General features: G+C 70.9%; 51 protein-coding genes and 3 pseudogenes (2 of these 54 cut by a window edge). 13 read left to right on the top strand and 41 right to left on the bottom strand.

The window, feature by feature from the left end:
- On the top strand, window positions 1-1,696 hold the 3' portion of the coding sequence (locus AC07F0_RS15365) for a glycoside hydrolase family 43 protein (protein ID WP_478978897.1). Its footprint begins 512 nt before the window's first position; only the last 1,696 of its 2,208 coding nucleotides appear in the window; its start codon lies beyond the left edge, outside the window; its stop codon occupies window positions 1,694-1,696.
- A gap of 3 nt (window positions 1,697-1,699) precedes the next feature.
- On the opposite strand, the gene AC07F0_RS15360 is transcribed toward AC07F0_RS15365, so the two are convergent.
- From AC07F0_RS15360 to AC07F0_RS15280, 17 genes and pseudogenes are all read right to left on the bottom strand, one after another.
- Entirely contained in the window at window positions 1,700-2,857 is a 1,158-nt protein-coding gene (locus AC07F0_RS15360) for a dienelactone hydrolase family protein (protein ID WP_478978894.1), read from the bottom strand.
- Window positions 2,844-4,103, bottom strand: a complete 1,260-nt coding sequence (locus AC07F0_RS15355; RefSeq protein WP_478978891.1) for a pectate lyase family protein — start codon at window positions 4,101-4,103, stop codon at window positions 2,844-2,846. The genes AC07F0_RS15360 and AC07F0_RS15355 overlap by 14 nt, the downstream gene beginning before the upstream one ends.
- Complete coding sequence (locus tag AC07F0_RS15350) at window positions 4,096-5,217, bottom strand: pectinesterase family protein (RefSeq protein ID WP_478978888.1); 1,122 nt, start codon at window positions 5,215-5,217, stop codon at window positions 4,096-4,098. Before AC07F0_RS15350 ends, AC07F0_RS15355 begins: the two co-directional genes overlap by 8 nt.
- A gap of 113 nt (window positions 5,218-5,330) precedes the next feature.
- A complete protein-coding gene (locus tag AC07F0_RS15345; protein ID WP_478978885.1) occupies window positions 5,331-6,641 on the bottom strand; it encodes a pectate lyase family protein in 1,311 nt (436 codons plus the stop codon).
- Window positions 6,642-6,673: 32 nt separating this feature from the next.
- On the bottom strand, window positions 6,674-7,471 hold the full coding sequence (locus tag AC07F0_RS15340) for a rhamnogalacturonan acetylesterase (protein WP_478978882.1): 798 nt from the start codon (window positions 7,469-7,471) through the stop codon (window positions 6,674-6,676).
- 125 nt (window positions 7,472-7,596) lie between these two features.
- On the bottom strand, window positions 7,597-8,946 hold the full coding sequence (locus tag AC07F0_RS15335; protein WP_478978879.1) for an ABC transporter substrate-binding protein: 1,350 nt from the start codon (window positions 8,944-8,946) through the stop codon (window positions 7,597-7,599).
- A gap of 49 nt (window positions 8,947-8,995) precedes the next feature.
- Window positions 8,996-10,987, bottom strand: coding sequence for a pectinesterase family protein (locus AC07F0_RS15330; protein WP_478978876.1), 1,992 nt, complete (start codon window positions 10,985-10,987; stop codon window positions 8,996-8,998).
- Between the two features lie 34 nt (window positions 10,988-11,021).
- Entirely contained in the window at window positions 11,022-12,530 is a 1,509-nt protein-coding gene (locus AC07F0_RS15325) for a glycoside hydrolase family 43 protein (protein WP_478978873.1), read from the bottom strand.
- Window positions 12,527-13,375, bottom strand: a complete 849-nt coding sequence (locus tag AC07F0_RS15320; protein ID WP_478978870.1) for a DUF6807 domain-containing protein — start codon at window positions 13,373-13,375, stop codon at window positions 12,527-12,529. Before AC07F0_RS15320 ends, AC07F0_RS15325 begins: the two co-directional genes overlap by 4 nt.
- Window positions 13,372-14,559: a Gfo/Idh/MocA family protein gene (locus AC07F0_RS15315; protein ID WP_478978867.1), complete on the bottom strand. Its 1,188-nt coding sequence runs from the start codon at window positions 14,557-14,559 to the stop codon at window positions 13,372-13,374. The genes AC07F0_RS15320 and AC07F0_RS15315 overlap by 4 nt, the downstream gene beginning before the upstream one ends.
- Window positions 14,556-15,842: a pectate lyase family protein gene (locus AC07F0_RS15310; protein WP_478978865.1), complete on the bottom strand. Its 1,287-nt coding sequence runs from the start codon at window positions 15,840-15,842 to the stop codon at window positions 14,556-14,558. The genes AC07F0_RS15315 and AC07F0_RS15310 overlap by 4 nt, the downstream gene beginning before the upstream one ends.
- Window positions 15,839-16,735: a carbohydrate ABC transporter permease gene (locus AC07F0_RS15305; protein WP_478978862.1), complete on the bottom strand. Its 897-nt coding sequence runs from the start codon at window positions 16,733-16,735 to the stop codon at window positions 15,839-15,841. The genes AC07F0_RS15310 and AC07F0_RS15305 overlap by 4 nt, the downstream gene beginning before the upstream one ends.
- The gene (locus AC07F0_RS15300) at window positions 16,732-17,667 is read right to left on the bottom strand and encodes a carbohydrate ABC transporter permease (protein WP_478978859.1); all 936 of its coding nucleotides are present in this window, start codon (window positions 17,665-17,667) and stop codon (window positions 16,732-16,734) included. Before AC07F0_RS15300 ends, AC07F0_RS15305 begins: the two co-directional genes overlap by 4 nt.
- Window positions 17,668-17,783: 116 nt before the next feature.
- Window positions 17,784-19,517, bottom strand: a complete 1,734-nt coding sequence (gene araD / locus AC07F0_RS15295; RefSeq protein ID WP_478978856.1) for an L-arabinonate dehydratase — start codon at window positions 19,515-19,517, stop codon at window positions 17,784-17,786.
- Window positions 19,514-20,425 (bottom strand): dihydrodipicolinate synthase family protein, encoded by a 912-nt coding sequence (locus tag AC07F0_RS15290; RefSeq protein WP_478978853.1) that lies wholly within the window; start codon window positions 20,423-20,425, stop codon window positions 19,514-19,516. Before AC07F0_RS15290 ends, araD begins: the two co-directional genes overlap by 4 nt.
- Window positions 20,422-21,081, bottom strand: coding sequence for a GntR family transcriptional regulator (locus AC07F0_RS15285; protein ID WP_466097796.1), 660 nt, complete (start codon window positions 21,079-21,081; stop codon window positions 20,422-20,424). The genes AC07F0_RS15290 and AC07F0_RS15285 overlap by 4 nt, the downstream gene beginning before the upstream one ends.
- Before the next feature lie 153 nt (window positions 21,082-21,234).
- Window positions 21,235-21,830 (bottom strand): annotated as a pseudogene (locus AC07F0_RS15280) (TIGR03086 family metal-binding protein).
- Window positions 21,831-21,962: 132 nt separating this feature from the next.
- On the opposite strand from AC07F0_RS15280, the gene AC07F0_RS15275 reads away from it, so the two are divergent.
- A complete protein-coding gene (locus AC07F0_RS15275) occupies window positions 21,963-23,201 on the top strand; it encodes an MFS transporter (RefSeq protein ID WP_478978850.1) in 1,239 nt (412 codons plus the stop codon).
- Here AC07F0_RS15275 and AC07F0_RS15270 read toward each other — a convergent pair.
- Window positions 23,138-24,304: a hypothetical protein gene (locus AC07F0_RS15270; protein ID WP_478978847.1), complete on the bottom strand. Its 1,167-nt coding sequence runs from the start codon at window positions 24,302-24,304 to the stop codon at window positions 23,138-23,140. The two genes, AC07F0_RS15275 and AC07F0_RS15270, sit on opposite strands and share 64 nt — an antisense overlap.
- On the bottom strand, window positions 24,301-25,242 hold the full coding sequence (locus AC07F0_RS15265; RefSeq protein WP_478978844.1) for a 5-dehydro-4-deoxyglucarate dehydratase: 942 nt from the start codon (window positions 25,240-25,242) through the stop codon (window positions 24,301-24,303). Before AC07F0_RS15265 ends, AC07F0_RS15270 begins: the two co-directional genes overlap by 4 nt.
- 245 nt (window positions 25,243-25,487) lie before the next feature.
- Here AC07F0_RS15265 and AC07F0_RS15260 point away from each other — a divergent pair, with 245 nt between their 5' ends.
- The 8 genes from AC07F0_RS15260 (at window position 25,488) to AC07F0_RS15225 (ending at window position 33,190) form a co-directional block, all read left to right on the top strand.
- A complete protein-coding gene (locus AC07F0_RS15260; RefSeq protein WP_478978841.1) occupies window positions 25,488-26,297 on the top strand; it encodes an NAD-dependent epimerase/dehydratase family protein in 810 nt (269 codons plus the stop codon).
- Window positions 26,298-26,607: 310 nt separating this feature from the next.
- The gene (locus AC07F0_RS15255) at window positions 26,608-27,375 is read left to right on the top strand and encodes a DeoR/GlpR family DNA-binding transcription regulator (protein WP_399410330.1); all 768 of its coding nucleotides are present in this window, start codon (window positions 26,608-26,610) and stop codon (window positions 27,373-27,375) included.
- Window positions 27,376-27,472: 97 nt separating this feature from the next.
- Window positions 27,473-28,846: an ABC transporter substrate-binding protein gene (locus AC07F0_RS15250; protein ID WP_478978838.1), complete on the top strand. Its 1,374-nt coding sequence runs from the start codon at window positions 27,473-27,475 to the stop codon at window positions 28,844-28,846.
- Window positions 28,843-29,784, top strand: coding sequence for a carbohydrate ABC transporter permease (locus AC07F0_RS15245; RefSeq protein ID WP_399410326.1), 942 nt, complete (start codon window positions 28,843-28,845; stop codon window positions 29,782-29,784). The genes AC07F0_RS15250 and AC07F0_RS15245 overlap by 4 nt, the downstream gene beginning before the upstream one ends.
- Window positions 29,781-30,632, top strand: coding sequence for a carbohydrate ABC transporter permease (locus tag AC07F0_RS15240; RefSeq protein ID WP_399410324.1), 852 nt, complete (start codon window positions 29,781-29,783; stop codon window positions 30,630-30,632). The genes AC07F0_RS15245 and AC07F0_RS15240 overlap by 4 nt, the downstream gene beginning before the upstream one ends.
- On the top strand, window positions 30,629-31,618 hold the full coding sequence (locus tag AC07F0_RS15235) for a zinc-dependent alcohol dehydrogenase family protein (RefSeq protein ID WP_478978835.1): 990 nt from the start codon (window positions 30,629-30,631) through the stop codon (window positions 31,616-31,618). Before AC07F0_RS15240 ends, AC07F0_RS15235 begins: the two co-directional genes overlap by 4 nt.
- Window positions 31,619-31,692: 74 nt before the next feature.
- On the top strand, window positions 31,693-31,914 hold the full coding sequence (locus tag AC07F0_RS15230) for a hypothetical protein (protein WP_478978832.1): 222 nt from the start codon (window positions 31,693-31,695) through the stop codon (window positions 31,912-31,914).
- A gap of 64 nt (window positions 31,915-31,978) precedes the next feature.
- A complete protein-coding gene (locus AC07F0_RS15225; RefSeq protein ID WP_478979135.1) occupies window positions 31,979-33,190 on the top strand; it encodes a TerD family protein in 1,212 nt (403 codons plus the stop codon).
- Between the two features lie 66 nt (window positions 33,191-33,256).
- Here AC07F0_RS15225 and AC07F0_RS15220 read toward each other — a convergent pair whose 3' ends face one another.
- The 8 genes and pseudogenes from AC07F0_RS15220 to AC07F0_RS15185 form a co-directional block, all read right to left on the bottom strand.
- Complete coding sequence (locus AC07F0_RS15220; protein ID WP_478978829.1) at window positions 33,257-33,832, bottom strand: TetR/AcrR family transcriptional regulator; 576 nt, start codon at window positions 33,830-33,832, stop codon at window positions 33,257-33,259.
- Between the two features lie 145 nt (window positions 33,833-33,977).
- Window positions 33,978-35,015, bottom strand: a complete 1,038-nt coding sequence (locus AC07F0_RS15215; RefSeq protein ID WP_478978826.1) for a LacI family DNA-binding transcriptional regulator — start codon at window positions 35,013-35,015, stop codon at window positions 33,978-33,980.
- 57 nt (window positions 35,016-35,072) lie between these two features.
- Window positions 35,073-35,477, bottom strand: a complete 405-nt coding sequence (locus tag AC07F0_RS15210) for a VOC family protein (RefSeq protein ID WP_399410315.1) — start codon at window positions 35,475-35,477, stop codon at window positions 35,073-35,075.
- Window positions 35,478-35,685: 208 nt separating this feature from the next.
- On the bottom strand, window positions 35,686-36,735 hold the full coding sequence (locus tag AC07F0_RS15205) for a 1-aminocyclopropane-1-carboxylate deaminase (RefSeq protein WP_478978823.1): 1,050 nt from the start codon (window positions 36,733-36,735) through the stop codon (window positions 35,686-35,688).
- A gap of 37 nt (window positions 36,736-36,772) precedes the next feature.
- Window positions 36,773-37,414 (bottom strand): GntR family transcriptional regulator, encoded by a 642-nt coding sequence (locus tag AC07F0_RS15200; protein ID WP_399410311.1) that lies wholly within the window; start codon window positions 37,412-37,414, stop codon window positions 36,773-36,775.
- Window positions 37,415-37,504: 90 nt separating this feature from the next.
- Window positions 37,505-39,088, bottom strand: a complete 1,584-nt coding sequence (locus AC07F0_RS15195) for a TROVE domain-containing protein (RefSeq protein WP_478978820.1) — start codon at window positions 39,086-39,088, stop codon at window positions 37,505-37,507.
- Window positions 39,089-39,449: 361 nt separating this feature from the next.
- Window positions 39,450-40,891, bottom strand: a pseudogene (locus AC07F0_RS15190) (alkaline phosphatase PhoX).
- Between the two features lie 181 nt (window positions 40,892-41,072).
- Window positions 41,073-42,491, bottom strand: a complete 1,419-nt coding sequence (locus AC07F0_RS15185; protein WP_478978817.1) for a hypothetical protein — start codon at window positions 42,489-42,491, stop codon at window positions 41,073-41,075.
- Between the two features lie 306 nt (window positions 42,492-42,797).
- Here AC07F0_RS15185 and AC07F0_RS15180 point away from each other — a divergent pair, with 306 nt between their 5' ends.
- A complete protein-coding gene (locus AC07F0_RS15180) occupies window positions 42,798-44,627 on the top strand; it encodes an endonuclease/exonuclease/phosphatase family protein (RefSeq protein WP_478978814.1) in 1,830 nt (609 codons plus the stop codon).
- A 57-nt stretch (window positions 44,628-44,684) separates the two neighbouring features.
- On the opposite strand, the gene AC07F0_RS15175 is transcribed toward AC07F0_RS15180, so the two are convergent.
- From AC07F0_RS15175 to AC07F0_RS15165, 3 genes are all read right to left on the bottom strand, one after another.
- Window positions 44,685-45,371, bottom strand: coding sequence for an antibiotic biosynthesis monooxygenase (locus AC07F0_RS15175; protein ID WP_478978811.1), 687 nt, complete (start codon window positions 45,369-45,371; stop codon window positions 44,685-44,687).
- A 280-nt stretch (window positions 45,372-45,651) separates the two neighbouring features.
- Window positions 45,652-46,056, bottom strand: coding sequence for a DUF3618 domain-containing protein (locus tag AC07F0_RS15170; protein ID WP_478978808.1), 405 nt, complete (start codon window positions 46,054-46,056; stop codon window positions 45,652-45,654).
- Entirely contained in the window at window positions 46,053-46,472 is a 420-nt protein-coding gene (locus AC07F0_RS15165) for a phage holin family protein (protein ID WP_478978805.1), read from the bottom strand. The genes AC07F0_RS15170 and AC07F0_RS15165 overlap by 4 nt, the downstream gene beginning before the upstream one ends.
- Window positions 46,473-46,682: 210 nt before the next feature.
- Here AC07F0_RS15165 and dapA point away from each other — a divergent pair, with 210 nt between their 5' ends.
- Window positions 46,683-47,567, top strand: a complete 885-nt coding sequence (gene dapA / locus AC07F0_RS15160; protein ID WP_478978802.1) for a 4-hydroxy-tetrahydrodipicolinate synthase — start codon at window positions 46,683-46,685, stop codon at window positions 47,565-47,567.
- Here dapA and AC07F0_RS15155 read toward each other — a convergent pair whose 3' ends face one another.
- From AC07F0_RS15155 to AC07F0_RS15130, 6 genes and pseudogenes are all read right to left on the bottom strand, one after another.
- A complete protein-coding gene (locus tag AC07F0_RS15155; protein WP_478978799.1) occupies window positions 47,568-48,779 on the bottom strand; it encodes a WD40 repeat domain-containing protein in 1,212 nt (403 codons plus the stop codon). It lies immediately after the preceding gene.
- Window positions 48,776-49,333, bottom strand: a complete 558-nt coding sequence (locus tag AC07F0_RS15150) for a SigE family RNA polymerase sigma factor (RefSeq protein WP_436729697.1) — start codon at window positions 49,331-49,333, stop codon at window positions 48,776-48,778. Before AC07F0_RS15150 ends, AC07F0_RS15155 begins: the two co-directional genes overlap by 4 nt.
- A 162-nt stretch (window positions 49,334-49,495) precedes the next feature.
- Window positions 49,496-49,720 carry a hypothetical protein gene (locus tag AC07F0_RS15145; RefSeq protein ID WP_478978796.1) on the bottom strand — a complete coding sequence of 75 codons (225 nt, stop codon included), beginning with the start codon at window positions 49,718-49,720 and terminating at the stop codon, window positions 49,496-49,498.
- A gap of 126 nt (window positions 49,721-49,846) precedes the next feature.
- Window positions 49,847-50,836, bottom strand: coding sequence for a 2,3,4,5-tetrahydropyridine-2,6-dicarboxylate N-succinyltransferase (dapD, locus tag AC07F0_RS15140; RefSeq protein WP_436729695.1), 990 nt, complete (start codon window positions 50,834-50,836; stop codon window positions 49,847-49,849).
- A 353-nt stretch (window positions 50,837-51,189) separates the two neighbouring features.
- Window positions 51,190-51,729, bottom strand: a pseudogene (locus tag AC07F0_RS15135) (TetR/AcrR family transcriptional regulator); the annotation flags it as partial.
- The gene (locus tag AC07F0_RS15130; RefSeq protein ID WP_478978793.1) at window positions 51,729-52,049 is read right to left on the bottom strand and encodes a DMT family transporter; all 321 of its coding nucleotides are present in this window, start codon (window positions 52,047-52,049) and stop codon (window positions 51,729-51,731) included. The pseudogene AC07F0_RS15135 and the gene AC07F0_RS15130, both read right to left, overlap by 1 nt.
- Before the next feature lie 170 nt (window positions 52,050-52,219).
- Here AC07F0_RS15130 and AC07F0_RS15125 point away from each other — a divergent pair, with 170 nt between their 5' ends.
- Window positions 52,220-53,050, top strand: a complete 831-nt coding sequence (locus tag AC07F0_RS15125) for an AbfB domain-containing protein (protein WP_478978791.1) — start codon at window positions 52,220-52,222, stop codon at window positions 53,048-53,050.
- 86 nt (window positions 53,051-53,136) lie between these two features.
- Here AC07F0_RS15125 and AC07F0_RS15120 read toward each other — a convergent pair whose 3' ends face one another.
- The 5 genes in view from AC07F0_RS15120 to AC07F0_RS15100 are tightly spaced (at most 15 nt apart) and all read right to left on the bottom strand, a layout consistent with a single transcriptional unit that may run on beyond the window.
- On the bottom strand, window positions 53,137-53,469 hold the full coding sequence (locus AC07F0_RS15120) for a metal-sulfur cluster assembly factor (RefSeq protein ID WP_010039749.1): 333 nt from the start codon (window positions 53,467-53,469) through the stop codon (window positions 53,137-53,139).
- The gene (gene sufU, locus AC07F0_RS15115) at window positions 53,466-53,936 is read right to left on the bottom strand and encodes a Fe-S cluster assembly sulfur transfer protein SufU (protein WP_086561392.1); all 471 of its coding nucleotides are present in this window, start codon (window positions 53,934-53,936) and stop codon (window positions 53,466-53,468) included. The genes AC07F0_RS15120 and sufU overlap by 4 nt, the downstream gene beginning before the upstream one ends.
- Window positions 53,937-53,951: 15 nt before the next feature.
- A complete protein-coding gene (locus AC07F0_RS15110) occupies window positions 53,952-55,208 on the bottom strand; it encodes a cysteine desulfurase (protein WP_436729691.1) in 1,257 nt (418 codons plus the stop codon).
- Entirely contained in the window at window positions 55,205-55,969 is a 765-nt protein-coding gene (gene sufC / locus AC07F0_RS15105; RefSeq protein WP_010039743.1) for a Fe-S cluster assembly ATPase SufC, read from the bottom strand. The genes AC07F0_RS15110 and sufC overlap by 4 nt, the downstream gene beginning before the upstream one ends.
- A gap of 7 nt (window positions 55,970-55,976) precedes the next feature.
- A protein-coding gene (locus AC07F0_RS15100; RefSeq protein ID WP_020273986.1) for a non-heme iron oxygenase ferredoxin subunit crosses the window boundary here: on the bottom strand, window positions 55,977-56,185 show its 3' portion. 109 nt of this gene lie beyond the right edge of the window; only the last 209 of its 318 coding nucleotides appear in the window; its start codon lies off the right edge, out of view; it ends in the stop codon at window positions 55,977-55,979.

Below are 56,185 nucleotides of genomic sequence, written 5' to 3'. Positions count from 1 at the left end.
CGGTGAGTACGTCGTCTTCTGGGCGTCGAAGCTGTACGCCGACGACGACCCGGACCACGAGGGCAACACGTACAACAAGATGATGTACGCGACCACCAAGGACTTCCGCACCTTCAGCGAGCCGAAGATCTGGAACGACCCGGGCTACTCGGTGATCGACTCCACGGTCGTGAAGTACAAGGACGAGTACTACCGCTACACCAAGGACGAGCGCGACCCCAGCTCCTCCAGCCCCTGCTCCAAGTTCATCACCGGTGAGAAGTCGACGTCCCTGACCTCGACGAAGTACGACTTCGTGGCCGACTGCATCGGCAAGGGCGCGATGGACCGCGGCGAGGGCCCGACGGTATTCAAGTCGAACACCGAGAAGAAGTGGTACCTGTTCATCGACGAGTACGGCGGCCGCGGCTACGTCCCGTTCGAGACCACCGACCTCGCCTCCGGCAAGTGGACCCCGTCCACCGACTACCAGCTCCCGGCGAGCCCCCGGCACGGCACGGTGCTCCCGGTGACGCAGCAGGAGTACGACCGGCTGCTGGCGGCGTACCCGTCCACCTCCACCTCCGTGGTGGACGCGACGGCCAAGCAACAGAAGGGCTACTCGATCGTCACGGACAGTGCCTCGAAGGTCGTGCTGCCCATGGAGCCCGACGCCGATCTGCGGGGCCTCGCCCCGAAGTTGTGGGTCGGTGAGGGCGCGACGCTGAGCCCGAGGTCCGGGACCCGGCGCGACTTCCGCACGCCCCAGAAGTACACCGTGACGGCGGCCGACGGCACCAAGCGCACCTGGACGGTCGAGGCGGTCCGCACCCGCAGCCCCCTGCTGCCCGGCCTGAACGCCGACCCGGACGTCCACTACCTCAACGGCAGATACTGGATCTACCCGACGACGGACGGTTTCCAGGGCTGGAGCGGCACCAAGTTCAAGGCGTACTCGTCGAAGGACCTGGTCCACTGGAAGGACCACGGCGTCATCGTGGACCTCGGGCCCGATGTGACCTGGGCCGACAAGTACGCCTGGGCGCCCGCGATCGCCGAGCGGAACGGCAAGTACTACTTCTACTTCTGCGCCGAGCAGCAGATCGGCGTGGCGGTGGCCGACTCCCCCGCCGGCCCCTTCAAGGACGCGCTCGGCAAGCCGCTGGTCGCCAAGGGCGGGGCGCTCAAGGGCCAGATGATCGACCCGTCGGTCTTCACGGACGACGACGGCCAGGCGTACCTGTACTGGGGCAACGGCCACGGGTACGTCGTGCCGCTGAACGACGACATGGTGTCGTTCGACGCGGCGAAGGTGAAGGACATCACCCCGGACAACTTCCGCGAGGGCTCCTTCGTGATCAAGCGGAAGGGCACGTACTACTTCATGTGGTCGGAGGACGACACCCGCAGCGAGAACTACCACGTGGCGTACGCGACGGGACCGTCCCCGCTCGGCCCGTGGACCAAGCGCGGGACGATCCTCCAGAAGCGGCCCGAGTACGGCATCCTGGGCACCGGTCACCACTCGGTGGTGAACACCCCCGGCACCGACGACTGGTACATGGTCTACCACCGCTTCGCCCTCAACGGCCCCGGCAGGCCGGGCGGTGACGGCATGCACCGGGAGACCACCGTCGACCGCATGGAGTTCGCGGCCGACGGCAGCATCAAGCCCGTGGTGCCGACGCTGGAGGGCGTCGAGCCGGTACGGCGATGACCCTCACAGGACGTCGTCGAGCCAGCTGAAGACCTCGTCCTGCATCTCGTGGGTGAAGACGTGGCCGAGCTCCGGCCACGTCTTCATCCGTATGCGCTCCTCGGCGTGGCACGACCGCCAGACGGCACGCAGCTTGTCGTACGCGACCCGTACGCCCTCGGCCGGGAACAGCGTGTCGAGCCCGCCGCCCAGGAACAGCATCGGCCTCGGGGCGGCGATGCTCGCCACATCGGGGATGTCGAGGTACCGGGCGAGCCCCGGGTGCAGCATGGAGTACGCCGACTGCCCGCGCAGCGTGTTGTTGCCGGGCACCATCATCTCCTTCAGGCCGGTCATCCAGCACACACTCGCGGCCGCCGCGATGTGGTCGCTGAGGGCGGCGGTCTGCCAGGCGCGGTAGGCGCCCATGGAGAAGCCGACGGCCGCGACCCGCCGGGCGTCCACACGGTCGAGTCCCGCCAGGAAGGCGGCGGCCCGCTGGTCCTCCCGGGCCATGAGCCCGGCGAGCGAGGAGCCCAGGTTGTAGAAGTTGGCGGCGAGGGCCTGCTGCTGGTCGTAGGCGAGGGGCCCGCGGTCGCCCCAGCCGAGCGCGTCCAGGCACAGCACCACATAGCCGCGCCGGGCCAGTTCGTCTCCGACGAACCGCCCGCTGAAGTACGTGTCCGCCCAGGCCCGGGCGGAGGCGAGACGCGTGTCGTCGTACCAGGGCCGGACCAGTTTCTCCTTCCCGATGTCGAACTTGGCGCCGTGGTCGTGCAGGAGCAGCACGGCGGGGAAGGGGCCCCTGCCGTGCGGGGTGAGCAGGACGCCGCGCACGCGTTCGTAGCGGGTGAGGGAGACGGTGACCAACTCCCGTGTGTACCCCTCCCCCTGAGCACGTCCAGCGGTCTCCGGGGCGTACGGCGTCCCGTCCTGCCGTTCGACGAGCAGGTGCTCCTCGACCGTGGCCCGGGCGGCGCGCCGCCAGGCGCGGAAGTCGCGGACCGGAGATCTCCCCCAGGCGCGCGGGAAGGTCAGGGCGTCCTTCAGGGCGGGGTGGAAGTCGGGGAGCGGGCCGTCCACGACCGCGGCCTCCGCCCCGCTCACCGCTCCCCCGCCCAGGAGCGCCGTGCCCGCCCCGACCACGAACGTCCGCCGGCCGAGCGGCTCATGGGTGCCCATACGACCTCCCGGTTCCGGCGTGGTTCAGGACCTGTCGCTCGACGGCCGACGGGGACGTCAGGGCGCGGTAGTCGTAGACGCCGGCGGGATCCCAGCCGACGTCGTCCGTGAGTCCCAAACGGCTCGCCACCGCGTTCAGGCCGGCGGGCCGGCCGTCGAACCAGGAGCCGGTGTCGTGGAAGTGCTCGCCCCCGTAGGCGGCGACGGTCCGGGACGGCCTCGAAAGGTGGAACACATTGCGCTCGGAGAAGATCGCGGACTCCACGCCCACGCCCAGGGCGTACAGGGGGGCCCGGCCGCGGTAGACGTTGTTGAGGACGTGCACCTGCCCGAAGCGGACCCGCGGGGCGCGCTGCACGACGCCACTGAACAGGTTGCGCACGAAGGTCACCTTGAGGTGCCCCCGGTCCCGGTCGCCGCGGCCGTCGCCCGACCCGATCAGGATCGCCTTGTCGTGGTCCTCGAACCTGCTGTCGGAGACCGTGACGAAGTCGGAGCCGTCCTCGATGTCCAGCAGCCCGTCGTGCCGCTGCACACGCTCGCCGTGAAAGCCGAGGGGTGCCTCGCGGTCGGGGAACCGGCCGTCGGTGAAGGTGCAGTGGTCGATCCAGATGTTCCTGCCGGTGATCACGGTGAGCGCGTCGAAGCGGGCGTTCCAGCTGCCCTGCGTGCCGTCGTCCGGGGACCAGCTGGTGAAGTGGTCGACGGGCGCCTCCAGGTGCAGGTTCCGCACGACGATGTTGCTGCCGGTGTTGACCGTCAGGAACACCCCGAGCAGCCGGGCGTCCCGGCCCACGCCGACGAGGGTCGTGTTGCTCGGCACGGTGAGCTGGATCTGTGCCTTCTCCTTGTTCGAGCCGGTCTGGCGCAGTTGCCGCTGCTGCTTGCAGTGGTCGAAGCGGGTGTCGGACCAGACGGCGCCGTCCTCGCCGAAGCAGGACATGTACGTGCCGAGGTCGTATCCGGGCGCGTAGTCCTGCTCGCCGAGCAGGGAACCGTCGTCCGCCTCGTGCCCGGAGATGTCACCGACGACCCGGATGACCTTGGGCGCGGTGGGAGCGCCGTCGTTCGCCAGGGCCTTCTTGAGCTCGGCGCGGGTGTGCACCGTCCAGGTCGTACCGCCCGCCCCGCCGGTCGTGCCGGAGCCGGCCGAGGCCCAGCCGGCGGGGGCGCGTTCGGCGGCGGAGGCGGCAGGAGCCGGCCAGAGCAGACACACGCCGAGGAGGAGCGCCGCGGCCCTACGCACCGGGCCGCCAGTCGCCGAGGTACGTCTCCTTGGTGTGCAGGCCGGCCTGCGCGCGACCGAGCTGGGGCCGGTTCTCCGGAACGGAGACGACCGCGCCCGGCCCGGTGTTGCGGTACTCGGCGAACCGCATCGACTGCCAGGGATAGGCGTTCGACATGTTGGTGTAGGGCGCGACCGCGTCGATGCCCGGGCCGAGCCAGGTGTCCCGGACGGTGAGCATGGGGCGGGCGGTGGTGTCGGAGCTGGGCACCCAGGGGCGGGCCAGCTTGTAGTGCCCGTCGGGAGCCTCGCTGTCGACGCGGCTCCTGGTCACCAGGTATCCGAGCGGGTTGGCACCGGCCGTCGACGGGGCGAAGACGAAGCCGTACGGGGCGGCCGGCAGGTCGGTCCGGTTCAGGGTCCGGAAGCGGCACTGCTCGAAGACGGCGGTCGCCCGCCCGAACACGAAGTCGACGTCGCCCTCGGCGTAGCAGTGGGCGAAGTACTGGCGGGCGAAGGTGCCCAGGGCCATCGAGTCCGCGTACAGGGTGTCCTGGTGGCCGAGGAACCGGCAGTGGTGGAAGGCGGACCGGTCGCCCTGGACCTTGAGGGCGACGGCCTGGGTGCCGGTGATCCCGGGGTGGTCGGCGCGCAGCCAGTCGTTGGCGAAGGTGATCCAGCGGGCGGTGAACCCGTCGGCCTGCACGGTGGTGGTGGCGGACCCGGTGGTGCCGTACGTGCCGCCGCCGGGCTTGGGCGTCCCGGCCGCGTTGTCGTACACCACGACGACGTCACGGGGGTTCTCGCTCGCCCCGATCCAGGTCATCTCGGTACGGCCGGGGTCGACGGCGACGGTCTGCCGGTAGACGCCCGGGGCGATGACGAGGGTGTATCCGCTGCCGTTCGCCGCGTCCACGGCGTCCCGGACGGTGGTGAAGTCACCGGCGCCGCCCGGATGGACGTACAGGGTCTTCGGGTCGGGGCGGGCGGCAGGTGAGCCGTACCGGCCGAAGGGGCGGGGCCGGGTGCCGGCGGCCCGCGCGGGGCCGGCGGCGAGCCCGACGACGGCACCCGCTGCGGCGCTCGTGACGAGGAACTTCCGGCGGGAGAGGGAGACATGGGGCTGCGAGAGCATACGGCTGCTCCTTCGCGGTGCGGCTGGTGCGGGTAGCTGGTGCGGAGGGGGATGGGCCGGGGCGGGGATGCGATGCGGCCGCCCCGGCCGGTTCACGTGCCGGTCGGGTCAGGTCAGCACACGCGGCCTGCGCCCGCGCGGGCATCGACGATGCCCGGGACCGCCTTCGCCGGGTCGACGCCGGCCCGCAGCGTCGGCGTCCAGCCGGCGCCCGACTGGAGCGTCTCCCCCGGGATCTCCGCGTTGTGCACGGCGATCAGGTCGACGGCCTTGCCGTTGACGTAGTTGGCGCCCGCCGTGACCGGCGCCTCGTTCCACTTCTTGAGGATCTTCGCCGGGCTGACGCCCTGCGCCAGCGTGAACGCGTTGTGCTCGGCGACGAGCCGGGACTCCTTGCCGATGCCGTAGACATAGCCCCACTTCTGGCCCTTGGTGACCACGAAGTGGTTGTTGTACGAGTCGACCTGCCCGAACCGCACCCGCGGCGCCCGCTCGACGATGCCCTCGAAGCGGTTGTGGTGCAGCGTGACCTTCAGCTTGCCCGTGTCGTCGGCGGTGGCGCTGTCGCTGTTGCCGATGAGCATGGTCTTGTCGTGGTCCTTGAACGAGTTCCAGGACACCGTGACGTGGTTCGAGCCGCGCACGACGTCGAGGAGCCCGTCGTGCTGCTGGTAGGTCTTGCCGAAGTAGGACGGCAGGGAGCTGTCGGGGTAGCGGCCGTCGGTGAGCGTGTTGTGGTCGACCCACACGTGTGTGGAGCCGTAGACGACCACCCCGTCGTACTCGCTGTTCCAGGCACCGGTCTTGTTGTCGTCGGCCGGGTCCCACTGCGGGAAGCAGTCGACCGGGGCCTCGATGGTGAGGTTCCGGACGATGACGTTGTCGACGCCCTTGATCTGGAGGCTGCCGCCGAGGATCCCGGAGTTCCTGCCCACGCCGATGATGGTGGTGTCGGCGGGCACGACCGCCTTGATGACCTTGTCCTGCTGGGCGGCGGACGCGGCCCGCAGGTCCTCCTGCTCACCGCTGACCGGCTTGTCGTGTCCCCAGACGGCGGGGTCGTAGGCGGCGAGGTACTTCTGGAAGTCGTACCCCTCGGCCTCGAACGCCTCGCAGCCCTGGGAGACGGCGTCGATCATCCCCTTCACCTTGATGATCCTGGGCGCGGACCCGCCGTCCTTCAGGGCGGCCTTGAACTGCTCCCAGGTGGTGACGGTGTAGACGTGCGCGGCATCGGCCGCGGCACCACCCGTGGTACCGGTGCCGTACGCGCCCCACCCGTCGTTGGCCCCGAGCGTCTGACGGGCCGCGTCCCGGGGCCCGGCCTGCGCGGCGGTACCACTGAGGGACAGCACGAGCGCGGCACACCCGGCCACCGCGGCAACTCTCACTCTGGCATGATCATGACACTTCCGAAGGTTCATGGTGCGGCTCTCTTCCTGCTGCGTCGGGGGTGTTACACGGCGGCCTGCGGCCAGGTGATCCACGACTCGGGAATCGGCTCGTCCAGCCGGCGCACATCGCGCGGCCCTAGCACCCGGGTCCGGAGCAACTCCCTCGCCACGAGCCGGGCCACGGCGATCGCGCCCGGTGGATTGAAGTGCGTGTTGTCCTGCTCGGTGGCGGTCCAGTTGAAGTACTTCTTCGTCTCCTCGACCCCGAGCTCCTGCCACAGGGCGAGCGACAGAGCCTGCACGTCGAGCACCGCGACCCGTTCCTCGGCGGCGAGCGCCCGCATGGCCGCCGGGTACTCACCGTGGGTCGGCAGGGCCTTCCCGGCGGCGTCGAACTTCCGCCGCTCGACGGAGGTGGCCAGCACGGGCCGCGCCCCACGGGCCCGGGCCCCCTCGACGTACATCCGCAGATGGTCCTGATACGTCGTCCAGGGCTCGGTGTACCGAGTCGGGTCCTCGGCCTTCTCATCGTTGTGACCGAACTGGATGAGCAGGAAGTCCCCGGGCCGAATGGCGGAGAGAATGACCTCCAGCCGCCCTTCGTCGACGAAACTCTTGGAACTACGCCCGTTCACCGCATGGTTGGCGACCACCAGCTCCTTACGGAGAAAGAACGGAAGCGCCATACCCCACCCGGTCTCGGGCGCGGCATTCGCGAACTTCTGGGCTGTGGTGGAGTCACCGGCAATATAAAGGGTGCGATTACGGTGACCGCCGGCTTGCGCGGTACCTGTGCCGGAAAACGCGAGAGGCACGGAGGCGACAGCTGCGACGGCGACTTGTCTTCGACTGAGAGACATGCGTGAAACTCCTTAGGTGCGCGGGGCTGTATCGATGTGCGGCTCCGCCGCGTGGGCGCGACAAGCCACGGGACGGCCCGCACCCTGCGAACCACAGGCCGTCCCACGGCGAAACCCAGCAAAAATCAACCCTTCTGCTGGTTCCACTCCTCCTGCGCGGTGTTCAGCTGCTCGGCCAACGTGTCCAGGAATTCCTTCGCGCTCATCTTCCCGAGCAGCACCTTCTGGAAGTTCGGCTCATTGTCGGCCTTGGAGATCGTGTTCCAGTCCGGCAGGTAGTACGGCAACTGCACGATCGTCGTCGTCCCGTCGGACAACGCGTCAGCGGCCAGCTTCGTGGGCTCGGCCTTCGAGATCCACGCGTCCTTCGCCGCATCCGTGTTCGCCGGCACCTGCCCCGCCGCCTCGTTGAACTTCGAGTTCTCCGCCTTCGACGTGGCGAACTCGATGAACTTCCAGGCGGCGTCCTTGTTCTTGGAGCTCTTGAACAGCCCGATGCCGTCGACCGGGTTGGAGACCTGAACCCGCTTCCCGCCGGGCCCGGTCGGCTGCGGAATACCGCGGAACTTGTCGACGCCGAGCGCCTTCACATGGTCCTGGTACGACCCGAGGTTGTGGTTCAGCATCCCGATCGTGCCGGAGTCCCACTGCGCCACCATCTTGGTGAAGTCGTTGTTGAGGTCGGCCGCGGGGGTGACCTTCTTGTACAGCGCCGCGTACTTCTCCAGCGCCGCCACGTTCTTGGGATCGTTGACGGTGGTCTTCTCACCGCTGGAGTCCCAGAACGAGGTGATCCCGGACTGCCCGTACATGGCGTCCAGCGCCTGGGCGATGGAACCGGCGCCGCCACGAATCGTGTAGCCGAACTCGTTCTTGCCCTTGTTCGTGAGCTTGTCGGCGGCCGTGAAGAACCGCTCCCACGTCGTGGGCTCCTGGAGACCCGCCTTCTTGAACAGGTCGGTGCGGTAGTACAGCACACCGTTGTTGGCGGAGGTCGGGATCGAGTACAGCTTGTCGTCGCCACCGCCGGCCGCCTTCAGCGACTCGACCATGTCCTTGTTGAGCTTGCCGTTGAGCGGGGACTTCTCGAGCCGCTCGTCCAGCGGCTCCAGCGCGCCCTGCGCGGCGAACCCGGCGAGCATCGCCGCGCCGACACCGCCGACGTCCGGCAGACCGCCGCCCTGGAGGGCGGTGTCGACCTTGGACTGGTACTCGGTGGAGGCGATCCCGACGTACTCGACCTTGATGTCCGGGTTGGCCTTCTCGAAGTCGGCGATGACCTCCTTCCATATCTCGGTGCGGACACCGCCGTTGTTGTCCCAGAAGACGATCTTGCCCTTGCCGCTCCCGTCGGCGCCCTCGTCACCGCCCGCCCCGCTGCCGTCGTCGCCGCAGGCGGTGACGGTCAGCGCGAGCACGGCCCCCAGGGCGACGGCCGTGGCGGCGCGCCTGCTTCTGCGATTGCTGATCTTCATTGGTCGGCTCTCTTCTTCTGGATCCAGCGGAACTTGAGGGTGTGGGGGGTCAGTGGCGGGCGTGGGGCGCCCAGTCGTCCGTGCCCTTGAGGTAGGCGGCCACGGTGTGGGACCGCGCCTCCTGGTCGCTCAGCTGCGGACGGTCGGCGGTGACCGTCGCACCCGGGCCGTGGTTGCCGTACTCGGCGAAGCGGGCGTCCTTCCACGAGAACCCGCTCATGTCGGTCCACGGCGAGGACTTGATCGCGGCCGGCAGCGCGGTGTCCCGGATCAGCACCTGCGCGATCGCGTCCGGCTCGCCGCCCGGGTGCCAGGGCCGGCCCAGGTGGAAGCTCCCGGCAGGGGCGTCGCTGACGATCTTCGACCGGGTGATCAGGAACCCGTACGGGTTGCCCTTCCAGGTGGAGGCCGCCGTGATGTAGCCGTTGTTCGTGTCCGAGCCCCGGCTCAGCGCCCGGATCACCGAACGCTCGATCACGGTCGTGGCCCGGCCGTAGACGAAGTCGACGTCGCCCTCGATGTAGGAGTCGCGGACGTAGACCCGGCTGAGGGTGGTCAGCTTGGGGCTGTCGGTCATCAGGGTGTCCTGGTTGCCCAGGAAGGCGGTGTCCTCGAAGACGATCCGATCGCCGGTCGTCTTCATCGCCAGCGCCTGCTCGCCCTTCAGCTCGTGCGCGGCCTCGTCGAAGTCGTTGCTGAAGGTGAGGTTGCGTGCGGTGACGTCGTTCGCGGCGATCCGGACGGTGGCGCTCCCCGTCGAACCCCCGTACTCGGCGGGCGTGTCGAAGACGATGACGGTGTCGGAGCGGTCCTGTCCAGTCCCGCGCAGCACGATGTTCGGCTTGCTCGCCGGGATGTACACCTTCTCGCGGTAGGTGCCCGGCGCGACGGCGATCTCGACGGCGGTGTCGTTGCCGTCGGGCACCGCGTCCACGGCTGCCTGCACGGTCGGGTAGTCGCCCGGGACGTGCAGGACGGCAGGGCCGCCGATCCGCTTCTGCGGTCCGGAGAACCGCTTCACCAGCGCGGGCACGGCGGCGGCCGGGTCGAGCCGGTAGTCGTAGAACGCGCGCGGGTCGAACGCCGTGCCCCACGCGTCGTGCCGGCCCGTGGTGTTGCGCAGGACCGACCCCCGCTGCACCAGCTCGGCGGTGGCGTCGGCCTGGTAGGGGTGCTGGACGCCGTCGTAGAAGCTGTTCTCGATGACCATCCTGGTCCGGCCGCGCGACCAGTTGCCGTACGTCCACACGGGGTCGCCGTCGGACAGCTGCGAGGACAGGTAGTTGTTGTAGAGGTGGGCGTAGGCGCAGTTGTCGGCGGACGGGTTGCGCTGCTTGGTGGCGCGGAACCAGTTGTGGTCGACGGTGATCTGCGTCTTGACGTTCGGGGTCCAGCCGATGCCGAAGGTCTTGTTGTTGTTCGTGAACTGGTTGTAGGAGACGGTGACGTACTCGCTGTCCTTGCGGATGTCGAGCTGGCCGTCACAGATCCGCGAGAAGCGGATGTGGTCGATCCACACGTGGTGGGCCGTGTCGAGACGGATGCCGTCGTAGTCGGTGTCCTTGCAGTCCCAGTTGCCCTCGACGGCCGTGTCGCGGATGGTGAGGTTGCGGATCACGACGTTGTGCGTGCCGGGGTCGAGGGTGAAGCCGCCGTGCACGATCTCGGCGGTGTCGCTCACGCCGATGATGGTCTTGTCGGAGGCGACGGGTATCTCCGTGCCGAAGGGGTCCATGTCCAGGGAGCCCTTGACGCGGATGACGTACGGCTCCTCGGCCGCCGCGTACTTCGCCAGCGCCGCCTGATCGGTGACGGTGACCACCTTGCCGCCCGCGCCGCCGGTGGTGCCGCCGGCGAGGGAGGCGAAGCCGTGCGGCCGGTCGGTCCAGCGGTCGGTGGCGGGCCCGGCCTTCCGGTACTGCGGGGCCGCCTGTGCGTCCCCGAGGGTCGCGAGGCCCAGCGCGGCGACGAGGCCGAGTACGGCGGCCACCACCTTGCCGTGCCCCGGTCTCGACAAGCGCTTGCTACGGAGGTGCGTCATTGCGGCTCCCAACAGGCTTACGGCTTCAGGTGCTTTACGAGGCGCTGATCCGGAACTGGGTGAACGTCGCCGCGCCCGCGTGTCCCTGGCCGGCGGGTGCGAGGGCGACGAGGCCGAGCAGGGCGCCGACCCAGCGCCACGGGGTGGCGGCGAAGACCGGGCCCGACGGCCGGAAGCCGTCGCCGACGTCGGCCGAGAAGCGGCAGCGGGCGCCCGCGCCGATCTCGATCCGCAACCGGGCCCGGTCCCCGGGTGCGAGCCGCGGGTGGGCGGCGTCGCGCTCGGCGTCCGCGACCGCCTCGGCGAACCGGTGCACCAGGTGCGCGGTCCCGTCCGTGCCCCGCTGGAGGCCGATCCAGCCGAACGCGTCCCCGAGGACCGCGAGTCCGGCTCGGGCCCCGGGCTCGTCGCTGTCGAGCCGCAGCTCCACCTCGACCGTGCAGGGCGTGCCGGGCAGCCGCTGGGTGAGCACGTTCGGCAGCTTGCGCAGGTCGTGCGCGTCGGCCGAGCGGACGCAGGTCAGCCGGAGCCCGTCCCCGGAGTGCTGGGTGGCCCAGCCGTCGCCGGGGTTGGCGGTCCACTGCCACTGGCGGCCGTACCGTCCGCCGGGGAAGTCGTCGTCGGTGGCGGGCGCGGCGGACGGCTGCGGCGGCAGGCCGGGCCTGCGGTGCACGGCGACGGGGGCGCCGTCGTCCCCGAGCACCGGCCAGCCGTCCGGACCCCAGCGCATCGGCTGCAGGTGCACGACCCGGCCGTAGGCGCCGCGCTGCTGGAAGTGCAGGAACCAGTCCTCACCGGACGGGGTGCGCACCCAGCCGCCCTGGTGGGGGCCGTTGACGTCGGTGTCCTTCTGTTCCAGGACGATCCGCTCCTCGTACGGCCCGAAGAAGCCGCGCGAGCGGAAGGCGCCCTGCCAGCCGGTCTCCACTCCCCCGGCGGGAGCGAGGATCCAGAACCAGCCGTCGTGCCGGTAGAGCTTGGGGCCTTCGAGGGTGAACCAGCCGGGTATGCGGTCGCCGTCGACGATCACCTTGCCCTCGTCGAGGAGTTCGGTGCCGTCGGGGCGCATCCGGTGCCCGGTGAGGCGGTTCTTGATGCCCGAGCGGGACTTGGCCCAGGCGTGGACCAGATAGGCCTCGCCGGTCTCCTCGTCCCACAGGGGGCAGGGGTCGATCAGGCCCTTGCCGGCCTTCAGCAGGTGCGGGCGGGTCCAGGGGCCCCTGATCTCCGGGGCGTTGACCTGGAAGATGCCCTGGTCGGGATCGCCCCAGAAGATCCAGAAGCGTTCGTCGTGGTACCTGAGGGACGGAGCCCAGACGCCGCAGTCGTGGCGGGGCGTGGCGAACTCCTCCGCCGGTTCCAGCCGTTCGAGCGCGTGGCCGACCAGGGTCCAGTTCACCAGGTCACGGGAGTGCAGTAACGGCAGTCCGGGGACGCGGCCGAAGCTGGACGCGGTCAGGTAGAAGTCGTCGCCGACGCGGACGACGTCCGGGTCGGACCAGTCGGCGTCCAGGATCGGGTTGCGGTACGTCTCGGTGGTCACGGGCTCACCGCCTTGCGGACGAGGGCCGCCGCGGCGTCGCGGTCGAGGCGGCCGTCGGCGACGACGGTGACGACCCGGCGGACGACGGTCTCGCCCGGCGGGAGGGGCAGCCGCTCGCCGTACGCCAGTGAGGAGCCGACGCCCGGGTACTCCTCGGTGCGCACGAACCACGGGTCCTGGCGGGTCTGTTCGGTGGCGCCGGCGAAGACCAGCGTCCAGGTGCCGCCCCGCAGGGCGAGCCAGTCGGCCGGGCGGCCGTGGACCTGCTCCTCGCCCTCGGCCCCGGCCGAGAAGACCTCCGGCGCGGAGGACTCCTTGCGGGCCCGCCAGAAGAAGCCACCGTAGGCCGCGCCCGGCCGCCCGTTGGTCGCCGGGCTGCCGATCGACAGCGGGTCCTTGGTGACGTTGGTGAGGGAGAAGGTGAGGTCCAGCGCCCAGGCCTGTTCGGTGAGCTCGGTGGCCGCGACCGTACGGCGCTCGCGCAGCAGCTCTCCGCCCGCGGCGACCCAGCGCAGCTCCTCCACGAAGCCGTCCGGGTCGCGCAGCTGGAACGTGACGTGCCGCTGGGCGCCGTGGTTGTCCAGCTCGGTCGGGCCCTGGTCGCGGACGTAGGTGCGCCCGCCCCAGAAGTTGAACCCCTCGACGTCGGGAACGGCGACACCGACGCCGAGGTGGTGTGCGTGGTCGGCGGGGGTCAGTTCGGTGACCGCCGTGCCGGCCAGGGTGGTGACGGGGTGCAGATACGGGCGCGGGGAGAGCCGCGCCGGCAGCTCGGGCCGGGTGACGTACCGGCCGACCGGACGTCCCGCGACACGCAGCACCGCCGTGTCGTTGCTGCTGGTCATCTGGTGCTCACCTCTTTCGACAGGTGCTCCGCGCCCAGTGCCCAGGGGGCGCCCAGCTCGGAGTAGAGGGAGAGGGTGTCGGCGGCGGCCGCGACGAGCCCGTCGATGCCGGGGACCACCCGGCGGTTCTCGCCGGGGACGCGGTGCCAGGCGGTGTCCGGCAGCGGCGCCGGGTCGGGCGCCGTGCGGATGGCCTCCACGACCTTCATGAAGGCGCCGGTCTCCTCCGGCGGGACCAGCAGGTCCGCACCGGTGGTCAGGTGCGCGACGAGGTTCTCCAGCAGGTCGGTGCGGCCGTACTCGAACTCCTCCGGGCCGTGCCCCGCGCGCTGGAGCAGCACGCGGTCCTGCTTGTACCAGAAGGTGATCCGGCCGGTGCTGCCGTGCACGAGGACGTACGGTTCGTCCGCCCGCTCGGCGCACAGGGTCGCGGCGACGGTGACCGGGTGGCCCTGGGCAGTGCCGATCCGGACGCAGGAGGTGTCGTCGGACTCGATGGCGTTGGCGCGCAGCAGTTCGGTCTCGATGCCGGTGACGTCCTCGGCGCGGGTGCTGCCGCCGAGGGCGAGTGCGGTGGCGACGGCGTGGGCGAGCGGGTTGGTCAGCGTCCCGTCGATCACGTCGACGCCGTCCATCCGCCGCTTGCCCGCCCAGGGCGCCCGCCGGAAGTAGTCCTCGCCGCGCACCCAGGCACCGGCCCCGCCGAGCCCGACCAGCTGCCCGATCGCCCCTTCGGCGATCAGCGCGCGGATGGCGGGCAGGGCGTGCGAGCCCAGCGACTGGAAGCCGATCTGGCAGACGACCCCGGCCGCAGCGACCCCGTCGGCCATGCGGCGGAACTCCGCGTACGAGGGGGCGGGCGGCTTCTCCAGCAGGAGGTGCACACCCCGCTCGGCCGCCGTGAGCGCCAGGTCGGTGTGGGTCGGGATCGGTGTGCAGATCACGGCGATCCGGGCACCGGTGGAGTCCAGCAGGGCACCGAAGTCGGCGGACTGCTCGGGGGTGCCGAGGCCGTCGAGCTCCGCCTCGGTCAGCGGCGTCAGTTCGCAGACGCCGGCCAGCCGGACGAGGCCCTGCTTCTGGAGGCGGCGGATGTTCTCGACGTGCCAGCGGCCGTGGCCCCGGGCGCCGGCGAGGACGACGGGCAGAGGTGTGTTCATGGAGTCGATCATGCGACCGGTCATGGGATCCTCCCCGCACCCGCGCCGCGGGCCACCGCCCGGTCGGCAGCGGCGGCGCTGTCGATCCGCCCGTGCAGGGCGGGCGTCCAGCCGACGTCGCCCGTCAGGTCGCGCTCGCTGCCCGAGTTGTAGGCGTTGTAGATCATGAGCAGGTCGACCGGAAAGCCGTTGAACAGCGTGCCGCTCTGGTGCAGGGCGCTGCCGTTCCAGCTCTTGACCAGGTCGGCGACCTCGACATGGCCGGGCGCGTGGAAGGCGTTGTTCTCGGCGTAGATCTTCGACTCGGTGGAGACACCGAGGGAGTAGCGGTAGTCGTCGTCGGTGATCTCGTAGCGGTTGTTGTAGAGGTGCACCTGGCCGAAGCGGACGCGCGGGGCGCGCTGGACGACCGACTCGAACGCGTTGTGGTGCAGGGTGACCCGGAGCTTGCCGCGGTCGCCGGTGGCGGTGTCGCCGTTGCCGATGAGCATCGCCTTGTCGTGGTCGGCGAACCGGCTCCAGGACACGGTCACCAGGTCGGAGCCGTTCGTGATGTCCAGCAGGCCGTCGTGGCGCAGGTAGTTGCGGGCGAAGTGGGTGGGCTCCTGGGCGTCCGGGTGGCCCTTGTCGCTCAACGTCACGTGGTCGACCCAGACATGGGTGGCGCCGGCCAGCCCGATCGCGTCGTACGCCGTCTTCCAGTCGCCGAGGCCGCCGGTGTTGGGCTGCCAGACGGGGAAGCAGTCGTAGGCGTCGCGGATGTCGAGGTTGCGGATGATCACGTTGTCCGCGTTCCGCACCTGGAGGCTCGCGCCCTTCAGGACGGCCGAGTCGCCGAGCCCGACGATCGTGGTGTTGGAGCCGACGGGCAGCACGACCCGCTCGGCCTGCCGGGCGGCGGAGGCCTGGCGGGCCTCCTCCTGCGGGCCGCTGGGCTTGGCGGCGCCCCAGGTGCGGGGGTCGTAGGCGGCGAGGTACTTCTTCAGGCTGTAGCCGCCGGTGGCGTAGTCGGAGCAGTCGAGACGGTCGCCGTCGTCGTCGGTGTTGGCGTCGATGGTCCCGGCGATCCTGATGATCTTCGGGGTGTCGCTGCCGCCGTCGAGGGCGCGGACCAGCTGGGTCCGGTCGGTGACGGTGAAGACGTGGGCGTCGTCGGCCGCGGCCCCTCCGGTGGTGCCCGCCCCCTCGGAGGCCCAGCCGTCGTTCGCGGGCAGGGTGTCGCGGCCGATGTCCCGTGCCTCGGCGTGCGCGGGGACGCAGAGCACGCCCACCAGACCTGCCGCGACGGCGAGTTGGCGCAGTCTCATCCCTTCACCGCCCCCGCGCTGAACCCGGTGATCAGCCACTTCTGGATGAAGGCGAACACGATCACGACCGGCACGGCCGCGATGATGCCGCCCGCGGCGAGGGCGCCCAGGTCGACGCTGTCCGCGCTCATCAGGGTGTTCAGGCCGACCGGGATGGTCTGCTTGTCCTGGTTGTTGAGGAACATCAGGGCGAACAGGAAGTGGTTCCAGGAGTGCACGAAGGCGAAGGAACCCACGGCGATCAGGCCCGGCCGCAGCAGCGGCAGCACGACGATCCGGAAGGCCGTCATGCGGTTGCAGCCGTCCACCCAAGCCGCCTCCTCCAGGGAGTACGGCACGTTCTTGATGAAGTTGCTGATCAGGATCATCGACAGCGGCAGCTGGAAGACCGTCTCGGCGAGGATGACACTGCCGAGGCTGTTGATCATCTGGAGTTCGGCGAAGATCTCGAACAGCGGGACCAGCAGCAGCGCGCCCGGCACGAACTGGGAGCACAGCAGGCCCAGCATGAACGCCCGCTTGATCTTGAAGTCGAACCGGGCGAGGGCGTAGCCGCCGGCCAGGGCGACGAGGGTCGTCATGACCAGGGTGGCGACGCCGACGAGCACGCTGTTGGCGAAGTAGGTGCCGAAGCTGCGCTCCGTCCACACCTTCTCGAAGTGATCGAAGGTCATCGGCCAGGGCACCAGCGAGGTCGAGCCGGCCGGGCGCAGGGCGAACAACAGGATCCAGTAGAAGGGGATGAGGGTGAAGACCAGGTAGATCCCCAGGGGCAGGTAGATCTGCCAGCGGGGCGCCTCGTCCCAGGCGCGCTTCCCCTTGGCGGGACGCGGCGGTTCGGGGGCCGTGGGCGCCAAAGCGGGCGCCGCCTTGGTGGCTTCCTTGACGCTCACTTGCTCTCGCCTCCGAACTTGCTCAGCCGCAGATAGACCATCGAGCAGAAGAGCAGGATCACGAACGCCACCGTGGTCAGGGCCGACGCGTAGCCGAAGTTGTGGGCGTCGACGGATGTGTTGGCGATGTACAGCGGCAGCGTGGTCGTCTCACCCGCCGGGCCGCCGCCGGTCAGCGTGTAGAGCAGGTCTACGTTGTTGAACTCCCAGACCGCGCGCAGCAGCGTGGACAGGATGATGGCGTCCTTCAGGTGGGGCAGCGTGATGTGCCAGAACTGCTTGAGGCGGCTGGCCCCGTCGACCTCGGCGGCCTCGTAGAGGTCCTTCGAGACGGACTGGAGGTCGGCGAGGATGAGGATCGCGAAGAAGGGCACCCCGCGCCACAGGTCGGCCACGATCGCCGCCGGGAAGACGGTGGAGGTGTCCGACAGCCAACTGGTCCCGTAGGAGCCGATGCCGATGTCCGCGAGGTAACGGGTGATGCCCGTCTGGGAGTTGTAGAGCAGCACCCAGATCGCGGAGGTGAGCACGCCGGAGACGGCCCACGGGGAGAAGACCATCGCGCGTCCCAGGCCCCGGCCCACGAAGGTCTGGTTGACGATGAGGGCGAGCGCGAGACCGAACAGCAACTGGAGGCCGACCTCGACGAAGACCCACTTGGCGCTGAAGACGAGGGTGTCCCAGAAGACCGGGTCCTTGGTGAAGGCGTGGACGAAGTTGTCGAAGCCCGCGTATCCGTTCCGCCACGGCTTGGTGGGGTTGTAGTTCTGCAGGCTGTAGTAGAAGACGCTGATGACCGGGTAGGCGATGAAGCCCAGCATCAGCAGCGCCGCCGGTGCGATCAGCAGGTACGGCAACCTGCGCGGCGTGGCGGAGGCACGGCGCCGCCGGGGTGGCGCGGGCGGTTTCGCCACGGCTGCGGCTTGGGCCATGACTGTTCTCCGTTCTCAGTACGTCGTGGTACGTCGTGCGTCGGTGCGCGGGAAGCGCTTTCTCCCCGGGCAGGGTCGTGCCGGGTCGTGCTGAGGTACTCGGGTGGTGCGGTGGTTCAGCCCGCGTACGGGTCCTGCACCTTGCCCGTGCGGGCCAGGAATTCGAAGTCGCAGCCGGTGTCGGCCTGCGTGATCTGCTCGTTGTAGAGCGCTCCGTAGCCGCGCTCGTACCGAGTGGGCGGCGGCGTCCAGTCCGCCCGGCGCCGCTCCAACTCCTCGTCGTCCACGTGGAGATGGAGGGTGCGCGCCTCGACGTCGAGGGTGATGGGGTCACCGGTGCGGACGAGGGCGAGCGGTCCGCCCACGTACGACTCGGGAGCCACGTGCAGCACGCAGGCGCCGTAACTCGTGCCGCTCATCCGGGCGTCGGAGATGCGGACCATGTCCCGCACGCCCTGCTTGAGCAGGTAGTCGGGCAGCGGCAGCATCCCGTACTCGGGCATGCCCGGGCCTCCCTTCGGGCCGGCGTTGCGCAGCACGAGCACGTGGTCGGGGGTGATGCCGAGCGAAGGGTCGTTGATGGTGCGCTGCATGGTCTTGTAGTCGTCGAAGACGACGGCCGGACCGGTGTGCTTGAGCAGGTGCTGCTCGGCGGAGATGTGCTTGATGACGGCGCCGTTCGGGCAGAGGTTGCCGCGCAGCACGGCGACCCCGCCCTCGGCGGCGACCGGGTTGTCCCGGGTCCTGATGACGTCGTCGTTGTGCACCTGCGCGCCGGCGATCTGCTCGCGCAGCGTGTCGTGCGAGACCGTCGGCCGGTCCAGGTGGAGCAGGTCCGTGATCCGGGAGAGGAATCCGGGCAGACCGCCCGCGAAGTGGAAGTCCTCCATCAGGTACGTCTGACCGCCGGGCCGTACGTTGGCCAGCACCGGGACCGTGCGGGCGATGCGGTCGAAGTCGTCGAGGGTGAGGCGGACGCCCGCGCGGCCGGCCATGGCGATCAGGTGGATCACGGCGTTCGTGGAGCCGCCGAGACCGAGCACGGTCGTCACGGCGTCCTCGAAGGCCTCGGCGGTGAGGATGTCGCTCAGCTTGCGGTCCTTGTGGACCAGGTCGACGATCGTCATCCCCGCCCTGGCGGCCATCCGGTCGTGCCCGGAGTCCACGGCCGGGATGCTGGAGGCGCCAGGGACCGTGACGCCGAGGGCCTCGGCGGCGGCGGTCAGGGTGGAGGCCGTGCCCATCGTCATGCAGTGGCCGGGCGAGCGGGCGAGGCCGCTCTCCAGCTCCTGCATCTCGCAGTCGCCGATGACACCGGCCCGCTTGTCGTCCCAGTACTTCCACATGTCGGTGCCGGAACCGAGCACCTCGTTGCGCCAGTGGCCCGGCAGCATGGGCCCGGCCGGCACGAACACCGCCGGCAGGTCCGCGCTCGCCGCGCCCATGAGCAGGGCGGGTGTCGACTTGTCGCAGCCGCCCATCAGGACGGCCCCGTCGACCGGGTACGACCGCAGCAGCTCCTCCGTCTCCATGGCGAGCATGTTGCGGTAGAGCATCGGGGTCGGCTTCTGGAAGGTCTCGCTCAGGGTCGAGACCGGGAACTCCAGCGGGAAACCACCGGCCTGCCACACCCCCCGCTTCACGGCCTGGGCGCGGTCGCGCAGATGGACGTGGCAGGGGTTGATGTCGGACCAGGTGTTGAGGATCGCGATGACGGGCTTGCCGAGGTGCTCCTCGGGCAGATAGCCGAGCTGGCGGGTGCGGGCGCGGTGGCTGAAGGTACGCAGCCCTTCGGTGCCGTACCACTGGTGGCTGCGCAGGTCCTCCGGACGCTTCTTCGGTGTGCTCATATCGACCACCCGGCGGCGATGGCGGCGACCTCGGCCCGCTCGCCCTCGGGCAGTTGCCTGCTCGGCGGGCGGACCTCGCGGCGGCACAGTCCGAGGGAGGCGAGGGCCTCCTTGACGACGGTGACGTTGTTGGCGGAGCCGCTGTCGGCGCGCAGTTCCTCGAAGCGGCGGATCTGCTCCCAGACCTTCATGGCGGCCGGGTAGTCGCCGGAGCGCAGCGCCTCGATCATGTTCATGGAGACCGCCGGGGCGACGTTCACCAGCCCGGAGGTGAAGCCGGTGGCGCCCGCGGAGAAGTAGGAGGGGGCGTACGGCTCGGCGAGCCCGGCGACCCACACGAACCGCTCCAGACCCGCGTCCCGGGCGAAGGCCGCGAACCTGGCGGCGTCCGGGACGGCGTACTTCACGCCGATGACGTTCGGGCAGGCGTCGGCGAGTTCGGCGAGCCGGGCACCGGGGAGCTGCGCGTTGCGAATGTACGGGACGACACCCAGCTCCGGCACGGCCTGCGCGATGGCCCGGTGGTAGTCGACCCAGCCGGCCTGGGAGACGTACGGGTGGACGGGCTGGTGGACCATCACCATCTGGGCGCCGAGATCACGGGCGTGCCGGGCGGAGGCGACGGCGGTCGGGATGTCGTGCCCGACGCCGACCAGGATGACGGCCCGCTCCCCGGCCTCGTCGATCGTCAGCTCCGTGACGAGCCGGCGCTCCTCGGGGGTCAGGGCGTAGAACTCGCCGGTGTTGCCGTTCGGGGTGAGGGTGGTGATGCCGCCGTCGAGCAGGCGGCGCAGCAGGGCCCGGTAGGTGTCCTGCTCGACGGAGCCGTCCTCGGCGAACGGCGTCACCGGGATCGCCACCACGTCGGCCAGGGCCGCCCGCTGGGTCTCGAACGCCACGCTGCTCATTCCTGACCTTCCTGTTCCAGTTCCGCCTGGGGGAAAGCACGCTGCACGAAGGACGCGATGTGGGAGTGCAGGGCGCGGGCAGCGCCGTCGGCGTCGCCGTCGAGGGCGAGCCGGAGGATCTCGCGGTGCTCGCCGGCCTCCCGCTCCCAGGAGGGCGAGGCGGCCCACGCGACGGCGGAGACGAGGGCGGCCTGGTCGCGGACCTCGTCGAGCATCCGGCCGAGCAGCGGGTTGCCGCACGGCAGGTACAGGGCGCGGTGGAACTCCCGGTTGGCCAGGGAGCGTTCGGCGGTGTCGGTGGCGGCGTCCGCCCGGGTCAGCGCGTCGCGGGCGGCCTCCAGGGAGGCCCCGCGGTGCACGGCCCGCTTCAGCGCCTCGGGCTCCAGCAGCAGCCGGACGTCGTAGACCTCGCGCGCCATGTCCGCGTCCACCATGCGCACCGTGACGCCCTTGTACTGGCTCATCACGACCAGCCCGGTTCCGGCGAGGGTCTTGAGCGCTTCGCGCACCGGGGTCTTCGACACCCCGAACTGCGCGGCGAGCTCGGTCTCGACCAGCGCCTGGCCGGGCGTCAACTGCCCGGTGAGGATGCGGTGTTTGATCCCCTCCAGCACGTACTGCGTGCGGGAGGGGATCGGCGTGGGCACAGAGGTCATGCGCGCCTCTCGGATCTCGCGTCCCCGAGGGGGATCGCGTATCGGATCTCGCGTATCGCGTCTCATATATGACGTACGAAGTACGACGCGATGACGTTAAGAGGGCGCGTTTGTTTCGTCAATGCTTCTGACGAAGGAAGTAGCAATCGCTTTCTACGACTTGGGCGCCCACCCCGGATCCCGCCCGCTCAGCCCCACCGCCCGGTCCAGCAGGGGCGCGTCCGGCCGGACGGGGACGACGGGGCCGAAGATCTCGCCCGGCTGGGGTCGTCGACCGACGCGGCGAGGAAGTCGTGGCAGATCTGGAGCGCGGCCGGGTCGGGGGTGTACGCCTGGCCGGTCGCGCGGGCCAGGTCCCAGCCGTGGATCACCAGTTCGTCGGTGGCGACGAGCCCCGCGATCTCGCCGGGCAGGTCCACGCCGCCGGCCCGGGTCATGCCGGTCCAGGCGGCCGGGTCGCGCCAGGCCTCGGCCAGTTCCGCGAGGACCTTGGGCAGCTCCTCGCGCCAGCCGGGCCCGAGGTCCGGGAGCGCGGAGTCCGGGCTGGTGCCGGTGGTGACGCCCAGGTCCTTGCGGCCGGCGTCGCGGAAGGCGACGGTCAGCCCGACCAGGTGGCCCAGCAGGTGGCGCACCGCGTACTCCGGGCAGGGCGTCGGGGCCGCCAGGTGCTCGTCGGTGACGCCTTCGGCCAGGCGCGCCAGGACCGCCGTCTGCGGGCCGAGGTCGAGGGTCTCGGTGGTGTCGGTCATCCGCTGTTCCTCCTGGTTTCGTCTCCTGGGAGGTAGACCGACGGCGACCGCGGAACTCATCGTCCGGCCGCCCGTTTTCTACGCCACGTGCCCGATCCCCGCTCGCGGGCCTTAGTACCACGATGACCAGGCATGACGAACACAACGGCCTGGCCCGTAGTGCGGGTCCTGCGCGACCGCGACGCGGGGCTGTGCCTCTCCGGCGTGGTGGTCTCCGGCTTCGGCACCTCGGCGCTGTGGCTGGCGTCCGGCGTGTGGGTGAAGGACCTCACCGGCTCGGACGGCCTGGCCGCGCTGTGCCTGCTCGCCATGTGGCTGCCGACCCTGGCCGGACCGCTGCTGGGCACGCTCGCCGACCGAGGCCGCCGCAAACCTCTGCTGATCGGCGTGAACTTGCTGCTGGGGGCCCTGCTGCTCACCCTCGTGAGCGTCGACGCCCCGGGCGACCTGTGGCTGCTGTACGCGGTGCTGTTCGTGTACGGCGCGGCGGGCGTCGTCCACGACGCGGCCGAGTCGGCGCTGGTGGCGACCGCCGTCGACCCGTCCCTGCTCGGCGACTTCAACGGCCTGCGCATGACGGCCACGGAGGGTATGAAACTCCTGGCCCCGCTGGCGGGCGCGGGCCTGTACGCGGCGTACGGCGGCGCGAGCGTCGCTCTCCTGGACGCGGCGACGTTCGTCCTGGCCACGGGCGTGTACGCGCTGCTGCGGGTGGAGGAGGACAAGCCCGCGCCGCCCACCGGCAGCCGCCGGGAGCGGACCGCCGAGGGCGCCCGCCATCTGTGGGCGCACCCTCTGCTGCGCCCCCTGGTGCTGGCGGGCGGCGCCACCATGCTGTGCGCCGGCCTGAACGGGGCGATGGTCTACGCCGTCGTCGACGATCTCGGGCGCTCCCCCGCGTACGCCGGTGTGCTGTACGCCGTACAGGGCGCCGGGTCGGTCGCGGTCGGCCTGTGCTCCGGCACCGCCCTGCGCCGCCTGGGCGAGCGGCGCTTCGCGGCCTACGGCATTGCCCTGCTGGCCGTCGCCGTGGCCCTGCGGGCGGTGCCGTCCGACCCGCTGGCGCTGGTGTGCGGCGCGGCGATCGGTGCGGGGCTGCCCGCGGTGCTGATCGCCACGCTGACGTCCGTGCAGCGCGAGACGCCGGGCCCGCTGCTGGGCCGGGTCACCGCCACCGCCCACACGCTCGTGTACACGCCGAACGTGGCCGGGCTGGCCGCCGGGGCGGCCCTGGTCGAGCTGGTGAGCCACCGGCCGGTGCTGGTGGGCCTGGGCGTGGCCCTGCTGGTGACGGCGGCCCCGCTGTTTCAGAGCCGGGCGAGAGCGGAGCGAACGGTCTCCAGGTCGCCGTCGGACGCCAATCCGGCGTGATACAGCCGCAGTTCGGTGGCGCCGAGCCGCCGGGCCTCGGCCGCGTCGGCAGCGAGGGTGCCGGGGCTGCCGCCCATGCCGGAGACCACGGTGAAGTTGGCTGCGATGACCGCGCCCTGCCTGCCCTGCCGGGCGAACGGCGTCAGAGTGCCGGTGCCGCCCGCGCAGGGCACGACCACCCCGTCCGCGACGGACAGGATGTGCGCCGGGTCGACCCCTGGGTTCGCACCGACGTGGTAGGACACCGGGTCCGCGTGCAGCAGCACCTGGAAGCCGTCGGGCGCGACCGCCCGGACCGCCGCCACGGCCTTCTCCTGGAGCGTGCGGGCGGTTGCGTCGCGGTACGCGCGCGTGGTGTTCGCGAGCGTCTCGCCGAGGAGCTTCTCGACACCCGCCCAGCCGCCGTCGGAGGGCGTCACCCCCTGCCACACCGGCTCCAGCGCGGTCCGTACGGCGGCGGCCAGCTCGTCGGCGTCCAGGCCGTGCCGGCCGTAGCCCTCCCGGCAGGACGGGCAGAAGCACAGCGCCATCAGGTACTGCCCGGCGTCGCCGAGGCCGACGCCGCCGGTCTTGTCGTGGGCGTGCAGGTGCTGCAGGCCGTACCAGCCGAGGGACTCCAGCTCGGTACCGCGCGCCCCGGGCCGTACGGCCGCCTCGGCGGCCAGGTCGGTCAGGTACGCGCGGGTGGCGGGCTGCGCGATGCAGGGCGCCCAGGGGTAGCGGTCGCCGTAGGCGTTGACGACCGAGGTGCCCGGGTGCTCGGCGCCCAGGCGGGAGTTGTGCGCGAGGACGACCCAGGTGTGCACCTCAAGGCCGGCGCCCGTGAGCGCGGTGGCGGCCCCGCCGAAGGCGTCCCCGGGGGCCCAGTCACCGGCCGGGTAGGGGCGCAGCTCGCGCCCGTCCCAGCGGTCGTCCGCCGGGTACAGCACGGCGGCGTGCTCGGCGGTGACGATGCGGTGACGCGGGTGGCGGGGCGTGAGCGCGCGCGTGGAGTGGTAGGCGGCGGCGAGCGTCACCTGCTCCACTCCCAGCGCGGCGATCCGCGCGGGCGCCTCCGGGTCCCCGTTGACGTCCCAGGGGTAGACGAATGCCGACGCCTTCACTTGGCCTCCTCAAGCAACGCGTAGCCGCGCTCGATCACTTCGGCGAGCTGCTTGACATGATCCCCGGTCGGCGCGTGCAGCGGGGGCCGCACCTCCCCCACGTCCAGTCCGCGCAGCCGGACGCCGGCCTTGACCAGCGCGACGGCGTAGCCGCGGCCCTGGGCGCGCAGCTCGACGAAGGGGCGGTAGAAGCCGTCCAGCAGCTTCTCCGCCACGCTGTCGTCACCGCTGCGGAGCGCCTGGTGGAAGGCGAGGGCGATCTCCGGCGCGAAGCAGAAGACGGCGGACGAGTAGAGCGTGACACCCAGGGCGCGGTAGGCGAGCTGGGTCTGTTCGGCGGTCGGCAGGCCGTTGAAGTAGAGGAAGTCGCCGGGGACCTCGCAGCGCACGGCGCTGATGACGCGCTGCATGAGGTCGAGGTCGCCGAGCCCGTCCTTGAGGCCGATGATCCCGTCGGTACGGGCCAGTTCGACGACGGTCTCCGGCGTGAAGACGGCGTTGTCCCGCTGGTAGACGATGACCGGCAGGGGGCTCGCGGCGGCGATCTCACGGTAGTGCCGCAGCAAGCCCTCCTGCCCGGCGACGACGAGGTACGGCGGCATGGCGAGCAGCCCGTCCGCCCCGGCAGACTCGGCGATGCGGGCATAACGCACGGCGAGCGCGGTGCCGTACCCGGCGCCCGCGACGACCGGCACGCGCCCCTCGGCCGCCTCGACGGCCACCCGTACGCACGCCTCGAACTCCTCGGGCGTGAGCGCGTGGAACTCGCCGGTGCCGCAGCAGGCGAACACGGCGGCGGCTCCTGCCTCCACTCCGCGGCGCACGTGTGTGCGGTAGGTGTCGAGGTCTACGGAGCCGTCGGGGCCGTAGGCGGTGACCGGGAAGAACAGCGGTCCGCTGGGGATGTCGAGGCGGGCGGCGAGAGGGGCTGACGTCACGAACTCTCCCGGTTCCATATTCATGATTGTCGTCTATATTTCTGAACAGCTCCACGCTAAGGCGCCGCCGCGACGCCGGTCAAGCGCGCGAACCCGCCACGCACCAGCGGATTCGCTCTTTTCGCGGCATACTTGACGGGCTCCGTCCCGGATCCTTAGCGTGTCCACGCATATGAATTCCGTGCAGTCATCTGCACGGATGCCGTGCACCCATCTGCACGGTGGGAGATTCAAGGAGACCGAGGATGCCCGCTCCCCGCACCGTCCTGCTCACCGGCGCCGCCGGTGGCCTCGGCACCCTGATGCGGGAGCTGCTCCCGGACTACGGCTACGAGCTGCGCCTGCTCGACATGCGCCCGATCGAGGGCGCCCCGGACGCGATCACCGCCGACCTCTCCGACAAGGACGCCGTGCGCGAGGCGGTCCGCGGCGTCGACGCGATCATCCACCTCGCGGGCATCTCCCTGGAAGCCCCGTTCGAGAAGATCCTCAAGGCGAACATCGAGGGCACCTACCACCTGTACGAGGCCGCCCGCGAGGAGGGCGTCGGCCGGATCGTCTTCGCCTCCTCCAACCACGCCGTCGGCTACACCCCTCGCCCCCAGGGCGACGACCCGCTGATCCCGGTCGACACCCCCCGCCGCCCGGACACCTTCTACGGCCTATCCAAGTGCTTCGGCGAGGACCTCGCGCAGCTCTACTGGGACAAGCACGGCCTGGAGACGGTCTCGGTGCGGATCGGCTCCTGCTTCCCCGAGCCGACCAGCGTGCGCATGCTCTCGGTGTGGATGAGCCCCGCCGACGGTGCCCGCCTCTTCCACGCGGCCCTGACCGCCGAGCATGTCGGCCACACCGTCGTCCACGGCTCCTCCGCCAACACCCGGCTGTGGTGGGACCTCGCCACAGCCCGGGCGCTCGGCTACGAGCCGCAGGACGACTCCGAGCCGTGGGCCGAGAAGCTCATCGCCGAGCAGGGCGAGCTGGACCCGGAGAACGAGGCGCACGCCTACCTCGGCGGCCACTTCGTGACGGACCCGCCGATCTGGCCGTACTGACCGGAAAGAGCCGGCGCGAGAGGGCGGGCGGGCAGGAAACGGGCCCGCCCGCTCGGGCATCCGGGCACGCACGGATGCGGTCGGACAGCGCCCCCAGGGGCGCGGGGAACCGCGCGACCAGCCACAACACACCCGCACACGGCCACGACTCCCGTGTGGCACGCGCCGCAAGTCCGAGACCGAACGGGCACATCCGGGCACGAACACTTCCGCAACAGACCTGGTCGCCGTGGAGCACCCGCTGTAGAACTTCCCCCATGGCCCACCGAGGGTCCGAACGGGCAGCACAGCAGGAAGGCGGGTGACGGCCATGACCAGAACCGCGGAAGAACGCCAGCGCGAGATCGTGCTGGCCGCACGGCGCGCCGGCTCGGTCGATGTCACCGCCCTCGCCGCCGAACTCGGCGTGGCCAAGGAGACCGTACGGCGGGACCTGCGTGTCCTGGAGGACCACGGCCTGCTCCGCCGCACCCATGGCGGCGCCTACCCGGTGGAGAGCGCCGGCTTCGAGACGACGCTCGCCTTCCGCGCCACCAGCCACGTCCCCGAGAAACGCCGCATCGCGACCGCCGCCGCCGAACTCCTCGGCGACGCCGAGACCGTCTTCGTCGACGAGGGCTTCACCCCCCAGCTCATCGCCGAGGCACTCCCCCGGGACCGGCCGCTGACCGTGGTCACCGCGTCCCTCCCCGTCGCCGGCGCCCTCGCCGGGACCGACACCGTGTCCGTCCTGCTGCTCGGCGGCCGGGTCCGCTCCGGCACCCTCGCCACCGTCGACCACTGGACGACGAAGATGCTGGCCGGTTTCGTGGTCGACCTCGCGTACATCGGCGCCAACGGCATCTCCCGCGAGCACGGCCTCACCACCCCCGACCCGGCCGTCAGCGAGGTCAAGACCCAGGCGATCCGGGCCGCCCGCCGCACGGTCTTCGCGGGGGTGCACACCAAGTTCGGAGCGGTCAGCTTCTGCCGGTTCGCCGAGGTCGGCGCGCTGGAGACGATCGTGACGAGCACCCTGCTGCCCGCGGCCGAGGCCCACCGCTACTCCCTGCTCGGACCGCAGGTCATCCGGGTCTGACCACCCACCGCCCCTACACCCCTTCACCCCTTGTTCCCACAGGGCACCTTCACGCCCTGCGATGCCCCTTATCTCCCCATACATCCAGGAGCGATCCATGCGAACCCAGAGCCGACGACGGCCACCGCGAGCCACGCTCGCCATGGCCGCCGCAGGGACGCTGCTCGCCCCGCTGCTCTCCGGCTGCTGGGTCGGCGCGGGCGGGGCCGGATCCGGCGGTGACGCCATCAACGTCCTGATGGTCAACAACCCCCAGATGGTCGAGCTCCAGAAGCTCACCCGCGCCCACTTCACCAAAGAGACCGGCATCAAGGTCAACTTCACCGTCCTGCCCGAGAACGACGTCCGCGACAAGATCAGCCAGGACTTCGCCAACCAGGCCGGCCAGTACGACGTCGCCACGCTGTCCAACTACGAGATCCCGATCTATGCCCGCAACGGCTGGCTGCACGAGATGAACGGCTATCTGGCCAAGGACCCGGCCTACGACGAGCAGGACGTCCTGAAGCCGATGCGCCAGTCCCTCACCGGCGACGACGGCAAGCTCTACGGCCAGCCCTTCTACGGCGAGTCGTCGTTCCTGATGTACCGCAAGGACGTGTTCCGGAAGAAGGGCCTGACGATGCCCGCGCACCCCACCTGGCAGCAGGTGGCGGACCTCGCGGCGAAGGCGGACGGCGCCGAACCGGGCATGAAGGGCATCTGCCTGCGCGGACTGCCCGGCTGGGGCGAGGTGATGGCCCCCCTGACCACCGTCGTGAACACCTTCGGCGGCACCTGGTTCGACAAGGACTGGAAGGCGCGGCTCGACTCCCCCGAGTTCGAGAAGGCGACGAAGTTCTATGTCGACCTGGTCCGCGAGCACGGCGAGTCCGGCGCCGCCCAGTCCGGCTTCGCCGAGTGCCTGAACAACATGACCCAGGGCAAGGTCGCCATGTGGTACGACGCCACCTCCGCGGCCGGATCCCTGGAGGCGGCGAACTCCCCGGTCAAGGGCAAGATCGGCTACGCCCCCGCCCCCGTGGAGAAGACGAGGTCCTCCGGCTGGCTCTACACCTGGGCCTGGGGCATCCAGAAGGCCTCCCGCAACTCCGACGACGCCTGGAAATTCGTCTCCTGGGCGTCCGGCAAGAAGTACGAGCAACTGGTCGGCGACCAGATCGGCTGGTCCAACGTGCCCGCCGGCAAGCGGGCGTCGACGTATGCCAACGCCGACTACCGCAAGGAGGCCGCCGCCTTCCAGGAGATGACCAAGGAGGCCATCGAGGGGGCCCGGCCGAACGATCCCGGCGTGCAGCCGCGGCCCGCGCCCGGCATCCAGTTCGTCGGCATCCCCGAGTTCACCGACCTCGGCACCAAGGTCTCGCAGGAGATCAGCGCGGCCATCGCCGGACGCCAGTCAGTCGAGTCGGCCCTGAAGAAGTCGCAGGCGCTCGCCGAGAAGATCTCCGAGGAGTACGAGGGACGATGACCGCCATGACCACGGCCCCCGTGGCCGCTCCCGAGACGCGCACCCCGGTCCGCCGGCCCTCCGCCCGCCTGCGTGCCTGGGCCACCCGCGCCCCGCTGCTCCCCGCCCTGATCTTCATGATCGTCGTCACCCAGCTGCCCTTCGTGGCCACGCTGGTGATCTCCTTCTTCGACTGGAACTCCCTCTATCCCGACGCCCGGCACTTCACGGGCCTCGGCAACTACCAGGAGGTCCTCACCGACGCGGACCTGCGCCAGTCGGTGTGGACGACCGTCCTGCTGACGGTGGCGGTGGTCCTGGCCAGCCTGGTCCTGGGACTCGTGCTCGCCCTGCTCCTGGACCGGAAGTTCCGCGGCCGGGGCATCGTACGGACGCTGCTGATCGCACCCTTCCTGGTGGTACCGGTCGCGGCGGCCCTGCTCTGGAAGCATGTGCTCTACAACCCCGAATACGGCCTGTTCAACGGGTTGTTGCACTATGTGGGCGGCCCACAGCCCGACTGGATCTCCAACACCCCGCTGCTCGCGGTCGAGGCGTCGCTCGTCTGGCAGTGGACGCCGTTCATGATGCTGATCCTGCTGGCCGGCCTGCAGAGCCGTGACCACCAGCAGATCGAGGCGGCCCGGGTCGACGGCGCGAGCGACTGGCAGATCTTCGTCCACCTGACGCTCCCGCATCTGCGCCGCTACCTCGAACTGGGCGCCCTGCTGGGCTCGATCTACATCGTCCAGAACTTCGACGCCGTCTTCACGATCACGTCCGGCGGCCTGGGCACCGCCAACCTCCCCTACACCGTCTACCAGAGCTTCTACCAGGCCCACGAGAACGGCCTCGCCTCGGCCGCGGGCGTCCTGGTGGTCATCGGCTCGATCATCATCGCGACCTTCGCCCTGCGCGTGGTGTCGTCCCTGTTCCGCGAGGAGGTGTCCGGCGCATGAGCACGAACGCCCTGCGTGTGAGCCGTGTCCGAGGCAAGGGTGCGGGCCTCGGCCTGCTGGCCTGGCTGCTCGGCATCGCTTTCTTCCTGCCCATCGCGTGGATGGCACTGACGTCCTTCCACTCCGAGCAGGACGCGGCGACCAACCCGCCGTCCTTCGCCGCCGCCCTGACCCTGGACGGCTACCGCGAGTTCTTCGGCGCGGGCGGCGGCGCGAGCCCTTGGCCGGCGCTGATCAACTCCACCGTCGCGTCCGTGGCCTCGACCCTGCTGGTCCTGCTGCTGGCCTTCCCGGCGGCGTACGCGCTGTCGATCAACCGCGTCCGCAAGTGGACGGACGTGCTGTTCTTCTTCCTCTCCACCAAGATGCTGCCGGCGGTCGCGGGCCTGCTCCCGATCTACCTCTTCGCCAAGAACGCCGGGATGCTCGACAACATCTGGCTGCTGGTCATCCTCTACACCTCCATGAACCTGCCGATCGCGGTGTGGATGATGCAGTCGTTCCTCGCCGAGATCCCGGTCGCGGTGATCGAGGCGGCGAAGGTGGACGGGGCCCGGCTGCCCACGATCCTCGCGCGCGTGGTCGCCCCGATCTCCCTCCCCGGCATCGCCGCCACCGCCCTGATCTGCTTCATCTTCAGCTGGAACGAGCTGCTGTTCGCCCGGGTGCTCACGGGTGTGGTCGCCGAGACCGCCCCCGTCTTCCTGACCGGCTTCATCACCAGCCAGGGCCTGTTCCTGGCGAAGGTGTGCGCCGCGTCGCTCGTCATCTCCCTGCCGGTGCTCGCCGCGGGGTTCGCCGCCCAGGACAAGCTGGTCCAGGGCCTGTCGTTGGGAGCCGTCAAATGAAGGCCGCCGTCATCGAGTCCGTGGGCAAGGCCGTCGTCGCCGAGGTCCCGGACCCGACGCCAGGGCCGCGCGAGGTCGTCGTCGAGGTCGCGGCCTGCGGGCTGTGCGGCACGGACCTGCACATCCTCCAGGGCGAGTTCGCCCCCCAGCTGCCGATCGTGCCCGGGCACGAGTTCGCGGGCGAGGTGGTCGGGGTCGGCACCCAGGTCACGGAACTGTCGGTGGGCGACAGGGTCGCGGTCGACCCCTCCCTCTACTGCTACGAGTGCCGCTACTGCCGCACCGGCCACAACAACCTCTGCGAACGCTGGGCGGCGATCGGCGTCACGACGGCCGGAGGCGCGGCGAAGTACGCGCTCGCCCCGGTGGCGAACTGCGTGAAGCTCCCCGACCACGTCCGCACCCAGGACGCGGCCCTGGTGGAGCCCCTGTCCTGCGCGGTACGCGGCTACGACGTGCTCCGCTCCCGCCTCGGCGCGCACGTCCTGATCTACGGCTCCGGCACGATGGGCCTGATGATGCTGGAGCTGGCCAAGCGCACGGGCGCGGCGAGCGTGGATGTCGTCGACGTGAACCCGGCCCGCCTGGAGACGGCCCGCCGCCTCGGCGTCTCGGCGTCGGCCGCGAGCCCGGACGAACTCGACCGCCCGCAGGGCTGGGACCTGGTCGTCGACGCCACGGGCAACGCGGCGGCGATCCAGGACGGTCTGGACCGGGTGGCGAAGGCCGGCACGTTCCTCCAGTTCGGCGTGGCCGACTACGCGACCCGCGTGACGATCGACCCGTACCGCATCTACAACCAGGAGATCACCATCACCGGCTCGATGGCGGTGCTGCACAGCTTCGAGCGCGCGGCGGAACTCTTCGCGAACGGTGTCCTCGACCCCGACGTCTTCATCAGCGACCGCATCCCGCTGGAGCGGTACCCGCAGGCGCTGGAGCAGTTCGCGTCAGGGGTCGGCCGCAAGATCGTGGTCGTGCCGTAGGGCGGCGGACCCCTGTGGGCGGGGGCAGGCGAAATTCGCTGGGGCGCCTGCCCCCGCCCCCGTACGCTCACGGCATGCCACGACCCCACGGATTCGCTTACGAGCAGCACGCGGGCGGAACCGTCCGCATCACCCACCACGGCCACCCCGCCACCACCCTGAACGGCCCCCGGGCCGCCCAGTTCCTCGCCGAGGTGGAGACCTCCGACCCGCAGCTCGTCATGGCCCGCTGGACCGGCAACTACAAGCGGGGCAACGAACGCACGGCCCGGGACCACCCCCGCAATCGCCGCTGACCCGATTGGCGGCAAGGTAAGGGAACGGCAAAACCGCCTCGCTCGTTCACCCGGCATGACAGCTATGACCCCCGGCTCGAACATCCCCCTGTCCGCCGCCTGCGTGACGGTGGACGTCGCCGCCCCGGTGCGGCTCGACGTATCGGGCCTGCTGCTCACCGCCGACGGCAAGGTGCGCTCCGACGACGACTTCATCTTCTACAACCAGCCTTCGGGCGCGGGCGTGACGTACCGCTCGGGCGGCGGTACCGCGCCTGACGCGATCGTGGTCGACACAGCGGCCGTGCCGCCCGGCATCGAGAAGATCGTCGTCACGGCCAGCCCGGACGCCGCGGGCCAGACCTTCCGGGGCATCGAACCGACGGCCACGATCCGCAACGCGGACGACAACTCCGTCCTGGCGTCCTTCACGCCCCCGCAGCTCGGTGACGAGACGGCGCTGGTGATCGTGGAGATCTACCTGCGCAACGGCCAGTGGAAGGCCCGGGCCGTCGGCCAGGGCTACGCCAACGGCCTCGCGGGCATCGCCACGGACTTCGGAGTCACGGTGGAGGAACCGGCCGCGGCAGCCCCGGCCCAGCCGGCGACCCCGCCGCCGGCGCCGATGCAGCCGCCGGTGGCTCCCCCCGCCCCGCCCGTCACCACGCCGGCGGCGCCCCCGGCTCCGGCCACACCTCCGCCGCCCGCCCCCGGCGCCGGGAAGATCAACCTCGACAAGGGCCGCGTCAGCCTCCAGAAGAACCAGACCGTCTCCCTGATCAAGGGCGGCCGCCCCCTGCTCTCCCAGGTCAAGATGGGCCTCGGCTGGGAGCCGGCGTACCGGGGCAAGGACATCGACCTGGACGCCTCGGTCATCGCCTACGGCCCGCAGCGCAACCACATCGACAGCTGCTACTTCGGCAAGCTGTCCATCGTCGGCGGCGCGATCAAGCACTCCGGCGACAACCTCACGGGTGAGGGCGGCGGTGACGACGAGGTGATCGTGGTCGACCTCGGCCGCCTCCCGCAGGAGGTCACCGGCCTGGTCTTCACGGTCAACTCCTTCTCCGGCCAGAAGTTCACGGAGGTCGCCAAGGCCTACTGCCGCCTCCTGGACGCCACGACCGGCGAGGAACTGGTCCGCTTCGACCTCACCAGCGCCGAGCCGCAGACCGGCGTGATGATGGCCAAGCTGATCCGCCAGTTCTCCGGCGAGTGGGAGATGACGGCGATCGGCGACTTCGTGAAGTCCCGCACGGTCAGGGGAATGGTGAAGCCGGCGGCCCAGGCGCTGTAACGCAGGCACCGCCGGCCCCGTAGGACGCCTCCTGCTCAGGGGGCGTCCGGTGTCCGGCCCGACGGGTCAGCGACGCCGGGCCCCCAGCCCCTCCGTCAGCAGTGTCAGATAGCGGCGGAGGTGGCCGCCCTCCCCGTCCGCCAGCTCCGCCGCCGTCGACACGCCGTGAGCCAGTCGCAGGACGTCGACCGGATCGACGTCTCGGCGGAGCGTGCCCTCCTCCTGTGCCGCCCGGACCAGGCGCCCCGCCGCGTTCCTCACGGAGTCACCGCAGGCCGTGGCCACGGCCGAGCCGCTCTGCGTGACGGCCGGGCCGAGCAGGGCCCGCAGGCCGCGCATCTGGACCATCCCGGCGCCGAGTTCGTACAGCCACTCCCCCAGCGCCTCACCCGGCGGCAGTTCCGCCGCGAGTTCGTCGGCCCGGGCCGCGATCGCCTCGACGCGGTCGAGGTACGCGGCCTCCAGCAGCGCGTGCCGGGTCGGGAAATGCCGGTACAGGGTGCCCGAGCCGACCCCGGCCCGCTTGGCGATGTCGTCGAGCGACGCGCCCTCCCCGTGCTCGGCGAAGGCCTCGGCGGCCACCTTCAGCAGCCGCTCGTAGTTGCGCCGAGCATCCGCCCGCATGGGCCTGACCTGCGCCATGCAGCCACTCCTCACGAACCGGGGACTCAAGAACCGGAGACCCTCTCCGCACCCTATCGAGAACGGCAGGCGGCCGGAGGTCCGCACACCCGCCGCCCGTTGGAGAGGACGTTGAGATCTGCCAGGCGACCTGGAGGGTGACGGGTCAGGCGGAGGCGCGGACCACCAGCTCGGGCACCACCCACGCGTCCGCGCCCCGCAGCGGCTCCTCACCCGCGCGCAGCCGGGCCACCTGTTCCACGGCCAGCCGCCCCAGCTGCCGCTTGTCGATGTGCAGGGTGGTCAGGGCGGGTTCCACCAGCTCGCCCAGGGAGAGACCGTCGAAGCCCAGCACCGCCAGATCGTCCGGGACGCTCCGGCCATGGCGGCGGGCGGTGCGCATCGCCCCGACCGCGATCAGGTCGTTGAAGCCGAAGACCGCGGTGATCCCGGGCCGCGCCGCCAGGAGCCGTTCCATCCCGGCCTCGCCACCGGCGACGCTGTGCTCCGGGCACACCACGACCCACTCCTCGTCGACCGGCAGTCCGAGCCGCCGCACGTGCTCCAGGAAGGCCAGCCTGCGCGGGCCGGGGCCGTGCACGCCGTCCAGCATGCCGATCCTGCGGTGCCCCGCGCGGAACAGGTGGTTCAGGCCCTGCTCGACTCCGGTGGCGGCGTCGATGCCCACGGCCGCGAACCGGGTCTGCTGCGGGCCGCGCTCCAGCAGCACCAGCGGCACGCCTCCGAGGTGCTTGGTGAGGACGTCGTCCGGGTCCTTGAAGTAGCCCACGACCGCGTCCGCCTGGTGGGAGAGCACGTCGAGCGCCTGCCGCTCCCTGGCCTCGTCGATCCGGGAGTCCCAGACGACCACCTGCCAGCCGCGCTGCTCGGCCGCCTCCAGCACCCCGGCGGCCACCTCGGGGAAGAAGGGGTTCCGCAGGTCCGGGATGACCAGGCCCGCCGTCACCGCGCCCTTCTGGACGAGTCCGCGCGCGAAACGGCTGGGCCGGTAGTCCAGGAGCCGGGCCGCCTCCAGGACCCGTTCCTTGGTGGCCGGGTCGATCTCACCCTTGTCGTTGACCGCCCGGGAGACCGTCTGCCGTGACACCCCGGCCAGTCGTGCGACGTCGTGGATCGTGGCCCGGCGCCGGGCGCCCTCGGGCCGCTCGGCACCCGGCTCCGCCCGCTGATCGTCGGTCCACATGCTGAGCACTTTATCCGGCTGGGGATCCCGCCCGGCAGGGGCGGCCGCGCGGGCCCCTCAGTCGTCGAGCTCGGTGAAGAGCGTCAGCTGGAGGGCGCCCGGGGCCTCCAGCCGGGAGTTCAGGGAGTTCCAGGGGGTGCGGGTGGGCTCGGCGACCACCTCGGCTCCGGCGGCGGCCAGCTTCGCCGTGACGGCGACGGAGTCGTCCACCTGGAAGGCGACCCGGACATGTCCGGCCACCCGCCGCCCCACCTCCACCTCGTCGATGAAGGCGGCGTGGTTCGGGTCGGTCAGCTCCAGGGTGGCCCGCCCGGCCTCCAGGATCGTGACCCGCCCGTCCTCCGAGGCGAACGCGCCCTGCTCGGTCAGGCCGAGCACGTCCCGGTAGAAGTGCAGGGCGGCGTCGTAGTCGTCCGCGGTCACGACCAGGCGGAGTTCTCGCACGGCTGGTTCGTCGGGCATGGGGGCTCCTCCGGGGGCTCGGTCAACCGCTGACAACCCACGTGCCGGCCGGGTGATTCCCGCGCGGCCGGGAGGAGGCCGGCCGCGCCCCGTCAGGGGCGCGGGGAACTGCGCGAACGACCACGACGCACCCGCAGCCTTCCACCACCGCGACCCGGCAGACGAGAAGCCCGGCGCAGCGCTACGACGGGGTTCTCACAGTCACTGCTCAGAACAGCGCGCTGTACGCGTTCAGCGCCGGCTGTCCGCCCAGGTGGGCATAGAGGACCGTGGAGTCGCGACCGATCTCGCCCCGGGAGACCAGGTCGATCAGCCCGGCCATGGACTTCCCCTCGTAGACGGGGTCGGTGACCACCCCCTCCGTCCGCGCCGCGAGCCGCATCGCCGCCAGGGTGGACTCGTCGGGGATGCCGTATGTGCCCGCGTGGTACCGCTCGTCGAGTTCGACGTCGGACTCCGTCACCTCACGCTTGAGGCCGATGAGCCGCCCGGTGTTGTGCGCGATCCGGGCGACCTGGCCACGGGTCGCGGCGGGTTTCGCCGAGGCGTCGATGCCGAGCACGCGCCGGGGCCGCCCGCCCGCCTCCTCCAGCGCCGCGAACCCGGCGACCATGCCGGCCTGGGTGGAGCCGGTCACCGAGCACACGACCACGGTGTCGAAGAAGACACCCAGCTCACGCTCCTGCTCGGCGACCTCGTACGCCCACCCGGCGAAACCCAGGCCGCCGAGCGGATGGTCGGAGGCGCCGGCCGGAATGGCGTACGGCTTGCCGCCCGCCTCCTCGACCTCCCTGAGCGCCTGCTCCCAGCTCTCCTTGAACCCGATCCCGAACCCGGCCTTCACCAGCCGTACGTCGGCGCCGGCGAGGCGGCTGAGCAGGATGTTGCCGACCTTGTCGTACACGGCGTCGGGCCAGTCCACCCAACTCTCCTGCACCAGCACGCACTTGAGCCCGGCCCGGGCGGCGACCGCCGCCACCTGCCGGGTGTGGTTGGACTGCACTCCGCCGATCGACACGAGCGTGTCGCAGCCCTTCGAGAGCGCGTCGGCGACCAGGTACTCCAGCTTGCGGGTCTTGTTGCCGCCGTAGGCGACACCGGAGTTGCAGTCCTCGCGCTTGGCCCAGAGGGCGGCGCCACCGAGGTGCGCGGTCAGCCGCTCCAGGGGATGGACGGGCGAGGGCCCGAAGAGCAGGGGGTAACGCTCGTACGAGGCGAGGGACGAGGAAGACGAAGAAGGGGACGGCGAAAGGGACATGGGTCCTCCCGGGGTCGGGACGGGATGGCGATCGGTCTCAGTCGGCGAGCTCTTCGAGCCCGCGCCAGATCTCCGCCGTGACGCGGACCGCCTCGGCCACGTCACGGGCCGCGCAGGCCTCGATCAGCCGCTCGTGCAGCCCGGCCGAACGGCAGCTGCCGCCCTCGCCGAAGCGCTGTCGCTCCAGACGGCGGATGAGCGGGGTGTAGCGGGCGACGGTCGCGGCGGCGGCGCGGTTGCCGCTCACCCGGACGAGGACGTCGTGCAGCGCGTCGTCGGCGCGCAGGGCCCCGTCCACGTCTGCGGTGCCGACTGCGGCGGCGAACCGCTGGTTGGCGGCGCGCATCGCCTCGATGTCCGCGGCACCCAGCCGGGGCACGGCGATCCGCGTCACGAGCTCGTGCATGGCGCCGACCACGGCGGCGGCGTCCCTGACGTCGGAGGCCACGAGCGGGGTCACCCGGGTGTAGCTCTGCGGCTTGCTCTCCAGCAGCCCCTCGTCCACGAGCCGGGAGAACGCCTCCCGCACCGGCGCCCGGGACAGCCCCAGCCGCTCCGCGAGCTCGGCATCCCGCACCACCGCACCGGGTTCGATCTCCCCGGCCACGATGGCGTCCCGGATCGCCTCGTACGCCCGGTCCCTGAGCAGGGTCCGGGACACGGGCCGAATGGCCTCCATAACTGAAATGTTAGATGTCAATCCCGGTGAGAACAAGCCCCCGGACGAGATCGTGGCCCGCACTCCCCTCGCGGTGCGGGCCACGGCCCCTCAGGCCGCCCAGGGCCAGTCGGCGTCCCGGGAGGCCTCGATCAGCGGCACCATCCGGAAGGCGGTGTCCGACAGGCCTCCGAAGACGTGCCTGTTCGCGGTGCCCGACGGACCGTGGCCCGCCCGGTATCCGGCGAGGTTCCAGGTGTAGACCGGCACGCCGGCCGGGACCTGCTCCGTCGGGTCGCCCCGGTGATGCTGCGCGTACTGCTCGTCGGTGACGATCAGCACCCGGTCGTGCTTCCGGTAGTGCCGGCGCACCGCCTCGGTGGTGTCGGTGCCGCCCAGGTCGCCGAAGCGGCCGAGGATCTTCAGCACCGACTCGCCCTCGCGGAACCTCACGCGGTCGCTCGTCGAGCCGAACTCGACCAGGTCCGCGCGCTCCGCCCGCAGCGCGAGCGCCGTACCGAAGATCGCGGCGGCGTCGGCGCGGTTGAGCTCCGACCGGTCGGACAGCCGCGACCAGAACATCGATCCCGAGCGGTCCACGAGCACCAGCGTCCGGCCGGGCAGCGCGGGCACGTTGGCCAGCGAGTGGCCGAGCGCCCGCTCCAGCGCGTACGACCAGCGCAGTGACGGCGCGTGCTGGTACGCGGCGAGGTACCGGAAGGGGAACTGCCGGGAGCGCGCGACCTCGGCCGGGTCGCTGATCCGCGCGGCGACACGCTCGGCGACCTCGTCGGACACCCCGGCCTCGTCGAAGTTCCGCAGGTTGCGCACGAGCGCCATGGTGCCCATGGACGGGATCACGGCCTCCCAGGCCGTCTTGTCCATCGGCCCCTGGAGCCAGCCCGCCAGCGTCTCCCACGTCATCCCGGCCGCGGCCAGCCGCTCGGCACCGCCCTCGGCGGTCACGACCGCGCGCCGCTCCGCCACCGGCAGCGCCATCAGCCCACGGTGCGCGGTGAGGACGCGGTCCGACGCGGGCGGCACCGCGGTGTCGGGGTGGTGACGTCGGTCGAGGGCGTACTGGAACAGCTCGCCCTGCCACGGCTTGTCCGGGTCCGGGGCGGCGTGCACGAGGTTGAGGACGTCGCCGAAGCGGTACCCCTTGGAGGCGGTGTCGTACTTCAGCAGCGCCTTGCCGTGGTAGAGCCGGCGTACGGCGTCGGCGATGCCGCGCTTGACCGGCTTGGGCACGTTGCGGCCGTACATCGCCGTCCAGTAGGCGAGCAGTTCGCCGGGCTCGTCGGGCCGCTGGAGCACGGAGGCGACGACCTGCCGGCCCGTCGGGCCGCCGGTCGCGCCCGCGTCCAGGCGGGCCTTGACGTACTCGGCGGCGCCGACGACGGAGGCCGTACGCAGGTTCCCCTCGCCGCGCAGCCAGCCGAGCAGGCCGGCCGTCCACGCCGGGTCGGTGACGGCGAGTTCGCGCACGAGCTTGGCGAAGCGGTCGTCGCGGTCGGCGCCGGTCTCGTAGAAGGTCTGCTGGGAAACGAAGTGGGACACGGCGAGCAGGAAGAGCTCGGAGCGTGCGTCACGCTCGCGGCCCCGGCCGCCCTCGTAGGTGCGCAGCACCCGCCCGGTGGAGGTCACCCGGGAGACGGGACGTGCCCGCGCCGCCTTGCCGTTGAATCGCGCCATGATGAATTCCCCCGAATTCTTTACAGGTTCCCGAATACTTGAAAGGTTTCCGGGGGAAGCGCGCATGAGAAAGTTGGGCGCCCGAGGACAGAAGTCGGCAACGGACTTATCCGGATGCTCTGCCGATTGAGCTACAGCGACCCGAAGTCGCTGACGGGATTCGAACCCGCAACATTCCGATCAAATGAAGTAACCGTTGCCTGCGCACCGGGCACCCACCTCATGCTGCGCCTCCCGAGATCAAGTCGGCGGCGGCGTCGGATTCTTTGGAAGAGAAGTAGCCGCTGCCATCGCACCGGGAGGTGCGTGACGTTGTGATCTCACTGTAGGAGGCGCAGTGCGGGACCTGCGAGTGAATTAATTACCGCTTCTGCCGCTTCCAGGGGCCGGTGATGGCGAGCAGGATGCCCGGCGTCTGGATGCTGGCGAAGAGGGTCCGGCCGTCGGGCGAGAAGGTGACACCGGCGAACTCGCTGTACTCCGGCTCCTCTTCGGTGCCGATGTTCAGCTCGTTGCGGCGATCGGGTAGGTCCGGCCGCTGTCGGTGGCCCCGAAAAGGTGCTGCACCCCTTCCCCGTCCTCGGCGATGACGAGGCCGCCGTACGGGGAGACGGTGATGTTGTCGGGACCGTCGAACGCGCCGTCCTTCGAGGGGTCGGGGTTCACACCGAGCATGACCTTCAAGGTCAGCGTCCGGCGCTTGGGGTCGTAGAACCAGACCTGGCCGTCATGCTGGACGGGGCTCTCCTCACGGGCGTACGAGGAGACGATGTAGGCGCCCCCCTCGCCCCACCACATGCCCTCCAGCTTGCGGGCGCGGGTGACCTCGTCGGCGGCGAACTGCTTGCGCACGGGGGTGGCACGGGCGTCACGGTCGGGCACGTCCACCCAGTCGACGCCGTAGACGGTGCCGGTCTTGGTGGCGCGGGACAGGTCGTCGACGAACTTCCCGCCCGAGTCGAAGCACTTGGGCGCCTGGAGCACACCGGCGTCGTCGGCGAGCTCGCGGAACTTTCCGGGGCCGTACGCGAATCCCTTGGGCGGGGTCCAGCGGAAGAAGAGGCCGTTGGGGCCGGCGGCGTCCTCGGTGAGGTAGGCGTGGCCGCGCTTGGGGTCGATGACCACGGCCTCGTGGTCGTAGCGGCCGAAGAACTTCAGCGGCTTGGGGTTCCGGTTGGCGCGCCGGTCGCTCGGGTCGACCTCGAACACGTAGCCGTGGTCCTTGGTCATGCCGTTGACGCCGGCCCTGTCGGAGTTCTCCTTACAGGTGAGCCAGGTGCCCCAGGGCGTGCGGCCGCCCGCGCAGTTGGTGGAGGTACCGGCGATGCCCACCCACTCGGCGACCCGTCCGTCGGGGCGTATCTCGACGACCGTGCAACCGCCCGCCGCGGCCGGGTCGTAGACGAGGCCCTCGGTGAGCGGCACCGGGTACTTCCAGTTGGCGCGCGGGCCCTTCAGCTCGTGGTTGTTGACGAGCAGGGTGGTGCCGCGGGGGCCGTCGAAGGTGGCGGTGCCGTCGTGGTTGGACGGCGTGAACTCGCCGGACTCCAGCTTGGTCTTTCCGCTGTGGGTGATGATGCGGTAGGTGAAGCCCTCGGGCAGGGCGAGGATCCCCTCGGGGTCCGGTACGAGCGGCCCGTAGCCGACCCCGTGCCGGGCGTCCGCCGCGCCCTCCGCACTGTCGGTGTCGTAGGACGCGAGGGCGTTGGGCCCGGTGGCGAGGGCGCCGACACTGCCCGCCAGCGCGACACCGGCACCGGTGATCGCGGAGTTTCTGGCGAAGTCCCTGCGGGTGAGCGACATGGGTGTCTCCTGTGACGGTGGATATGCCGTGGAGGGTGGCGGACCTCGATCACGGCCACCGTCCCGCTCATCCATGAACGCCGGTTGAACACCGCCCTAAGGGGCGCGGGACTGTGTTCATATGCGGCTCCGCCGCGCGGGCGCGACAAGCCAACAACAGCCCCGCACGCGCAAAACAGGCTCAACCACCCTGCTGCGAGCGCGCCTTGAACGCGGCCTTCCGCGCCTCCTTCGCAACCTTCTTGTCGGGATGCAACCGCCCCATCGCCTCCAGCACATCAGCGGTAGCGGGATGCTCGACCCGCCACACAGCCTCGAAAAACCCGCCGTGCTGCCGCGCAAGCCCCTCGACCAACGCCCGCAACTCCTCGGAGTTGCCCTCGGCAGCCAGCTGCGCGGCCACCGTGTCGATGGTCAGCCAATAGACCATCGCCTCCGACGGCGCGGGCACATCCACCGCACCATGCTCGGTCAGCCACACCCGGGCGAGCCCGCCCAGCTCGGCATCATCGAGCACCTCCCGCAACGCCGGCTCGGCCGAAGCACCCACCAGCGACAAGGCCTGCTGACAGCGCAGCCGTCGCAGCGGCGCCCCGGCGTCCGTACCCCGCGCCGCCGCGAGCAACTCCCTGGCCGCGGCGAGCGATTCCCGCCGCTGGAGCCACTGCTCCGTCTCGGCCTGCGCAGCACCGGGCGGGAACGCCGCCGTGCCGTCGAGCAGCGCGTCGGCTCCCTTGTCCGCGAGGTCCCCGACGGCCGGCGCCTCGAACCCGGCCTCCAGCAGCCGGGCCCGCAGGCCGTACAGACCGAGCGGGGTGAGCCGGACCATGCCGTACCGGGAGACGTCGGTGTCGTCGACGGGCGCCGCGGGCTCCTCGTCGGCCTCGGCCATGAGCGCCTCGTCGACGGGCTGGTACGTCACGAGCCCCACCGGCTCCAGCGTCCGGAACTGGTTGTCCAGCCGCATCATCGCGTCGGACACCTGCTCAAGGACGTCGTTGGTCGGCTCGCCCATGTCGCTGGGCACGATCACCGACGCGGCCAGCGCGGGCAGCGGCACGGGTGCCTCGGCGGGCGTGTCCTCGCCGACGGTCAGCAGATAGAGGTTGCCGAGCACACCGTCGAGGAACTCGGCCTCGGCCTCCGGGTCCCAGTCGAGGGCGGAGAGGTCGACCTCGCCGTCCTCGGCCACGAGCCCGTCCAGGTCGGGCACGCTCGCGTCGGCGAGCACCGTCTCCACGGCCGCGAGCCACACCGCGAGCACGTCCTGCGGCGAGCCGCCGGTGAGCAGCGCGAGGTCCTCGCCCGCCGTGACGGTGCCCTCCTCCTCGTCGAGGATCTTGACGAGCCCGGTGTCCACGGCCACCCGCCACGCCTCGCTGGCGTCGGCGGCGGCGTCGTCCCCGCTCAGGCCGAGCACCTCGGCGGCCGTGGGCAACTGCTCGTCGACGAGCCCTCCCCCGGCGTCGACCCGGGTCTCCGGCCCGGCCCAGCGGGCCAGCCGGGCGGCCCGGGACAGCAACGGCGTGGACAGCGCGTCGCGCGCCAGCTCCGCTTCGGAAGTCAGCCGCACCGGCGGCAGGGGGGAGCTGTCTGACATCGGCTGTTTCTCCTAGCGGCGCCTCATACGACTCAGCCGCTCAGCCTAGACGGATTTACACCCATGCTGCCTACTTCATGTCCCCGTCAGGGGTGGTACATGGCCGAAACCTTGACAAGTGCCCTGAGCAGGCTGGAGATTGACGCGCGTAGAAGTCGGCGGACACTTGTTCACCGGGCCAGCCCCACAGGCCTGCCGGTCCACCGCCTTCTACGCGCGTCACACCGCCCGCCCCACAGGTAGCGGCAGACAGTCCACGCTCCACCCTCGTCCCGGCGCCCTGTCACGTCCCCGGAGGGATTCCCGTTGCCGAGCAAGTCGTCCGCGCGCCTCGCCGCGCTCACCGTCGCCGCCGCGTGTTCCGCGGCATCCACGATCGTCCTCACCACACCCGCCCACGCGGACTCGGTCCGCATCCACGACATCCAGGGCAGCACCCGGATATCGCCCTACGCCGGCAAGCAGGTCACGGACGTGGCCGGAATCGTCACCGGCATCCGTACCTACGGCTCGTCCCGCGGCTTCTGGATCCAGGACCCGAACCCGGACGCCGACCCGGCGACCAGCGAAGGCGTCTTCGTCTTCACCGGCTCCGCTCCGAAGGGGGTCGCCGTCGGTGACTCCGTCACGGTCAGCGGCACGGTGTCGGAGTACGTCCCCGGCGGCACCGCCTCCGGCAACCAGTCCCTGACCGAGATCACCAAGCCGACGACCACGGTCGTCTCCAGCGGCAACCAGCTCCCCGCCGCCACGACGATCGACGCGCAGTCGGTCCCCGCCGCCTACGCGCCGGCCGGCGACACCACGGCGAACGGCTCGATCAACGCTCTTCCCCTCAAGCCCTCGGCGTACGCCCTGGACCGCTACGAGGCGCTGGAGGGCATGACCGTCCGCGTCACCGACACCCGGGTCGTGGGCGCCACCGACCCGTACACCGAACTCTGGGTGACGGTGAAGCCGCACGAGAACCGCAACCGCCGCGGCGGCACGGTCTACGGCTCCTACGACGCCCAGAACACCGGCCGCATCCAGATCCAGTCCCTCGGCGCGACGGCCGACTTCCCGAAGGCGAACGTCGGCGACACCCTCACCGGCACGACGGCGGGCCCGCTCGACTACAACCAGTTCGGCGGCTACACCCTGGTCGCGAGCGAACTCGGCACGCTCAAGTCCGCTGACCTGAAGCGCGAGACGACGCGCAAGCAGCGCTCCTCGGAACTCGCGGTCGCCACCTACAACGTCGAGAACCTCGACCCGGCCGACGACACCTTCGCCGAGCACGCCTCCGCGATCGTGAACAACCTGAACTCGCCGGACATCGTGTCCCTGGAGGAGATCCAGGACAACAACGGCGCGAAGAACGACGGTACGGTCGCCGCCGATCAGACCATGACCAAGCTGATCGACGCGATCGTCGCGGCCGGCGGCCCGGCGTACGACTGGCGCTCGATCGACCCGGCCGACAACACGGACGGCGGTGAGCCCGGCGGCAACATCCGCCAGGCGTTCCTGTTCAACCCGGAGCGGGTCTCCTTCACGGACCGCGCGGGCGGCGACGCCACGACGGCGACCGGCGTGACGAGGATCCGCGGCAAGGCGCACCTGACGCTCAGCCCCGGCCGCATCGCCCCCGCCGACGAGGCCTGGAAGAACAGCCGCAAGCCGCTGGCCGGCGAGTTCGCCTTCCGCGGCCGCACCGTCTTCGTGATCGCCAACCACTTCAACTCCAAGGCCGGCGACCAGGGCCTGACCTCCCAGTACCAGCCGCCGTCCCGCGGCTCCGAGACCCAGCGCCACCGGCAGGCCACGCTGGTGAACGCCTTCGTCAAGGACATCCTCGACACGCAGAAGAACGCGGATGTCATCGCCCTGGGCGACATCAACGACTTCGAGTTCTCGCAGACCGCGAAGCTCCTCGAGGGCCGCGGCGAACTCTGGTCGGCGATCAAGTCGCTGCCCGGGAGCGAGCGCTACTCGTACGTCTACCAGGGCAACAGCCAGGTCCTCGACCAGATCCTGATCAGCCCGTCGATCCGCCGCGACTGCGACTTCGCGTACGACAGCGTGCACGTCAACGCGGAGTTCAACGACCAGATCAGCGACCACGACCCGCAGGTCCTGCGCTTCCGCCCGTAGCCCCCGGCCAGGGGCCGGCTGCACCGAAGGTCCAGCCGGCCCCAGGGCACACCGCCCTCACCCGGGCACGAGCCCCAGGGCATGCCGGTACCGGCTCCCGCTCACCCCCTGCACCCCCGGGTACGTCCGCACCCGCTCCCACGTGTCGGTCCCGGGCGCGGCCAAGGCCTTGTCGTAGGCCTGGCCGCTCTCCCACTCGGCGTAGTTCAGCACATGCCCGCCGTCGGTACTCAGATGGAAATGGGCGGAGATCAGCCCGGCGTGCCCCTCCGGGTCGTCAGCCAGAGCCTTGAGCACGAGATCGACCCACTCCTTGCGACGCTCCCCGGCCTCTTCCTCGAAGTCGATCCGCACGGTGACGATCAGCTCCGGCACCCGCAGATCCCCGACGGCCCGTTCCCGGCTGCGGTACCGCCGGTACCGCCCGAGCCCCAGCCGCTCGATCCCCGGCACGGCGGTGTCGATCTCGTCGACCCGCTCCTGCCGATGCGTCTTGACGAAGGCCTCGTAGGCCTGCTCGTCGCTCCACTGCGAGTAGTGCATCAGCGCGGACCCGTCGTGTCCCGCGTAGACGTGGTATCCCAGCAGGTCACCGGCGGGCCACGGCCGGCGCTCCCACGTCCGCGCGATCGTCTCCACGGTCCGCTGCTGCCGCTCGGGGGTGCCGACTCGCCAGGTGCTGAAGAAGGGAGCACCGGTCCGGGGATCGGTGAGGTCGGGGGGCTGCTCGGTTCGACGGCTCATGGAACACTCCAGTCGTATGCGCCGGTTGCTGCACACGCCACCTTTCAACCTCGACCAAGCTTGAGGTCAAGCGAGGGTTGCCGCGCAGCCCGGCGGGCCACCGCTGGAGTCGGGTGGAGCACCCCCATCAAGGCACTGGGGGAGGCACGACGGCCCGCAGCCAGGTGCGCCCGCACCCGCGCACGCACGGAAGGGGACCGCACCGCGCCGTTCCGAGAACGGACCCCCTCCCGGCACGACCCCGACCCACCGCACCCGGTCAGGCGACCCACCGCCCCGCTCAGCGATGCACGAGACGCCAGACAGGTCCGTGCGCAGCCTGCTGCCGACGCCGCAGCACCCCGACCGTCACCACCACAGCCCCCGCAGCCGCCCCGGCGACCAGCACCGGCTTGGGATGCTTCGCACCGGCCCGGACGACACCCCGCACCGGCCGAGGCCCCGCGTGCGTCACATGCGTCGCCTTGTCGTGCACGGTGTGACCGGCCTGCGCGGCGCTGCTCCGCAACTGCACCGTCATGGCCCCGGCCTTGTCCCGGAGATCGGCCGCCCGCGCCCGCGCACGCCCCTTCACATCCGCCTTCCCCGCCAGCTCTTCCACCGTGTTCCCGAGCTCACCACGGGTCCGTTCGATCTGCTGCCGCAGCTCATCGGGCCCCTTGGCCCCACCGGTCGCGTCCGTCATCGATGCGCCCTTTCCCTGATCTCCTCCACGTCCGCCCTGACACTGCCGAGCGCCTCCTCAGGCGTGGGAGGCGTGGCCCGGCGCAACTGCGCCCGGCCGGCAGCGCCCAGCACGGCCGCGATCACGAACAACACCCCCGTCACGATGAGCGCGGCGGCCCAGACGGGCAGGACCAGCGAGAGGGCGGCGACCCCCGTCCCGGCCAGCGCGAGCAACCCGGCGTAGGCGACGGCGCCCGCCGCACCGAGCAGCCCACCGCCACGCCCCGCACGCCGCCCCTTCTCGGCCAGCTCCTCCTTGGCCAGAGCCAGTTCCTGCCGCACGAGCCGGGAGAGCTGCTCCGCGGCCTGTGAGACGAGCTCGCCCACGGAGTGGTGCTCGTCGCGCACGGCCCGATGATCGATGGTCCCGGTCACGGTGTTCCGCCTCCTCTCGACGTAGGAACCCCCGAGTACCCGGCCCGTCACCAGCTACCCCTGAAGCGCTACCCCCGCAGACAGCCTGCCCGGCTCCCTGCAGCCGACGCGGCCGGAAGGCACACCTGACGAATCCGGAAAGCACCCCTAACGAATACCGGGTAGCAGAATTAACTGGAGCTACACAGTCACGCTGTCGACACTACTCACATGACGCCTCCCTTCGGCCGCGCCCTGTGCGCCATGATCACCCCGTTCACGACGTCCGGCGCCCTGGACCTCGACGGTGCCCAGCGCCTCGCCGCCCACCTGGTCGCACAGGGCTGCGACGGTCTCGTCCTGTCCGGCACGACGGGCGAGTCACCGACCACCACGGACGCCGAGAAGTCGGCCCTGATCGCAGCCGTCCGGGAGGCCGTGGCCGACCGGGCGTCGATCGTCGCGGGCATCGGCACGCCCGACACCCGCCACACCGTCGACCTGGCGCGGGAGGCGGAAAAGGCGGGTGCGGACGGCCTGTTGGTGGTGGCGCCGTACTACAGCAGACCCCCGCAGGACGCGATCGAGGCCCACTTCCGCGAGATCGCCGACGCCAGTGAGCTCCCGCTCATGCTCTACGACATCCCGAACCGCACCGGCGTCCGGGTCGAACCGGAGACGATCCTCCGCCTCAGCGCACACCCCAGGATCGTCGCGGTCAAGGACTGCTCCTACGACTTCCTCGCCGCCCAGAAGGTGCTGGCCCGCACGGCCCTGGCGTACTACGCGGGCTGCGACGAGCACAACCTCGCCCTGTACGCGGTGGGCGGGGCCGGTTACGTCAGCACGGTGTCGAACGTGATCCCGGCCCGGCTGCGCGCGGTCCTGGACGCGTTCGACGCGGGCGACACGGCACAGGCGGCCCGCCTCCAGCAGCAGGCCACCCCCCTCATCGAGGCGATCATGTCGGCGGGCCTCCCGGGCACGGTGACGACGAAGGCGCTGCTCACCGCCCTGGGCCTGCCCGCGGGCCCGGTCCGCACCCCGCTCCGGCCAGCCGGCCTCGCCACGACCGACGCCCTGCTGGCGCTCCACGCGGACCTCACGCGGACCTGATCACCGCTCCGCGAACACCGGCTCCCACCGCCCCTCGGTGTTGTCCTTGGGCGACCGGAAATCACTGAGCGGAGTCGTCTTCTCGCCGCCGATGGACACCAGCACCAGCCGCTGGTGGTACTCGTTCCCGTCCGGCCCGATGTCCCAGGCGACGAGCGAGTTCCCGTCCGCCCAGGCGAGCAACTGCTGCCCGCGCACCTCGCGCTGCTTCCCGGTGCGCGCGTCGAGCACGAAGGAGGACGTCTTCCACTTCTGCCCCGCGAACGGGCCGGCGACGAGCTGCCCGTCCGGCGACACGCCCGCGTCGACGGACCAGTCCCGGTACCGTTCCAGGGCGGGTGCGGGGACTTCCTTGCCGGTGAAGTCGTAGAACTTCTTGCCGGGTTCCATGGGCATCCCCGACCAGACGAGACGGCCGTCGCGGGTGAACGCGAAGTCCTGACGCGAGTTGATGAACGCATCGGGATTGTGCGCACCCCCGCCGATCTCCACCCCAGCCCAGGAACCACGTCCGGAGGCCACGTCGATGACGTGGAACCCGGTCCGGTCCGACTCCATGAAGGGGGCGTCCCAGCCCTCCGACCCGTCGATCTTCACCCGGCGGTCGGGGTTCTTGCTGTACGTCGTCGCGACGAGCTTCCTGCCGTCGGTGGAGAACTCCACCCCCGCCACCGGGTGGTCGACCGGGATCCACCGCTTGACCTGACCGCTCGCCAGGTCGAGCAGCCCGATGCGCGGCACGGGCAGGTCGCGTTCGAGAACGGCGGCGGTCGTCATCCCGGGAGCGACGGCGACGTACGACCACCGGTCGTCCTTCACGTACTTGTTCGTCTTCGGATTCAGCAGCCAGTACGTGCGCTCGGACACGGCACGGTCGGCGGACTGCTCGACGTTCCTGAAGGTGTAGTACGCGGCCAGGGCGACCCGCCCGGCGGCGATCAGGTCGCGCGGCGGCGACTGGTCCGGACGGGGGATGACGCTGGTCTGCTCCACGCCGCCCGAGGGGCGTACGTCGTGCTTGCCCGGGTCCAGCATCGGCACGGCCACGGCGACGGCGACCACGGCGGCGGCCGCCGCGGCGGCGGAGGCGAGCCGGCGGCTGCGGCGGCGCCGGCGGACGGCGAGCACCCGGTCGGCGAAGCCGGGCGCCACGGGCGGCTGCCCGTCGGCCTGGTCGCGCAGCGCGTCGCGCACGAGTTCGTCGACGTTCACTGACGCACCTCCACGGGCGAGTAGTCACGGGCCGGCCGCTCTTCCGCGGCGGCCGGGCCCAGGGCGGCCAGCTCGGGCGCGAGGGCGCGCAGCCGGGCCAGGGAGCGATGGGTGGCGGACCGCACGGTGCCGACGGAGCACCCCAGGATGCGGGCCACTTCCGCCTCGGGCAGATCCTCGAAGTAGCGCAGCACGAGCACCGTGCGCTGCCGCGCGGTCAGCCGGGCCAGCGCGCCTCGCATCACCAGGCGCAGCTCGGCCGCGCCGGAGGCGTCCGGAGCGGCCGTGGTCTCCGGTGGTTCGGCGACGCTCAGTTCGCGCCTCGGCCACTTCAGCCGCCAGCGGCTGACCTGCTGGCGGTAGAGGATCTGCCGGACGTACGCCTCGGGTTCGTCGATCCGGTGCCAGCGGCCCGCCGCCTTGATCAGCGCGTTCTGGAGCAGGTCCTCGCCCGCGTGCCGGTCGCCGCCGCTCAGCAGGACCGCGGTCTTCAGCAGCGCGGACGACCTGTTCGCCACGAATTCCCGGAAGCTCTCCTGCGCTTGGGCATCCATCGTCACCTTCGCTTTCCCCCGGGGCGGGCCCGCTGCCCGCCCCCGTACCCCTTGTGACGCGCGCGGGAGCCTCCCGCTATGCCACCTGCCGGAAACGAAAAACGGGCCGGGGCCCGTACCGCAAGTGTGTGCGGTACGGGCCCCGGCCGTCGAGCTGCCTGCTCAGTTCCAGGCGTACCCGTCACCGAACAGCAGCGTGTGCTCCAGCACGTCCTCCGCCGGGTCGTCGACCTGGCCGACGTTGACCAGCCCGACTCGATGGCCGTTGTGCGAGCCCGTGTTGGTCTCGTCGGCGTGCGCGGCCCCCGCCGGAAGCCAGCACACCACCAGCGCCGTGACCGCCCCGGCCAGACAGCGCACCACGCCCCGCCCCCGCTCGTTCCTCATGTCCCGGTCCTCGTTTCGTAGCTTCGACTGCGCTCAACGATGACCAACGCCGACAACTGCCGACAACTCGGCAGCGGGTCAGAACGCTGTTCGTTCGGGGGGGCCGCAGGTCACGGCCGCCGATGATCAGTTGTGGCTGTGCAGGATCTCGTTCAGCCCGCCCCACACCGCGTTGTTCGGCCGGGCCTCGACGGTGCCGGTGACCGAGTTGCGGCGGAAGAGGATGTTGGAGGCGCCGGACAGCTCGCGGGCCTTGACGATCTGGCCGTCGGGCATGGTGACACGGGTGCCGGCGGTGATGTACAGGCCTGCCTCGACGACGCACTCGTCGCCGAGCGCGATGCCGACGCCCGCCTCGGCGCCGACCAGGCACCGCTCGCCGATGGAGATGATGACGTTGCCGCCGCCGGACAGGGTGCCCATGGTCGAGGCACCACCGCCGATGTCCGAGCCGTCGCCGATGACGACGCCCGCGGAGATACGGCCCTCGACCATCGACGTGCCGAGCGTGCCGGCGTTGAAGTTGACGAAGCCCTCGTGCATGACGGTGGTGCCCTCGGCGAGGTGCGCACCGAGGCGGACCCGGTCGGCGTCGGCGATGCGGACGCCCTTGGGGGCCACGTAGTCGGTCATACGCGGGAACTTGTCGACGGAGGTCACCTGGAGGTGCAGGCCCTCGGCGCGGGCGTTCAGCCGGACCTTCTCGAGGTCGTCGACGGCAACCGGGCCGAGCGAGGTCCAGGCCACGTTGGCGAGGAAGCCGAAGATGCCGTCCAGGCTCTGGCCGTGCGGCTTGACCAGGCGGTGGGAGAGCAGGTGCAGACGCAGGTAGACGTCGTGCGCGTCGATCGGCTTCTCGTCGAGCGAGGCGATGACCGTGCGGACCGCGACCACCTCGACGCCCCGGCGGGCGTCCGGGCCGATCGCCGCGGTCGCACCGCCGCCGAGCAGCTCGGCGGCCTGCTCGGCGGAGAGCCGCTCGGTGCCGGACGGGCCGGGCCCGTCGGCCAGCTCGGGCGCGGGGAACCAGGTGTCGAGGACGGTGCCGTCTGCGGCGATCGTGGCGAGCCCGGCGGCCACGGCGCCGGTGGAGCGAGGAGCAGTCGTGTCGGTCATGAGGGCAACCTAACCGGCGGACGGCGGTCGATGCGAACCGGTGCGGGGGCGTCTCACGTGCCGGGCGGTACGTCCCGCCGCTGGTCGGCGACGCGTGGCTCCGGCCCCGCCATCGGGGTGGACCCGGCTCTCCGTCACCCGCGCGAGCATCACTCGCGCACCCCCGACTCGCCCGCCCCCGACTCGCGCACCCCCGACTCGCCCGCCCCCGACTCGCGCACCGCCGGCTCGCGCACCCCCGACTCGCGCACCCCCGACTCGCCCGCCCCCGACTCGCCCGCCCCCGACTCGCCCGCCCCCGACTCGCCCGCCCCCGACTCGCCCGCCCCCGACTCGCGCACCGCCGGCTCGCCCGCCCCCGCGACAACCCGCCCCAGCACCTCCCGGGCGTACGCCTCGTCATAGGGCACCCCGGTCAGCAGCACCTGGAGGCAGATGCCGTCGACGACCGCCACCAGCGCCCGTGCGGTCACCGGATCCGTGCGCCGGGACAGCAGCTCGGCGACACCCTCGGCCCACTCGGCGGCGACGGGCCGCAGGGCGGGCCGGCGCAGGGCGGCGAGGTACAGCTCGTACTCCAGCTCGACGCCCGTGCGGTCACCCGCGAGCCACTCCCCCATCCAGCCGGCCAGTTCGGCCGCGAGGTCGGTCCGGGGGTCCTCCAGACCGCCCCGCCCGGCGACGACCTTGGCGAAACCCTCGTTGGCCTGCCGCAGCGCGGCCACCAGCAGTTCGTCGAGGGTCTTGAAGTGGTACGTCGTCGAGCCGAGCGGCACATCGGCCTCGGCGGCTGCCGTGCGGTGGCTCAGCCCGGCGATGCCCTTCGCCCCGACGACCCGGATCGCCGCGTCGATGATCCGCTGCCGCCGCTCGGGGTCGTAGCGCCGGGGCATCAGTGGGCACCCCCCAGGTTCAGCACCACGACCCCGAAGATGATCAGCGCGATCCCGGCGGCCTTGGCGACGGTCATCCCCTCCCCGAGGAACACGAACCCGATCGCCGCGATGGCGGCGGTGCCGGCGCCGGCCCAGATGGCGTAGGCCGTTCCGACGGAGACGGTCTTCAGCGTCTGCGCGAGCAGCGCGAAGGAGACGAGGTAGCCGAGGAGTGTCAGCAGCGAGGGTGCGAGCCTGCTGAAGCCCTCGCTGTACTTCATGGCGGTCGTCGCGCCCACTTCGGCGGCGATGGCCCCGGCCAGCAGCAGATAACCCATATGTACGAGCGTACACAACATCTGTACACCCGTACGCAACGAGGGAAGAGATACCGCTTTCAACAAACGCCCCCCAGGGATCCCACCGGTCCACTACGGTGTCACCCGATCACACACCGGGCCACCACAACTGCGCCGCCGTCAAGGGTGCCCGCCGGAGGAAAAAGCGCATGTCAGAAGAGAAGTCCCGGCCCCCACTGGACCGCCCGTGGGAGAGCGGCTGGGCCCCGGACACCACCCGGGCACCGGGAACGCGACGGCTCTGGCTGGCAGGCGCCCTCGCCGTGGCCACAGTCACCGCCTGCGTGACGGCGATCACCGTGATGGACAGCCGGACCGGCGAGCCGACCCCGTCGGCGGCGCAGCCGACGACCCTCAGCAGCTCGGCACCGGGCGGCCTGATCTCCTTCGCAACGCCCTCCAAGACGCAGAAGGCGCCCGCCAAGCACCCCAAGCGCCCGTCTCCCACCCCCACCCGAAGCACATCGCCCCGCCCCGAGGCGAGTCCGGAGCCGCACACGAAGGCTCCGAAGCCCCCGGCGTCCCACAGGACTTCACCGAGCCCCAAGCCCCCGGCCGCCAAGAGCGGAACCTCCATACGCTCCGTCAACTACCCCGACCGCTATTGGCAGACCAGCGGCGGCTATGTCACCCTCGCCCCGGCCGGCTCGGCCTCGGCCCGCCGCAACGCCACCTTCGAACGGGTGGCGGGCCTGGCCGACTCCTCCTGCTACTCCTTCACCACGGCCGACGGCACCTACCTCCGCCACCGCAACTTCGTCCTGCGCGCGGAAGGCGACGACGGCTCGTCCCTCTTCCGCAAGGACGCCACCTTCTGCCCCCGCCCCGCCAGTTACTCGGGCGCGATCATGCTGGAGTCGGTGAACTACCCGGGCCGCTTCCTCCGCCACCGCAACTTCCAGGTCCGTCTCGACCCGTACCAGTACGACGGCGTGTACCGGGCGGACTCGGCGTTCCGGCTGGTGGCCGGGCTGAACTGAAACACGCGAAGGGGCGGCACCCCCAGGAGGGGGTGCCGCCCCTTCGTCAGTCAGTGAACCTCAGACGTTGAGCTCAGACGGGTGTCTCAGACGTTGAACCCGAGCGCCCGAAGCTGCTCCCGCCCGTCGTCCGTGATCTTGTCGGGGCCCCACGGCGGCATCCAGACCCAGTTGATGCGCAACTCGTTGACGAGGCCGTCCGTGGCGGACTTCGCCTGGTCCTCAATGACGTCCGTCAGCGGGCAGGCCGCGGAGGTCAGGGTCATGTCGACGGTCGCGATGTTCGACTCGTCGACGTGAATGCCGTAGATCAGGCCGAGGTTGACGACGTCGATGCCCAGTTCGGGGTCGACGACGTCCATCAGGGCCTCACGGAGTTCTTCCTCCGAGGCCGGCTTCATCTCCACGGTCTCGCTCATGCCGTCGTCTCCTTCTCGGCGTCGGCTCCGCCCAGCACCTGGGCCGTCGCGTCCTTCCAGGCCATCCAGCTCAGCAGGGCGCACTTGACCCGGGCCGGGTACTTGGACACCCCGGCGAACGCGACCGCGTCCTCCAGGATGTCCTCCATCGCGTCGTCGGGTTCGAGCTTCCCCTTGGACTGCATCAGCTCCAGGAAGGTCTCCTGGATCTTCCGCGCGTCGGAGAACTCCTTGCCGACGAGGAGTTCGTTCAGTACGGAGGCCGAGGCCTGGCTGATCGAGCAGCCCTGGCCCTCGTACGAGACGTCCTCGATCTTCGTACCGTCGTACTTCACGCGCAGTGTGATCTCGTCACCGCACGTCGGGTTGACGTGGTGCACCTCGGCGTCGCCATCCCGCAAGCCCCGCCCGTGCGGGTTCTTGTAGTGGTCCAGGATGACTTCCTGGTACATGGAGTCCAGTTTCACCGTTCAGCACGCCCTTCAGCCGAAGAAGTTCCGTACGTGCTCCAGGCCGTCGACCAGCGCGTCGATCTCGGCCGGCGTGGAGTACAGATAGAACGACGCTCGCGTGGTCGCAGGAATTCCGTACCGCAGGCAGACCGGCCGCGCGCAGTGGTGGCCGACCCGGACCGCGATGCCCTCCTCGTCGAGGACCTGGCCCACGTCGTGCGGGTGGATGTCCCCGAGGGTGAAGGAGATCGCCGCGCCGCGCTCCTCGGCCGTGGTCGGGCCGATGATGCGCAGGTCCGGGACCTCCAGCAGCCGCTTCACGGCGTACTCGGTCAGCGCGTGCTCGTGGGCGAGGATCTTGTCCATGCCGATCGAGTTGAGGTAGTCGATCGCCGCGCCGAGACCGACCGCCTGGGCGACCGGCGGGGTGCCCGCCTCGAACTTGTGGGGCGCCGGGGCGTAGGTCGAGGAGTGCATCGACACCGTCTCGATCATCTCCCCGCCGCCGAGGAAGGGCGGCAGGTCCTCCAGGAGCTCCTGGCGGCCCCACAGGACGCCGATGCCCGTCGGGCCGCACATCTTGTGGCCGGTGAAGGCCACGAAGTCGGCCTGCAGGGCCTGCACGTCCAGCGGCATGTGCGGCGCGGCCTGCGAGGCGTCGATGCAGACCAGCGCACCGACCTGCTGGGCGCGGCGCACGATCGCCTCGACCGGGTTCTGGGTGCCCAGGATGTTGGAGACCAGCACGAAGGAGACGATCTTCGTCTTCTCGGTGATGACCTCGTCGATGTTGGACAGGTCCAGGCGGCCGTCGTCGGTCAGGCCGAACCACTTCAGCTTCGCGCCCGTGCGCTGCGCGAGCAGCTGCCACGGCACGATGTTGGAGTGGTGCTCCATCTCCGTGATGACGATCTCGGTGTCGGAGTCCACGCGGTAGGGCTCGTCGGCCCAGCCCAGCATGTTCGCCACGAGGTTGAGCGACTCGGAGGCGTTCTTGGTGAAGATCACCTCGTCGCGCGAGGGCGCGTTGATGAAGTCCGCGACCTTGTCGCGCGCGCCTTCGTACAGCGCCGTGGCCTCCTCGGCGAGGACGTGCACGCCACGGTGGACGTTGGCGTTGTAGCGCTCGTAGTACTCGTTGAGGGCGTCCAGCACCTGACGCGGCTTCTGGCTGGTCGCCGCGTTGTCCAGGTACACGAGCTTCTTACCGTCGTGGACCTGTCGATCCAGGATGGGGAAGTCCTTGCGGAGCGCCTCGGTGTCGAGGAGGCCCGGCAGCTGTGTCACGCGGATGCGCCACCCTTCGTGTATGCCTCGTAGCCCTCTTCTTCCAGCTTGTCGGCGAGCTCGGCACCGCCGGACTCGACGATCCGGCCGCCGGAGAAGACGTGCACGTGGTCGGGCTTGATGTAGCGGAGGATGCGCGTGTAGTGCGTGATCAGCAGGGTGCCGACCTCGCCCGTCTCGCGGACGCGGTTCACACCCTCCGACACGACGCGCAGGGCGTCGACGTCCAGGCCGGAGTCGGTCTCGTCGAGGACCGCGATCTTCGGCTTGAGCAGCTCCAGCTGGAGGATCTCGTGGCGCTTCTTCTCACCGCCGGAGAAGCCCTCGTTGACGTTGCGCTCGGCGAAGGCGGGGTCCATGTTGAGGCGCTCCATGGCCTCCTTGACCTCCTTGACCCAGGTGCGCAGCTTGGGGGCCTCGCCGCGGATGGCGGTCGCGGAGGTGCGCAGGAAGTTCGACACGGAGACACCCGGGACCTCGACCGGGTACTGCATCGCGAGGAACAGACCGGCGCGGGCGCGCTCGTCGACGGACATCTCCAGGACGTCCTCACCGTCGAGGGTGACGGTGCCGCCGGTGATCGTGTACTTCGGGTGTCCCGCGAGGGAGTAGGCGAGGGTCGACTTGCCCGAGCCGTTGGGGCCCATGATGGCGTGCGTCTCGCCCTGCTTCACGGTGAGGTCGACACCCTTGAGGATTTCCTTCGTGCCGTTCTCGACCTCGACGGTGACGTGCAGGTCTCGGATTTCAAGCGTTGCCATGGGTGCCTCAGGACTCCTGGGTGAGGGAGACGAGCACGTCGTCCCCTTCGATCTTTACGGGGTATACGGGGACAGGGCGCGTCGCGGGAAGGGCGTCGGGCTTGCCGGAGCGGAGGTCGAAGCGCGAGCCGTGCAGCCAGCACTCGATGTGGCAGTCGTCGACCTCGCCTTCCGAGAGGGAGACGTTCGCGTGCGAGCAGATGTCGTGGATCGCGA

It is taken from the genome of Streptomyces sp. NPDC045955, from assembly GCF_056430805.1.
The sequence above is the reverse complement of the archived record's forward strand: the minus strand, read 5'-3'. Positions and strand labels throughout refer to the sequence as shown.

Bases quoted from the DNA above. Each gene is read 5' to 3' on its own strand.
- AC07F0_RS15360 (WP_478978894.1), bottom strand. From the start codon at position 2,857: ATGGGCACCCATGAGCCGCTCGGCCGGCGGACGTTCGTGGTCGGGGCG.
- AC07F0_RS15350 (WP_478978888.1), bottom strand. From the start codon at position 5,217: ATGCTCTCGCAGCCCCATGTCTCCCTCTCCCGCCGGAAGTTCCTCGTC.
- AC07F0_RS15345 (WP_478978885.1), bottom strand. From the start codon at position 6,641: ATGAACCTTCGGAAGTGTCATGATCATGCCAGAGTGAGAGTTGCCGCG.
- AC07F0_RS15340 (WP_478978882.1), bottom strand. From the start codon at position 7,471: ATGTCTCTCAGTCGAAGACAAGTCGCCGTCGCAGCTGTCGCCTCCGTG.
- AC07F0_RS15335 (WP_478978879.1), bottom strand. From the start codon at position 8,946: ATGAAGATCAGCAATCGCAGAAGCAGGCGCGCCGCCACGGCCGTCGCC.
- AC07F0_RS15330 (WP_478978876.1), bottom strand. From the start codon at position 10,987: ATGACGCACCTCCGTAGCAAGCGCTTGTCGAGACCGGGGCACGGCAAG.
- AC07F0_RS15320 (WP_478978870.1), bottom strand. From the start codon at position 13,375: ATGACCAGCAGCAACGACACGGCGGTGCTGCGTGTCGCGGGACGTCCG.
- AC07F0_RS15315 (WP_478978867.1), bottom strand. From the start codon at position 14,559: ATGACCGGTCGCATGATCGACTCCATGAACACACCTCTGCCCGTCGTC.
- AC07F0_RS15310 (WP_478978865.1), bottom strand. From the start codon at position 15,842: ATGAGACTGCGCCAACTCGCCGTCGCGGCAGGTCTGGTGGGCGTGCTC.
- AC07F0_RS15300 (WP_478978859.1), bottom strand. From the start codon at position 17,667: ATGGCCCAAGCCGCAGCCGTGGCGAAACCGCCCGCGCCACCCCGGCGG.
- araD (WP_478978856.1), bottom strand. From the start codon at position 19,517: ATGAGCACACCGAAGAAGCGTCCGGAGGACCTGCGCAGCCACCAGTGG.
- AC07F0_RS15290 (WP_478978853.1), bottom strand. From the start codon at position 20,425: ATGAGCAGCGTGGCGTTCGAGACCCAGCGGGCGGCCCTGGCCGACGTG.
- AC07F0_RS15285 (WP_466097796.1), bottom strand. From the start codon at position 21,081: ATGACCTCTGTGCCCACGCCGATCCCCTCCCGCACGCAGTACGTGCTG.
- AC07F0_RS15275 (WP_478978850.1), top strand. From the start codon at position 21,963: ATGACGAACACAACGGCCTGGCCCGTAGTGCGGGTCCTGCGCGACCGC.
- AC07F0_RS15260 (WP_478978841.1), top strand. From the start codon at position 25,488: ATGCCCGCTCCCCGCACCGTCCTGCTCACCGGCGCCGCCGGTGGCCTC.
- AC07F0_RS15255 (WP_399410330.1), top strand. From the start codon at position 26,608: ATGACCAGAACCGCGGAAGAACGCCAGCGCGAGATCGTGCTGGCCGCA.
- AC07F0_RS15250 (WP_478978838.1), top strand. From the start codon at position 27,473: ATGCGAACCCAGAGCCGACGACGGCCACCGCGAGCCACGCTCGCCATG.
- AC07F0_RS15245 (WP_399410326.1), top strand. From the start codon at position 28,843: ATGACCGCCATGACCACGGCCCCCGTGGCCGCTCCCGAGACGCGCACC.
- AC07F0_RS15240 (WP_399410324.1), top strand. From the start codon at position 29,781: ATGAGCACGAACGCCCTGCGTGTGAGCCGTGTCCGAGGCAAGGGTGCG.
- AC07F0_RS15235 (WP_478978835.1), top strand. From the start codon at position 30,629: ATGAAGGCCGCCGTCATCGAGTCCGTGGGCAAGGCCGTCGTCGCCGAG.
- AC07F0_RS15230 (WP_478978832.1), top strand. From the start codon at position 31,693: ATGCCACGACCCCACGGATTCGCTTACGAGCAGCACGCGGGCGGAACC.
- AC07F0_RS15225 (WP_478979135.1), top strand. From the start codon at position 31,979: ATGACCCCCGGCTCGAACATCCCCCTGTCCGCCGCCTGCGTGACGGTG.
- AC07F0_RS15220 (WP_478978829.1), bottom strand. From the start codon at position 33,832: ATGGCGCAGGTCAGGCCCATGCGGGCGGATGCTCGGCGCAACTACGAG.
- AC07F0_RS15215 (WP_478978826.1), bottom strand. From the start codon at position 35,015: ATGTGGACCGACGATCAGCGGGCGGAGCCGGGTGCCGAGCGGCCCGAG.
- AC07F0_RS15210 (WP_399410315.1), bottom strand. From the start codon at position 35,477: ATGCCCGACGAACCAGCCGTGCGAGAACTCCGCCTGGTCGTGACCGCG.
- AC07F0_RS15205 (WP_478978823.1), bottom strand. From the start codon at position 36,735: ATGTCCCTTTCGCCGTCCCCTTCTTCGTCTTCCTCGTCCCTCGCCTCG.
- AC07F0_RS15200 (WP_399410311.1), bottom strand. From the start codon at position 37,414: ATGGAGGCCATTCGGCCCGTGTCCCGGACCCTGCTCAGGGACCGGGCG.
- AC07F0_RS15195 (WP_478978820.1), bottom strand. From the start codon at position 39,088: ATGGCGCGATTCAACGGCAAGGCGGCGCGGGCACGTCCCGTCTCCCGG.
- AC07F0_RS15185 (WP_478978817.1), bottom strand. From the start codon at position 42,491: ATGTCAGACAGCTCCCCCCTGCCGCCGGTGCGGCTGACTTCCGAAGCG.
- AC07F0_RS15175 (WP_478978811.1), bottom strand. From the start codon at position 45,371: ATGAGCCGTCGAACCGAGCAGCCCCCCGACCTCACCGATCCCCGGACC.
- AC07F0_RS15170 (WP_478978808.1), bottom strand. From the start codon at position 46,056: ATGACGGACGCGACCGGTGGGGCCAAGGGGCCCGATGAGCTGCGGCAG.
- dapA (WP_478978802.1), top strand. From the start codon at position 46,683: ATGACGCCTCCCTTCGGCCGCGCCCTGTGCGCCATGATCACCCCGTTC.
- AC07F0_RS15150 (WP_436729697.1), bottom strand. From the start codon at position 49,333: ATGGATGCCCAAGCGCAGGAGAGCTTCCGGGAATTCGTGGCGAACAGG.
- AC07F0_RS15145 (WP_478978796.1), bottom strand. From the start codon at position 49,720: ATGAGGAACGAGCGGGGGCGGGGCGTGGTGCGCTGTCTGGCCGGGGCG.
- dapD (WP_436729695.1), bottom strand. From the start codon at position 50,836: ATGACCGACACGACTGCTCCTCGCTCCACCGGCGCCGTGGCCGCCGGG.
- AC07F0_RS15130 (WP_478978793.1), bottom strand. From the start codon at position 52,049: ATGGGTTATCTGCTGCTGGCCGGGGCCATCGCCGCCGAAGTGGGCGCG.
- AC07F0_RS15125 (WP_478978791.1), top strand. From the start codon at position 52,220: ATGTCAGAAGAGAAGTCCCGGCCCCCACTGGACCGCCCGTGGGAGAGC.
- AC07F0_RS15120 (WP_010039749.1), bottom strand. From the start codon at position 53,469: ATGAGCGAGACCGTGGAGATGAAGCCGGCCTCGGAGGAAGAACTCCGT.
- sufC (WP_010039743.1), bottom strand. From the start codon at position 55,969: ATGGCAACGCTTGAAATCCGAGACCTGCACGTCACCGTCGAGGTCGAG.